The sequence below is a fragment of the Phyllobacterium sp. YR531 genome (assembly GCF_000282595.1).
In the GTDB taxonomy this organism is placed as follows: domain Bacteria; phylum Pseudomonadota; class Alphaproteobacteria; order Rhizobiales; family Rhizobiaceae; genus Phyllobacterium.
This window is the reverse complement of record NZ_AKIZ01000015.1, coordinates 56,937-114,607: the sequence shown is the minus strand read 5'-3', so window position 1 is coordinate 114,607 and position 57,671 is coordinate 56,937. Positions and strand designations below refer to the sequence as shown.

General features: G+C 52.5%; 51 protein-coding genes and 1 tRNA gene (1 of these 52 only partly in view). 26 read left to right on the top strand and 26 right to left on the bottom strand.

Annotated elements, in window-relative coordinates; genetic code table 11:
- Positions 1–12 precede the first annotated feature (12 nt).
- Complete coding sequence (locus tag PMI41_RS06675) at positions 13–300, bottom strand: succinate dehydrogenase assembly factor 2 (RefSeq protein WP_008123080.1); 288 nt, start codon at positions 298–300, stop codon at positions 13–15.
- Between the two features lie 116 nt (positions 301–416).
- On the opposite strand from PMI41_RS06675, the gene recG reads away from it, so the two are divergent.
- The gene (gene recG, locus PMI41_RS06670; RefSeq protein WP_008123078.1) at positions 417–2,525 is read left to right on the top strand and encodes an ATP-dependent DNA helicase RecG; all 2,109 of its coding nucleotides are present in this window, start codon (positions 417–419) and stop codon (positions 2,523–2,525) included.
- Here recG and glmS read toward each other — a convergent pair whose 3' ends face one another.
- From glmS to PMI41_RS06655, 3 genes are all read right to left on the bottom strand, one after another.
- Positions 2,526–4,349, bottom strand: a complete 1,824-nt coding sequence (glmS, locus tag PMI41_RS06665; protein WP_008123076.1) for a glutamine--fructose-6-phosphate transaminase (isomerizing) — start codon at positions 4,347–4,349, stop codon at positions 2,526–2,528. It lies immediately after the preceding gene.
- Positions 4,350–4,454: 105 nt separating this feature from the next.
- On the bottom strand, positions 4,455–5,816 hold the full coding sequence (glmU, locus tag PMI41_RS06660) for a bifunctional UDP-N-acetylglucosamine diphosphorylase/glucosamine-1-phosphate N-acetyltransferase GlmU (RefSeq protein ID WP_040853976.1): 1,362 nt from the start codon (positions 5,814–5,816) through the stop codon (positions 4,455–4,457).
- Between the two features lie 90 nt (positions 5,817–5,906).
- A complete protein-coding gene (locus PMI41_RS06655; RefSeq protein WP_008123072.1) occupies positions 5,907–6,653 on the bottom strand; it encodes a cytochrome c biogenesis CcdA family protein in 747 nt (248 codons plus the stop codon).
- 249 nt (positions 6,654–6,902) lie between these two features.
- Here PMI41_RS06655 and PMI41_RS06650 point away from each other — a divergent pair.
- A tRNA-Lys gene (locus PMI41_RS06650) sits at positions 6,903–6,978 on the top strand.
- An 87-nt stretch (positions 6,979–7,065) separates the two neighbouring features.
- Here PMI41_RS06650 and PMI41_RS06645 read toward each other — a convergent pair.
- The 3 genes from PMI41_RS06645 to PMI41_RS06635 form a co-directional block, all read right to left on the bottom strand.
- A complete protein-coding gene (locus PMI41_RS06645) occupies positions 7,066–7,839 on the bottom strand; it encodes a class I SAM-dependent methyltransferase (RefSeq protein ID WP_008123069.1) in 774 nt (257 codons plus the stop codon).
- Between the two features lie 123 nt (positions 7,840–7,962).
- Entirely contained in the window at positions 7,963–8,700 is a 738-nt protein-coding gene (locus tag PMI41_RS06640; protein WP_244423909.1) for a hypothetical protein, read from the bottom strand.
- 269 nt (positions 8,701–8,969) lie between these two features.
- Positions 8,970–9,689 carry a Crp/Fnr family transcriptional regulator gene (locus PMI41_RS06635; protein ID WP_008123065.1) on the bottom strand — a complete coding sequence of 240 codons (720 nt, stop codon included), beginning with the start codon at positions 9,687–9,689 and terminating at the stop codon, positions 8,970–8,972.
- A 96-nt stretch (positions 9,690–9,785) separates the two neighbouring features.
- Between PMI41_RS06635 and PMI41_RS06630 the strand changes: the two genes are divergently transcribed.
- From PMI41_RS06630 to PMI41_RS06615, 4 genes are all read left to right on the top strand, one after another.
- On the top strand, positions 9,786–10,034 hold the full coding sequence (locus tag PMI41_RS06630) for a hypothetical protein (RefSeq protein WP_040854014.1): 249 nt from the start codon (positions 9,786–9,788) through the stop codon (positions 10,032–10,034).
- Positions 10,035–10,121: 87 nt separating this feature from the next.
- Positions 10,122–10,901, top strand: a complete 780-nt coding sequence (locus PMI41_RS06625; protein ID WP_052025846.1) for a hypothetical protein — start codon at positions 10,122–10,124, stop codon at positions 10,899–10,901.
- Between the two features lie 19 nt (positions 10,902–10,920).
- Positions 10,921–12,363 (top strand): DNA polymerase Y family protein, encoded by a 1,443-nt coding sequence (locus tag PMI41_RS06620; RefSeq protein WP_040853974.1) that lies wholly within the window; start codon positions 10,921–10,923, stop codon positions 12,361–12,363.
- The gene (locus PMI41_RS06615) at positions 12,360–15,608 is read left to right on the top strand and encodes an error-prone DNA polymerase (protein ID WP_081497111.1); all 3,249 of its coding nucleotides are present in this window, start codon (positions 12,360–12,362) and stop codon (positions 15,606–15,608) included. Before PMI41_RS06620 ends, PMI41_RS06615 begins: the two co-directional genes overlap by 4 nt.
- Here the strand turns inward: PMI41_RS06615 and PMI41_RS06610 are convergent.
- From PMI41_RS06610 to PMI41_RS06595, 4 genes are all read right to left on the bottom strand, one after another.
- On the bottom strand, positions 15,605–16,708 hold the full coding sequence (locus PMI41_RS06610) for an alcohol dehydrogenase family protein (protein ID WP_040853972.1): 1,104 nt from the start codon (positions 16,706–16,708) through the stop codon (positions 15,605–15,607). The two genes, PMI41_RS06615 and PMI41_RS06610, sit on opposite strands and share 4 nt — an antisense overlap.
- 5 nt (positions 16,709–16,713) lie before the next feature.
- Positions 16,714–18,093 carry an aspartate aminotransferase family protein gene (locus PMI41_RS06605; RefSeq protein ID WP_008123055.1) on the bottom strand — a complete coding sequence of 460 codons (1,380 nt, stop codon included), beginning with the start codon at positions 18,091–18,093 and terminating at the stop codon, positions 16,714–16,716.
- A gap of 23 nt (positions 18,094–18,116) precedes the next feature.
- Positions 18,117–19,610, bottom strand: a complete 1,494-nt coding sequence (locus tag PMI41_RS06600; RefSeq protein WP_008123053.1) for an NAD-dependent succinate-semialdehyde dehydrogenase — start codon at positions 19,608–19,610, stop codon at positions 18,117–18,119.
- Positions 19,611–19,726: 116 nt separating this feature from the next.
- Complete coding sequence (locus PMI41_RS06595) at positions 19,727–20,224, bottom strand: Lrp/AsnC family transcriptional regulator (protein WP_008123050.1); 498 nt, start codon at positions 20,222–20,224, stop codon at positions 19,727–19,729.
- An 84-nt stretch (positions 20,225–20,308) separates the two neighbouring features.
- Here PMI41_RS06595 and PMI41_RS06590 point away from each other — a divergent pair, with 84 nt between their 5' ends.
- The 12 genes from PMI41_RS06590 to PMI41_RS06535 all read left to right on the top strand — a co-directional run bounded on the left by PMI41_RS06590 (position 20,309) and on the right by PMI41_RS06535 (position 31,132).
- The gene (locus PMI41_RS06590) at positions 20,309–21,694 is read left to right on the top strand and encodes a PLP-dependent aminotransferase family protein (protein WP_008123048.1); all 1,386 of its coding nucleotides are present in this window, start codon (positions 20,309–20,311) and stop codon (positions 21,692–21,694) included.
- Between the two features lie 125 nt (positions 21,695–21,819).
- On the top strand, positions 21,820–22,617 hold the full coding sequence (gene ehuA, locus PMI41_RS06585) for an ectoine/hydroxyectoine ABC transporter ATP-binding protein EhuA (RefSeq protein WP_008123046.1): 798 nt from the start codon (positions 21,820–21,822) through the stop codon (positions 22,615–22,617).
- 51 nt (positions 22,618–22,668) lie between these two features.
- Entirely contained in the window at positions 22,669–23,517 is an 849-nt protein-coding gene (ehuB, locus tag PMI41_RS06580) for an ectoine/hydroxyectoine ABC transporter substrate-binding protein EhuB (RefSeq protein ID WP_008123044.1), read from the top strand.
- Positions 23,518–23,592: 75 nt separating this feature from the next.
- Positions 23,593–24,252, top strand: coding sequence for an ectoine/hydroxyectoine ABC transporter permease subunit EhuC (gene ehuC / locus PMI41_RS06575; RefSeq protein WP_008123043.1), 660 nt, complete (start codon positions 23,593–23,595; stop codon positions 24,250–24,252).
- A gap of 10 nt (positions 24,253–24,262) precedes the next feature.
- Entirely contained in the window at positions 24,263–24,919 is a 657-nt protein-coding gene (gene ehuD / locus PMI41_RS06570) for an ectoine/hydroxyectoine ABC transporter permease subunit EhuD (protein WP_008123042.1), read from the top strand.
- Positions 24,920–24,929: 10 nt separating this feature from the next.
- Positions 24,930–25,709, top strand: coding sequence for an ectoine utilization protein EutA (gene eutA / locus PMI41_RS06565; protein WP_008123041.1), 780 nt, complete (start codon positions 24,930–24,932; stop codon positions 25,707–25,709).
- A 1-nt stretch (position 25,710) separates the two neighbouring features.
- Positions 25,711–26,715, top strand: a complete 1,005-nt coding sequence (gene eutB, locus PMI41_RS06560) for a hydroxyectoine utilization dehydratase EutB (protein WP_008123040.1) — start codon at positions 25,711–25,713, stop codon at positions 26,713–26,715.
- On the top strand, positions 26,703–27,695 hold the full coding sequence (gene eutC / locus PMI41_RS06555; RefSeq protein ID WP_040853970.1) for an ectoine utilization protein EutC: 993 nt from the start codon (positions 26,703–26,705) through the stop codon (positions 27,693–27,695). The genes eutB and eutC overlap by 13 nt, the downstream gene beginning before the upstream one ends.
- 33 nt (positions 27,696–27,728) lie before the next feature.
- Positions 27,729–28,910 (top strand): ectoine hydrolase DoeA, encoded by a 1,182-nt coding sequence (gene doeA, locus PMI41_RS06550; RefSeq protein ID WP_008123037.1) that lies wholly within the window; start codon positions 27,729–27,731, stop codon positions 28,908–28,910.
- Positions 28,911–28,917: 7 nt separating this feature from the next.
- Complete coding sequence (doeB, locus tag PMI41_RS06545; protein WP_008123035.1) at positions 28,918–29,922, top strand: N(2)-acetyl-L-2,4-diaminobutanoate deacetylase DoeB; 1,005 nt, start codon at positions 28,918–28,920, stop codon at positions 29,920–29,922.
- A gap of 70 nt (positions 29,923–29,992) precedes the next feature.
- Positions 29,993–30,745: an SDR family NAD(P)-dependent oxidoreductase gene (locus tag PMI41_RS06540; RefSeq protein WP_008123033.1), complete on the top strand. Its 753-nt coding sequence runs from the start codon at positions 29,993–29,995 to the stop codon at positions 30,743–30,745.
- Positions 30,746–30,877: 132 nt separating this feature from the next.
- On the top strand, positions 30,878–31,132 hold the full coding sequence (locus PMI41_RS06535) for a GlsB/YeaQ/YmgE family stress response membrane protein (RefSeq protein ID WP_008123031.1): 255 nt from the start codon (positions 30,878–30,880) through the stop codon (positions 31,130–31,132).
- A gap of 72 nt (positions 31,133–31,204) precedes the next feature.
- On the opposite strand, the gene PMI41_RS06530 is transcribed toward PMI41_RS06535, so the two are convergent.
- The gene (locus PMI41_RS06530) at positions 31,205–34,291 is read right to left on the bottom strand and encodes an efflux RND transporter permease subunit (RefSeq protein ID WP_008123028.1); all 3,087 of its coding nucleotides are present in this window, start codon (positions 34,289–34,291) and stop codon (positions 31,205–31,207) included.
- Positions 34,288–35,514: an efflux RND transporter periplasmic adaptor subunit gene (locus tag PMI41_RS06525; protein WP_008123026.1), complete on the bottom strand. Its 1,227-nt coding sequence runs from the start codon at positions 35,512–35,514 to the stop codon at positions 34,288–34,290. Before PMI41_RS06525 ends, PMI41_RS06530 begins: the two co-directional genes overlap by 4 nt.
- A gap of 163 nt (positions 35,515–35,677) precedes the next feature.
- On the opposite strand from PMI41_RS06525, the gene PMI41_RS06520 reads away from it, so the two are divergent.
- Positions 35,678–36,250, top strand: a complete 573-nt coding sequence (locus PMI41_RS06520; RefSeq protein WP_008123025.1) for a TetR/AcrR family transcriptional regulator — start codon at positions 35,678–35,680, stop codon at positions 36,248–36,250.
- On the opposite strand, the gene tgt is transcribed toward PMI41_RS06520, so the two are convergent.
- Genes tgt through coaD form a run of 5 tightly spaced genes read right to left on the bottom strand, consistent with a single transcriptional unit; the run spans position 36,247 to position 40,089 of the window.
- Positions 36,247–37,380 (bottom strand): tRNA guanosine(34) transglycosylase Tgt, encoded by a 1,134-nt coding sequence (tgt, locus tag PMI41_RS06515; RefSeq protein ID WP_008123023.1) that lies wholly within the window; start codon positions 37,378–37,380, stop codon positions 36,247–36,249. The two genes, PMI41_RS06520 and tgt, sit on opposite strands and share 4 nt — an antisense overlap.
- A complete protein-coding gene (queA, locus tag PMI41_RS06510; protein WP_008123022.1) occupies positions 37,377–38,456 on the bottom strand; it encodes a tRNA preQ1(34) S-adenosylmethionine ribosyltransferase-isomerase QueA in 1,080 nt (359 codons plus the stop codon). Before queA ends, tgt begins: the two co-directional genes overlap by 4 nt.
- Positions 38,457–38,468: 12 nt before the next feature.
- Positions 38,469–38,978, bottom strand: coding sequence for a peptidylprolyl isomerase (locus PMI41_RS06505; protein WP_008123019.1), 510 nt, complete (start codon positions 38,976–38,978; stop codon positions 38,469–38,471).
- A 24-nt stretch (positions 38,979–39,002) separates the two neighbouring features.
- Positions 39,003–39,581, bottom strand: coding sequence for a peptidylprolyl isomerase (locus PMI41_RS06500; protein WP_008123017.1), 579 nt, complete (start codon positions 39,579–39,581; stop codon positions 39,003–39,005).
- Between the two features lie 13 nt (positions 39,582–39,594).
- Positions 39,595–40,089, bottom strand: a complete 495-nt coding sequence (gene coaD / locus PMI41_RS06495; protein ID WP_008123014.1) for a pantetheine-phosphate adenylyltransferase — start codon at positions 40,087–40,089, stop codon at positions 39,595–39,597.
- Positions 40,090–40,275: 186 nt separating this feature from the next.
- Between coaD and PMI41_RS24955 the strand changes: the two genes are divergently transcribed.
- Positions 40,276–40,413 (top strand): hypothetical protein, encoded by a 138-nt coding sequence (locus PMI41_RS24955; protein ID WP_008123012.1) that lies wholly within the window; start codon positions 40,276–40,278, stop codon positions 40,411–40,413.
- Between the two features lie 13 nt (positions 40,414–40,426).
- On the opposite strand, the gene gyrA is transcribed toward PMI41_RS24955, so the two are convergent.
- Positions 40,427–43,231 (bottom strand): DNA gyrase subunit A, encoded by a 2,805-nt coding sequence (gene gyrA / locus PMI41_RS06490; protein ID WP_008123010.1) that lies wholly within the window; start codon positions 43,229–43,231, stop codon positions 40,427–40,429.
- 251 nt (positions 43,232–43,482) lie between these two features.
- Here gyrA and PMI41_RS06485 point away from each other — a divergent pair, with 251 nt between their 5' ends.
- The gene (locus tag PMI41_RS06485; protein ID WP_008123008.1) at positions 43,483–44,112 is read left to right on the top strand and encodes a MarC family protein; all 630 of its coding nucleotides are present in this window, start codon (positions 43,483–43,485) and stop codon (positions 44,110–44,112) included.
- Here PMI41_RS06485 and PMI41_RS24950 read toward each other — a convergent pair whose 3' ends face one another.
- From PMI41_RS24950 to PMI41_RS06475, 3 genes are all read right to left on the bottom strand, one after another.
- Positions 44,113–44,262: a hypothetical protein gene (locus PMI41_RS24950; RefSeq protein ID WP_157179327.1), complete on the bottom strand. Its 150-nt coding sequence runs from the start codon at positions 44,260–44,262 to the stop codon at positions 44,113–44,115.
- 43 nt (positions 44,263–44,305) lie between these two features.
- Positions 44,306–45,601 carry an NAD(P)/FAD-dependent oxidoreductase gene (locus tag PMI41_RS06480; RefSeq protein WP_008123007.1) on the bottom strand — a complete coding sequence of 432 codons (1,296 nt, stop codon included), beginning with the start codon at positions 45,599–45,601 and terminating at the stop codon, positions 44,306–44,308.
- Between the two features lie 132 nt (positions 45,602–45,733).
- Positions 45,734–46,354 carry an NAD(P)H-dependent oxidoreductase gene (locus PMI41_RS06475; RefSeq protein ID WP_008123006.1) on the bottom strand — a complete coding sequence of 207 codons (621 nt, stop codon included), beginning with the start codon at positions 46,352–46,354 and terminating at the stop codon, positions 45,734–45,736.
- A gap of 81 nt (positions 46,355–46,435) precedes the next feature.
- Here PMI41_RS06475 and PMI41_RS06470 point away from each other — a divergent pair, with 81 nt between their 5' ends.
- Positions 46,436–47,062, top strand: coding sequence for a TetR/AcrR family transcriptional regulator (locus tag PMI41_RS06470; RefSeq protein WP_008123005.1), 627 nt, complete (start codon positions 46,436–46,438; stop codon positions 47,060–47,062).
- Here PMI41_RS06470 and PMI41_RS06465 read toward each other — a convergent pair whose 3' ends face one another.
- The gene (locus PMI41_RS06465) at positions 47,063–48,892 is read right to left on the bottom strand and encodes an FAD-binding oxidoreductase (RefSeq protein WP_202949288.1); all 1,830 of its coding nucleotides are present in this window, start codon (positions 48,890–48,892) and stop codon (positions 47,063–47,065) included.
- A gap of 159 nt (positions 48,893–49,051) precedes the next feature.
- Positions 49,052–49,570, bottom strand: a complete 519-nt coding sequence (locus PMI41_RS06460; RefSeq protein ID WP_008123003.1) for a single-stranded DNA-binding protein — start codon at positions 49,568–49,570, stop codon at positions 49,052–49,054.
- A 435-nt stretch (positions 49,571–50,005) separates the two neighbouring features.
- Here PMI41_RS06460 and uvrA point away from each other — a divergent pair, with 435 nt between their 5' ends.
- The 4 genes from uvrA (at position 50,006) to glnA (ending at position 55,824) form a co-directional block, all read left to right on the top strand.
- Positions 50,006–52,927, top strand: a complete 2,922-nt coding sequence (gene uvrA, locus PMI41_RS06455) for an excinuclease ABC subunit UvrA (RefSeq protein WP_008123002.1) — start codon at positions 50,006–50,008, stop codon at positions 52,925–52,927.
- Between the two features lie 43 nt (positions 52,928–52,970).
- Positions 52,971–53,771 carry a DUF72 domain-containing protein gene (locus tag PMI41_RS06450; protein ID WP_008123001.1) on the top strand — a complete coding sequence of 267 codons (801 nt, stop codon included), beginning with the start codon at positions 52,971–52,973 and terminating at the stop codon, positions 53,769–53,771.
- Positions 53,772–54,013: 242 nt separating this feature from the next.
- The gene (locus tag PMI41_RS06445) at positions 54,014–54,352 is read left to right on the top strand and encodes a P-II family nitrogen regulator (protein WP_008123000.1); all 339 of its coding nucleotides are present in this window, start codon (positions 54,014–54,016) and stop codon (positions 54,350–54,352) included.
- Positions 54,353–54,414: 62 nt separating this feature from the next.
- Positions 54,415–55,824, top strand: a complete 1,410-nt coding sequence (gene glnA, locus PMI41_RS06440; RefSeq protein ID WP_008122999.1) for a type I glutamate--ammonia ligase — start codon at positions 54,415–54,417, stop codon at positions 55,822–55,824.
- 84 nt (positions 55,825–55,908) lie between these two features.
- Here glnA and PMI41_RS06435 read toward each other — a convergent pair whose 3' ends face one another.
- Together PMI41_RS06435 and PMI41_RS06430 are read right to left on the bottom strand one after the other, a co-directional pair.
- Positions 55,909–56,700 (bottom strand): ATP12 family protein, encoded by a 792-nt coding sequence (locus tag PMI41_RS06435; RefSeq protein ID WP_040854010.1) that lies wholly within the window; start codon positions 56,698–56,700, stop codon positions 55,909–55,911.
- A 14-nt stretch (positions 56,701–56,714) separates the two neighbouring features.
- Positions 56,715–57,671 carry the 3' portion of an RluA family pseudouridine synthase gene (locus tag PMI41_RS06430; protein ID WP_008122997.1) on the bottom strand. The gene runs 30 nt beyond the window's last position, so 957 of the gene's 987 nt are visible here — the last part of the coding sequence; its start codon lies off the right edge, out of view; the stop codon is at positions 56,715–56,717.

Sequence of the window (57,671 nt, the reverse complement as noted above, 5' to 3'; positions counted from 1 at the left end):
AGAAGCACGACTTTAAAATTTCAGATTGTGGCGGGAGGCGACAACCTTGTGAAAGATTGGCGTATTAAACTCTGCGGGAACTTCAGCTTCACCTGTGACCCATTTTAGCAGATCACGGTCGAGCGCTTCCATCAGAGACTCATATTGGTCAAGCTCTTCGTCAGACAAAGTATCGATATGAGCGTCGGCAAATTGACCAAGAATCAAATCCATTTCGCGCATACCGCGATGCCAGCAGCGGAAAAGTATTCGCCGCTGTCTTGGCGGCAAGTCGGCGGTTGTGCGACTGCTTCCGGTCATGCGCGTGCTCCGTTTGTAAAGTTCATGGTACCCAGCCAATCGATGCGGCTGGGTATAGCCTGCCTTGTGGCATCTGTCAGCCTTGCAACGCAAATCGAACACGTTAAACGTTACATATGCGTCCTTCCCTACTTGATCCGCTCTTTGCTTCTGTTCGCTCGCTTTCGGGTATCGGCCCGAAGGTATCCGGGCTTCTGGGTACTTTACTCGGGACGCAACCACCCGGTGCCGAGCCACGCGTCGGCAACCTGGTCTATCTGCCCCCACACAGTGTTATTGATCGCCGCAACCGTCCCGGCATCGCCTACGCTCCTGAAGGCGCTATCGTCACCCTTGAAGTTCGCATTGATCGCCATCAACCTGCACCTAGTGGCCGCAGCAATGTTCCCCATCGTGTTTATGCTCATGATGATACTGGCGAAATCAGCCTGACTTTTTTTCATGCAAAGCAGACTTGGCTGGAAAAAGCCATGCCTGTCGGCGAGACCGTCATCGTATCCGGTACAATGGAGTGGTTCAACGGGCGACCTTCCATGGTTCACCCGGATCATATTGCAAGCATTGAAGACGCAGCTTCGCTTTCTTTGGTCGAGCCGGTATACCCGCTTACGGCAGGGCTATCACCCAAGGTTCTTGCACGAGGCATTCAGGAGGCTCTCGGCAAAACACCTGATATGCCGGAATGGATAGAAGCGCCTGTCCTCGAAAAGTACAGTCTTCCCGCGCATCGACAGGCGTTGCAGGTACTCCATAACCCGCGAGACCCAAGCGATATCGCGCTTGATCATCCGGCAAGACAGCGCCTGGCCTATGATGAGTTTCTTGCAGGCCAGCTTGCATTAGCGTTGGTGCGCATGAAAACTCGCCGCCTTTCCGGGCGCAAGCTAGAGGGTGATGGCCATATCAAAGCAAAGATCATCGCTGCGTTACCGTATTCTCTGACGAATAGTCAGCAACAGGCAATCAAGGAAATCATCGTTGACCTGCGTGAGCCAGACAGGATGCTGCGCCTTTTGCAGGGTGATGTCGGATCCGGCAAAACCATCGTTGGATTGCTTGCAATGGCTCATGCTGCAGAGGCTGGCGGACAATCGGCGCTGATGGTGCCAACGGAAGTACTTGCCCGGCAGCATTTTGCAACGATTATGCCTTTGGCGCAAAAGGCGGGCCTGCGCGTTGCGCTATTGACTGGCCGCGAAAAAGGCCGCGAACGCGAAGAAATTCTTGAAGGATTGAGAAGTGGCGCGATCCATATAATCGTTGGGACGCACGCTTTATTCCAGGAAAAGGTCAACTATCACGATCTGGTTTTGGTTATTGTCGATGAGCAACATCGGTTTGGTGTGCATCAGCGCCTGCTTCTGACGTCCAAGGGTTCTGCGCCAGATATGCTTGTTATGACGGCAACGCCCATCCCGCGAACTCTCGTACTCACAGCATTTGGCGACATGGATGTCTCGAAACTGACAGAAAAGCCCGCTGGAAGACGCCCGATTACAACCGCAATATTGCCCATGGAGCGACTAAGCGAACTTGTGGATCGCATGCGAACCGCCATCAATGAGGGGCAGAAAATCTACTGGATTTGTCCTTTGGTAGAAGAGTCAGAACTGGTTGATCTTGTCTCGGCCGAAGAACGCTTCCAATCACTGCAACCACTGCTTGAAAACCGCATAGGCCTGGTTCATGGACGAATGAGCGGTGTCGAGAAAGATGTTGCCATGGCAGCTTTCAAAAGCGGCGAGACAAGACTGCTTGTGGCAACTACGGTTATCGAGGTCGGTGTTGATGTTCCCGATGCGACGATCATTGTCATTGAACATGCGGAAAGATTTGGTCTGGCGCAATTGCATCAATTGCGTGGACGCGTTGGTCGGGGTGACAAGCCCTCTACGTGCCTGCTGATTTATAAAGGTCCGCTTGGCGAAGTTGCACAAGCGCGCTTGAAAATTATGAGGGAAACTGAAGATGGTTTCCGCATCGCCGAGGAAGATCTCAAGCTGCGAGGCGAAGGAGAGCTTCTTGGCACGCGTCAATCCGGAACACCGGGCTTTCGGCTTGCAAATCTCGAAGCACATCAGGAATTTCTTGAGGTTGCCCGTAAGGATGCGCGTTATATTTTGACACGCGATCCGGAATTGCAAAGCGCGCGGGGCGAAGCTCTGCGCGTCCTGCTTTATCTGTTCGAGCGCGACGAAGCAGTCCGGCTGCTTCGCGCCGGCTGACTACTCTACCGTTACCGATTTTGCGAGATTGCGCGGCTGATCAACATCGGTCCCCATGAAGACTGCTGTATAGTAGGCCAGCATCTGGATTGGCAGCGTGTAGATGATTGGCGTGATTACTTCCGGCATGTCCGGCAATATGATCGTGTGCCATGTCTTCAAGCTGTTGGCTGCGGCACCCTTTTCATCGGTGATAAGGATGATCTTGCCACCACGAGCGGCCGCTTCCTGCATGTTCGAGATAGTTTTTTCAAACCAGCGGTCATGCGGCGCAATCACGATAACAGGCATCGATTCATCAATAAGAGCGATTGGGCCATGCTTCAGTTCACCCGCCGCATAACCTTCAGCGTGGATATAGGAAATTTCCTTGAGCTTCAGCGCACCCTCAAGAGCCAGTGGGTAGTTAGTGCCACGGCCAAGATAAAGCGCATGCTTGACCTGGCTGAGATCACGGCTGATTGCTTCTATCTGTCCTTCCAGCTTCAACGCTTGCGTGGCGTATCGCGGGATTTCTGAAAGCTCACGTACGAGTTGGCGCTCTTCCTGTTCGGTAATCGTGCCGCGCATTTTACCGGCAGCAACAGCCAGTGATGCCAATACGGACAATTGGCAAGTGAATGCCTTGGTTGAAGCAACACCTACTTCAGGACCAGCAAGAGTAGGGAAGATTGTGTTGGACTCACGAGCCATCGTCGATTCTTTGACATTAACGATGGTGCCGACTGGCAATCCTTGCTCTTTGCAATAGCGTAGCGAGGCCAAAGTATCAGCTGTTTCACCCGACTGTGAAACAAAGAGAGCAAGGCTATCCTTTGATAACGGCATTTCGCGATAACGGAACTCAGACGCAACATCGATATCGACCGGCAATCGGGCAATACGCTCGAACCAGTATTTTCCAACGAGGCCAGCATAGAATGCTGTGCCGCAAGCCGACGCAGCAATACGATCAATTTTGGCAAAATCAATCGGCGCAGCATCGGCGCGAATTGTACCCTTCGAGAAATCAAGATAGTTCGCCAAAGTATGGGAGATAACCTCCGGCTGTTCATGGATTTCCTTCTCCATGAAGTGCCTGTGATTGCCTTTGCTTACCAGAAACGCCGAACCAGCAGACTTCTGAACCTGCCTGCGCACTTCAGAGCCTGTCTCATCATAAATGGTAACACCACTGCGCGTGAGAACAGCCCAGTCACCGTCCTCAAGGTAGGATAGATTGTCAGTAAAGGGAGCGAGCGCGATTGCATCGGAGCCGAGATACATCTCTCCTTTGCCATACCCCACGGCAAGCGGCGGCCCATTGCGTGCTGCAATAAGCAAATCTTCTTCGCCCTTGAACATGATGGCGATGGCGAATGCCCCGCGCAACATTGGCAGGGACTCGCGAACAGCTTCGACCGGAGCAAGGCCACGATCCAGAGCACGGGTTACCAGATGCGCGACCGTCTCAGTGTCGGTTTCTGTTTCGAAAACATAGCCATCAGCCTCCAGCATGGTGCGAAGCTCGGCAAAGTTTTCGATAATGCCGTTGTGAATTACCGCAAGGCGCGGAGTTGTGTGCGGATGAGCATTGCGGACAATGGGCGCGCCATGCGTTGCCCAGCGCGTATGACCAATACCAATGGTTCCGCCAAGCGGGTTTTCTTTCAGCAAATTATCGAGATTGACAAGCTTGCCCTCTGCCCGCCTGCGATCTAGCTGACCATTATCCAGCGTTGCAACACCAGCCGAGTCATAGCCACGATATTCAAGTCGCTTGAGCGCATCGACCAGAAGGGGTGCAACCTGTTCCCGTCCGATGATTCCTACAATTCCGCACATATAAAACTCCGATGCCCCAATTTTTCCGCCCTCTGCCTATGGCGAAATCGCCGTGACAGAAAGTCAAGTTTCGTTACTCAATCTTGCATGAATGAATAGGACTGCCTACTCCGCCTTTTTCGACAATTTCAACGCGGCATATCGCGCCCGCAATTGTACGGCACGCCCTTCCTTGATTTCCTGACGTGCTCTCCCAAAAGCGAGTGCATCGGCCGGGACATTTTCAGTAATTACACTACCTGAGGCGACATATGCGTTATCACCTATCGATATCGGCGCGACGAGAGAAGAGTTCGAACCTATAAAAGTGTTGGTTCCGATTTCTGTATGGTACTTGTTATAGCCATCATAATTGCATGTGATCGTGCCTGCGCCAATATTTGCATCTGCACCGATCGTAGCATCTCCGATGTAGCTCAAATGATTTAGTTTGGCACCCTGACCGATCCTGGCATTCTTCACTTCAACAAAATTACCGACTTTTGCCTTGGCGGCGAGATCAGCACCTGGTCGTAGACGAGCAAATGGGCCGATGTTGGCATTCGCGCCAACTTTTGCGCCTTCAATATGCGAAAACGCATGAATGACTGCGCCTGTCGCAATCGAAACGCCAGGGCCAAAAACAATATTTGGTTCTAGAGTAACGTCGGGCTCAATCAACGTATCGTGGGAGAAAAATACGGTCTCCGGTGCCTGCATGGATACGCCAGCCAGCATCATTTGGCGACGCTTGCGGTTCTGCCAGATTGTTTCCGCTTCCGCGAGCTCCAATCGTGTATTGATGCCAATGACATTATCGGCAGATATCTCTATCGCAATAACTGACTTTCCTTGTGAATTTGCAATTTCCACCACGTCAGTCAGATAGTATTCACCTTTTGCATTTTCATTCTTGATCATGCGGAGCAATGCCAAGGCATGCTCACCGCGCAGAGCCATCAACCCGCCATTACAGAAGCCGATTTTCTTCTCGGCTTCGTTTACATCTTTTTCTTCTCTGATAGCGATCAGCCGGCCGTCTTGTTCAATCAGGCGGCCATAACCGTGCGGATTGTCCGGGCGGAAACCCATAACCACAATGTCTGAGCCGCCCGCCAATTTTTCGCGAGCCAAGTCCAGGGCGGATGTTTCGATGAGCGGCGTATCACCAAATACCACGATAATATCGTCGTAACCGGCAGCAATGGCAGATTCCGCCGCCAGAACGGCGTGCCCAGTACCAAGGCGCTCAACTTGTTCATGAACAGTTATATTGCCCACGAGTGAGCGTACCGAAGCTTCGACTTTTTCAGCACCGCGGCCAACCACCAAGGCTATATCGCTTCCACCAGCGCCCTGTACCGCCTTTGCGACATGCCCCACAATCGGCAAGCCTGCTATTGGATGAAGTACCTTTGGCAATGAGGATTTCATCCGTGTGCCTTCGCCGGCAGCGAGAATAACCGTAAGACAGGTGCGTAATGTCATGGTTCGGACTTTCAGATCATTCCAGGTCAAATGCGGTGTGGTGATGCAACATCGCATATTGTTGGTTGCAATTTTGTAACTTGCGCCTCTTTAGCCGAGTTGGCCGAGGATGGGAAATGTTTCGAGCAGCCAGAACGAAAATGTCTGCAGCCCGCCGGTCAGGAACAGAACGCCGGTAATGACCAGAAGGACACCCATAATCTTTTCGACCTTACCAAGATGCATGCGGAACCGCGAAAGGAAACGCATGAACATTCCGGAAAACAACGCGGCGATGATGAACGGAATCCCAAGTCCGAGGGAATAGACTGCAAGAAGCAACGCCCCATCACTCACAGTGTCGCGTGCACCTGCCAGTGCCAGAATCGGACCCAACACCGGGCCGATACATGGGGTCCAGCCAAAAGCGAATGCCAGTCCCATGACATAGGCTGCAAAAGGATTGGCCGGTGTGCCTTGACTTTGAAAGCGTGCCTCGCGGGACAGAAAAGCCAGTCGGAATACGCCCAGAAAGTTTAAGCCCATGAGGATGATGACGACACCCGCGACGATGGCGATTTCCTGCTGCCACATGCGCAGAAACCCGCCAATCGTCGATGCGCCGGCTCCAAGCAGCACAAAAACCGTAGTGAATCCCAAAACGAAACAGAAGGATGAAAGCAGCAGCGCGCGCCTGACGGGAGAAATCCTGGCTGCAGGCGCATCGGCTCTGAAGTCTTCGACTGTTACTCCTGCCATATAGCAAAGATAAGGCGGTACGAGCGGCAGAACGCAAGGCGACAGAAATGAAAGTGCACCGGCACCAGCAGCAGTCAGATAGGAAACATCAAGCGCCATACGCGCTCCTTCACGGTCATTTTGCGTTTCGCCGGATTAGGCCGAATCTCTGGCGATTTCCAATCACCTTTTCGCCATTTCAAGCCTGCAAGCTGTGGGTCGGAACAGCCCCTTCGCACACAATTTTAACAAAAGCTGTAAAAACTAGGCTTTTTGTCGCAAAAACTATGCACAATTGCTGTTGACCGATTGCCATCTCGCACCTATGTTCCGCCGCAATTCCTGAGGCCAGTTTATAGGCTCACAAGGGAGCGCGTAGCTCAGCTGGTAGAGCAACTGACTTTTAATCAGTAGGTCCAGGGTTCGAACCCCTGCGCGCTCACCATTCAGATTTATTCCAAGATCAGATTATCATTATCGTTCTCGGTCAACCTCGCTTTGATCTACGGCAGCGTGAGCGCTTATTCGTTTTTCAGGCACTCGTGATACTATATCCCTTGTGCGCTGTGATGATCCAGGCACGAGAGTCGAAGAGCACGCCATCGTTGGTCATGTGTTCCTCCAGAAGATCCCGCAGTCGCTGCACAGTGTCGTCTGATGCCTTACTGGCCCAATCAGGATAAAGGTCTACGAGTGCATTGAACGCGCTATCCACGTCTGCTCCGTAGAAAACCGGTTCCCGCACATCAGTGAAATCAACCGATACAAAGCCTGCTGAATTCAATAGCTTTTTTGCCACTATAGGATCGCCAAGGGAGAATGCCGGCACAACACCCTCCGAAATTGTGGACTGTGGAGCCAGAATACGTCGAATGGATGCAGACCACTTATTGTGATCCTGACTTTGCCACACCATCCATACAATTCGCCCAGCGGGACGCATGGCGCGGGCAATATTGCCGAACGCCGCTGCCGGATCAGCAAAGAACATCACGCCAAACCGGCTAAGGCAAAGGTCGAAATTTGTTGTTGAAAACGAATGGCTTTGAGCATCCCCCTGTTCAAAGACAATATTTCGCAATCCCACTTCATCGGAACGCTGTCGCGCCACCTCAAGCATCTCGGTGGATGTGTCGATGCCGATTGCGCGCCCCTTCACTGCAATTCTCGCGGCGTCCCGCGTCGATTGCCCTGCTCCGCAACCAATATCGAGCACTTGGTCATCCATCCGGACGTTGGAGGCAGCGCGCAGATGTTCATTGTAGCGTTTTAGTTCTGCGTCATAGAAGTCAGCGCGATCCAGCATGTGCACCCTCGTTTGAGTCTTCGCCCGCATCTCGCAAATTATGCTGCAACCCAACCAATTGTAAAATGCAATAAGCCCATCTGCCTTGGCAAAGACTGTAGCGCTCAGGATATTCGCGCTACTTCAGTTTTTGGAGCCTGGACCTAGGAGCTTGTCTCGCTCGGCTACAAAAGTATCCAGCGCCTGATGCCCTTTTACAGTCCAAAACGCGGACTCTGGTTCGTAATGATAGCCCATAAGTTTTGCAGGAATATCAGAAGTGGAAAACTCATCGAACATTCTGGTAGATAGTTCGCATGCATAGAACGGCAGAATCTGGTCGATATGATAATTGGGCTTGTTGCTCAGACTGACCGCTATCGAACTGGCAATCGCGTTCGCCAGATGCATCGACCCTGGTGAATTGTTCAACAGAACAGCCGACGCAAGTATCTTGCGCCACGGACGTTTTTCCTTTCTCCGGAATATGAATGCTCCGCTTTGACGATCAAAATCCTGTGGGATCATTGGCCACGGAGACCGATTCATAACAGCGTCGACATCAATCATGAGAAGGCGCTCAACCCCAGCTTCCAAAACCAGAGGTGCCAATAGAAAACGTGCGGCGGTGTAGTAGATTTCACGCCGCTTGAGCCCCTGCGCCAGGACACATGGATCGACAGAGTAAGTCAGCTTCACATGCTTCAGATTTTTGGCGAGAGCTGCGGTTTCTTCGACAACTTTGCTCGAAGGCTCGAGAAGCAAAACATGCAGCGCTTCAGGTTTGCCAAGTCTTTCGATGGATTCAATCAAACCCAGCGCAAAGCTGTAAAAATAACGGTCATCGCATGCAACCAGAATAACCTTACCTGAACTCGGCAAGGTTCCCTTCAAGCTCTCCCTATACAGGTTTGTTTCTCCAACCCCGAAATCGTCCGACTTGAGTGCGCGACGGACGTTCCATCGCAATATCAACCGGAACAACAAGGAATGTCTTTTTTCTGATTTTGGAATCGGAACATTGGTTTTGGTGGACATCTGTTTATTTCTTGCATCCGGAGAGTAGGCTTCTTCAAGCCTATAGCACAGCTATCTGCGCGAAGAAGTCTTCTTGGCGCTTTGTGTAAACACAACCAGACTCAAGAGGCTACCTACCTCGGTTCAATCGATAGGTTTAGATATGTTGGATTAAACTGTGCGATTGACGTGAGCTGGTCCCAATCCAGAATGGTCACTGTCCTGTTGACCCACACCAGAAGCTTGTCCTTTCGCAGCGTCTGCAGCGTCTTATTGAGATGCACGACGGATATCCCGAGAACATCCGCCACCTCAGCTTGGGATAGCGGGAAGTGAAAACTCCACTCGTTCGTGCGCTGAACGACTTGCAAACGCACATATAATTCGCAAATAAGATGTGCGAGATGGGCTTTCTTGGAGCGCCTTCCCATGGCAACGATCCATTCGCGATGAATGGCACCGTCAATCAAAGTATGAAGCCATAACAGGCGTGTAAGATGCGGGGCCGTCTCGGTTATCGTTTTAAGGTCTGGATGGCTGGTAAAAGCTACACGACAAGGCGACAGGGCAACAATTCCATGATCCATGATTTTCAGAGGAAAAGCATGCAGATCAACGAAATCTCCAGCTATATGCAATGATGTGATTTGCCGACTGCCGTCTTCGAGCACTTTATAACGCCCTGCAAAACCATCTAGCAATAATGTGCTAAATCCGGGTCTTGAGCCTTCAGAAACCAAATCCTCGCCCACGGAAAACTCACCTTGGCGAACGATGATGTCGCTCAACAACTTCTTTTCCGAAGCAGAAACTATGTCGTGACTTTCAAGGCGTAACAGAAGAGATTCGATCAATTTTGTTCCAGTTGGTTACAAGCCGGAGATTTACTCGGCCCTTATGGAACTTAATCGATAATCAAACCTTCTGTTCCCATGAAAAACAAAAATACCATGCATAGATATTATTTCGACCTGCATAATGGCGACCATACGCGGGACGACGTTGGTCTGGAGTTACCCTCTCGTGAACATGTTACTAGAGAGGTTGCCCGAATACTGACTGACGTGGCCAGGGATGAACTTGCAGGCGCTAAGGGAGTTGTCTCGATCACCGTGCGCGATGAAAACGGCCACCCAATATCCGTCTCAAGCCTGACATACAGCAGCGAATGGCTCGATGAGCCGGAAATCTGGAAATAACGATAGAGCACCCTTCAAGGCAGCTTGACTTGCTTCTCCATAAGCTCAATAATAGAACATATCATGAACATTTAAGGGTGCATCGTAGTGGCAATCGTCGATCTCACGGCGTTAAGGCGCAATATTACGTCTTTTGGCGCGCAGGATACGAAAGTCTTGGATCGCTCTGTATTTGGGCTTGGTTGCGCAGAGGTAGACAGTATTTTTCATGATGGCCTGCAACGCAGTGCACTTCATGAAGTTTTCTCTGAAGAAAGTGGCGATTCAGGTGCTGCAACAGGTTTTGTTATTGCCCTTGCCCTGCGTGCTTCTCCTGATCATAGCCCCATTCTTTGGGTTGAAGAGGATTTTACCGGCAAAGAACAGGGTTTTCCCTATGCACCCGGTCTGAATAATCTTGGACTCCCTCCCGATCGCCTCATCATTGTGCGCTGTGCCTCGCCGCAGGATGTTCTGAAAGCAGCTTCAGACAGCCTTGGAGTACAAGGAACTGGCGCAGTGATTATTGCGCCTTGGAGCAATCCCAAATGCCTTGATCTGACAGCATCGCGAAAATTATTGCTTACAGCGCAGAGAACGAATGTCCCTGCTTTTCTTTTGCGGCTTGGAGCTATGCCCCTTGAAAATGCAGCTGTCACCCGGTGGTTGATCCGGTCTGCCCCTTCGCAATCGGCAGGTGCCAATGCTCCCGGGCACCCTGTGTTTCAAGTCTCCCTTATCCGAAACAGACAGGGAAAGACGGGACAATGGACATTACAATGGGAGAGCGAAAATCATGTTTTTACAAGGACAGAATCGGTTTCTGGCTCTTTGGTTTCCTCACCTTCCTACAGATCGCCTCAAACGCGAAAATCCGCAGCGCGATAATCCTGCTCAGCATCTCATCGTGGTTGACAAGATTGCAAATGTCTTGCGTCTGGTCGCTGTCGATCAGAGAGCTGGAAAAGCAGGCCTGTATAAGAGCATGACACTGGCTGATGCGCGAGCGCAGTTTGAAAAGCTGGATATTGCGTTCGCCTCACCTCGGCAGGATTCCATACTTTTAGAGCGGCTTGCCGATTGGTGTGATCGCTATACACCTCTGGTTGCCCTTGATGGTTCGGAAGGTCTTGTCCTGGATATTACAGGCTGTGTTCATCTTTTTGCTGATGAAGCGACTCTGCTTAATGACATTCATTTCCGCCTGAAAAAGCATGGCATGTTTGTCAGGTCAGCGATTGCAAACAATGCAGCTTCTGCCCGGGCATTTGCACGCTACTCTTCTGGCGGCATTGTCGGCGATGATGAAGAAAAAAGGCTGCACAAACTGTATCTAGCCTGCCTGGAAATAGATCAGGTTCACCTAGCTGGCCTGAAGCGAGCAGGCCTGTTACATGTAGGCGAGGTTGAGGTACTGCCCCGGGCCGCTCTTTCTGCCCGTTTTGGAAAAGACCTAGTTAATCGCTTGGACAATCTTTTCGGAAGGCAAAATCAACCCATTTCTCCAAGACGCATTGTGCCTGTCTGCATGGTTGAAAGGCGTATGGCCGAACCACTAATCAGCATGGATTCCGTCGAGCTTTTGCTGCAATCCCTAGGCGACGAACTCTTCAGGCAATTACAAACCCGTGTAGAGGGGGCGCGTGAGGTCGAAGCAAGCTTCTTTCGTGTCGATGGAAATGTACGGCGCATAAATATTGAGGCAGGAAAGCCGCTCACTGAAATCAAAACATTGATGCGGTTGCTCAAGGAAAGATTATCGACTTTAGCCGATCCTCTGGATGCCGGTTTTGGTTTTGATATTATTCGCATGTCTGCCGTCAGAACTGAGCGAACCCGTACACAGCAGAAAAGCCTCGACAACACACAACAGGAAACAGAAACGTTCGATGCTCTCATTGATCGGCTATCGATAAGACTGGGAAACTCCCGTGTTTTGCGCCCTATCCCGGTCGATACGCATATTCCTGAACGTGCTGTTATGCTTGAATCTGCGTCCCGGGAAAAATCGGATTCTTTAGTTGATTGGTCACCTGAACATCAGCCGGGGAATCCGCCAGAGAGGCCTATAAGACTGTTCAATCCGCCGGAGCTTATAGAAACAACGGCAGGGATTCCTGATGGTGCCCCGGCGCGATTTATGTGGCGCCGTGTCCAGCATACAATTGTTCTTGCCGAAGGTCCCGAGCGCATTGCACCGGAGTGGTGGCGCGAGCATGCGGGCGCTCTTACTCGCGATTATTACAGGGTTGAAGATAGACAAGGGAAACGGTTTTGGGTGTTTAGGGAAGGTCTTTATGAGCGCAATGATCCCAATCCCAAATGGTTTTTGCATGGGCTATTTGCCTGATGGATTATATCGAGATTGCCGTGACCAGTAATTTTTCCTTCCTGAAAGGCGCATCCCAACCTCAGGAAATGGTTCTAGCTGCAGCCCTTCTTGGCCTAAAAGGCATCGGCATTGCAGATTCCAACACACTTGCCGGTGTAGTCCGTGCCCATAGCGCGCGCAAAGAAATCAAAAAAGAACAGAACCTTTCGGTAAATCTCTATATTGGCAGCCGTTTAGTATTTAGCGATGAAACGCCGGATCTCATTGTCTATCCACGAGATCGGCCAGCCTATGGCAAGCTTTGCCAGATTTTGAGCGTTAGCAAAGAGCGCGCCAAGATCAAAGGTGAATGCCACCTGCTTTTCAAAGACTTTGAACCTGAAGCGGACAATTTTCAAATTGCAGTCATGCCGGCTGCAAATCCTGATGGAAATTTCACGGCCTTTCTGAAAAACCTGTCACTGATTGCTCCTCGCTCTGTTTGGCTATGCCTTGTTATGCCGCGCAAGGGCAATGATAGACGTCATGGCGAAAAACTTGCCCGCATTGCAGCTGATGCAAAGGTTCCCCTTCTGGCAGTTAATGACGTGCTTTACCACGCACCAGACAGAAGACCGCTTCAGGACGTGCTGACCTGTATCCGTGAACATGTCACGATCGAAACGGCAGGTCGCAAGCTGGAGAAGAATGCCGAGCGGCATCTTAAGACTCCGGAAGAAATGCAGCATCTCTTCCGGCATTTTCCAGAAGCACTGGAAGAAACGCAACGCTTCGTGAAACCCATCATTTTTTCTCTTGATGATCTTAGCTATCAATATCCTGATGAACCTGTTCCGCCCGGTAAAACGCCCCAACAACATCTGATTGACGAAACATGGATAGGGGCGAGCAAACGTTATCCGAACGGCATTCCGAAAAAAGTGAGTGCAGCTCTGGAAAAGGAACTCAGATTGATCGAGGAGCTGCAGTATGCCCCCTATTTCCTCACCGTATATGACATTGTCACCTATGCCCGCTCACAGAATATTCTGTGTCAGGGGCGCGGTTCCTCAGCTAATTCTGCAGTTTGTTATTGCCTGGGTATAACGGCAGTTGATCCTGCAACAAGCGATTTGCTTTTCGATAGGTTTCTTTCACGAGAGCGTAAAGAACCGCCCGATATCGATGTGGATTTCGAGCATGAGCGGCGCGAAGAGGTCATGCAGTGGATTTTTAAGCGCTATGGCCGCGAACATGCCGCTGTTATTGCGACTGTCATCCGTTATCAGCCGCGCAGTGCTATCCGTGATGTCGGTAAGGCTTTGGGCCTGACCGAAGATGTTACTTCTGCTTTGGCGAATATGGTTTGGGGTAGTTGGGGTTCGATTGTTGAAAAACCGGAGATAAAACAAGCAGGGCTTGATCCTGACAATGTCTTGATCCGTCGCACGATTAAGCTTGCAAAAGAATTGCTTAATTTCCCGCGCCATCTTTCACAGCATGTCGGCGGTTTTGTTCTTACACAAGAGCGTCTTGATTTGACTGTTCCAATCGGTCCTGCGGCGATGCAAGGCCGCACATTCATTGAATGGAACAAGGACGACATCGACGAGCTCAACATCATGAAAGTCGATGTTCTTTCGCTTGGCATGCTCACCTGTATCCGCAAAGCGTTCGATCTCATTCACTTGCATGGTGGAGATCGCTTAGAGCTGGCAGATATCAAGCTGGATGATGAAGAAGTCTACGATATGCTTTGCAAGGCAGATTCCCTTGGGGTTTTTCAGGTGGAAAGCCGAGCCCAAATGAACATGCTGCCGCGTCTTCGGCCAAGGAAATATTATGATCTGGTCATCGAGGTAGCTATTGTTCGGCCAGGGCCCATTCAAGGCGATATGGTCCATCCTTATCTGAAGCGGCGCAATAATCCGGACTCAGTTACCTATCCCTCGCCATCACCTGAATTTGGTCATAAGGACGAATTGAAAGAAGTTCTTGTCCGAACCCTTGGCATTCCTCTCTTTCAGGAGCAGGCAATGAGTGTTGCCATTGTAGCAGCAGGCTTTAGCGGCGATGAAGCCAATCAGTTGCGGCGCGCCATGGCAACATTCCGAAATGTGGGAACGATACATAAGCTGGAAAACAAAATGGTGGAGGGTATGGTCCGTCGCGGTTATGAGCGCGACTTTGCTCAGAACTGTTTCAACCAGATCAAAGGCTTTGGCGAGTATGGTTTCCCCGAAAGCCATGCCGCAAGCTTTGCTATTCTCGTCTACATTTCCTCCTGGATAAAATGCCACCACCCCGCTGTTTTTGCTGCGGCTTTGCTGAATTCACAGCCCATGGGCTTTTATCCTCCTGATCAGATCATTCGCGATGCGCGTAAACACGGGGTCGAGGTTCGCGCCGCAGATATTAATTTCAGTCACTGGGATAACACGCTGGAAAGAAATGATAATGGCGATCTATGCACCAGACTTGGTTTTCGTCAGGTCGACGGTTTTTCCAAACGTTGGGCAGACCTGATTTGCGAAAAGAGAGGCGAAAGCTATACCAATATCGAAGAGGTAAGACGCCTGACATTGCTGGAAAGGCGCGCATTTGTACTTCTAGCCGATGCTGATGCATTCCGTTCGCTTGGCATTGATCGGCGAGAAGCACTTTGGGCCGTACGCCGTTTTCCTGACAATACAACACTGCCTCTGTTTCAGGCTGCGGAAACAAATGAGTTGGCCAAGGAAACAGAAGTAGCCCTTCCCCGGATGAAGCTCTCCGAGCACGTCATTGCCGATTACGAGTCGACCAGGCTTTCGCTCAAAGGCCATCCAATGCAGTTTCTACGTGAAATGTTTGCCTCAGAACAGGTTTCCACCTGCAGTTTTGCGAATAATCTGGCCAATAACAAACGCGTCAAGCTTGCAGGCGTTGTGACTGTGCGTCAAAGGCCGGGTACAGCCAAAGGCGTAGTTTTCATGACTATTGAAGATGAAACGGGCATCGCCAACATCGTCATCTGGCAAAAACTTCTCAATATCTATCGCAAGGAAGTCATGGGATCGCGGCTGATCCTTATTGAGGGAATAGTCCAGAGCGCAGACAATGTGGTCCACATCGTAGCCAGAAAGCTGACCGATCGAACTGGCGATCTTTACCGCCTGTCTGAACAGCGCGCAATTTTGCCCGTGTCACGAAGCGATGAAGTTACCCATCCTGTGCAGGGAGACGCACGAGCGCGTCATCCCAGAAATGGGCGTATCATGCCGAAATCCAGGGATTTCCATTAAGCGTTGGCACCGTCCAGTTTTGCATCCGGCACGACAACCAGTTTTCCAACAAAGGATTTCGCCATGAAATCAGTCTGCGCCCTATGGAATTCAGACAAAGGATAGACACCACCAACAAGCGGCTTGATCTTGCCTTCCTCAATATAGCGAACAATACGGCGGAAGTCTCCGCGCGTGCCTTGTGATGAACCGTGCAGGGCAAGTTGCTTGAGGTACATGGTACGCAAATCAAGCTGCACGACTGGTCCGGCTATTGCTCCGGCAGTCGTGTAGCGACCCTCAGCCCGTAAAATGCGGAGCAGGTCATTAAATATCGAACCACCGACGAGATCCGCAACGACATCAATTGGTTTTCCGCCGGTTGCCTCATTGACCGCGGCAACCAGATCTTCAGTTCCGCGCGTGATAACGGCCTCAGCACCGATATCGAGAAGCGCTTGTTCTTTGCCCGGTCCTACAAGCGCGTATGGAATCGCACCGCGTGCTCTTGCAAGCTGCACTATCCCAGATCCGACACCACCCGATGCCCCGGTTACCAACACGCGTTCGCCGGCCTTCAATTCTGCACGTTCAAGCATCTGTTCGCCGGTTAAATAAGCGCAACAGAATGTGGCAAGCTCGATATCGCTCAAATCAGTGTCAACGACATGTGCGTTTTCAACCGGGACTGTAACGTACTCGGCATATCCGCCATCGCGGCCGTGACCTATGTAGTCAATGTCTGCAAGACTATCATCGTCACGATTGTAAATAGAAAAATCCACCATTACGCGCTGACCGATACGTGTCCGATCTACACCGCCGCCAACGGAAACAATGTTTCCTACGATGTCGGTTCCCTGAATACGCGGAAAGCGTAACGTCGGCTCTTGCCGACGCCATGTGGATACAGCGCCAGCATCTTTCTCGGTGCCATAGGCACCTTCCCGTACCCAGACGTCAGTATTGTTCATACCGCAAGCAGTTATCTGAATAAGTACCTCACCCGCCTGCGGCGCAGGCACCGGCGTTTTCTGGTTATATACGAGTTTGTCGAGCCCGCCATGACCAACAAGCTGTATGGCGGCCATAGTCAGTGGGACGTTCGTCTCTGTCATCATTCACCTCAGATTGTTTTTGCAACAGATTCAACTGCTTCAGTTGCTGCTTTTACAACCGTGTCGGCCTCGTCACGTGTCAAACAAAGCGGGGGAGCAAAGCCAAGAATATCGCCCTGCGGCATGGCCCGTCCAAGTACGCCACGTTCCGCCAGAGCCGCCGCAATACGTGGACCAACCTTCAATGCAGGATCGAAAAATGTGCGGTCGTCCTTGTCAGCAACAAACTCCACTGCAGCTAGCATTCCATCACCGCGCACTTCACCCACAATTGCATTGCCAGCCAGTGCCTGTGTCAGCTGCTCACGGAAATAAGCTCCGGTTTCCCCAGCATTTGTAACAAGATCGAGCTTGTTGATGAGTTCGAGATTGGCAATGCCCGCAGCTGTGCAGATCGGGTGTGCCGAATAGGTCCAACCATGTCCGATTGCACCAAGCGCATCAGAGCCTTTCACCAGAACCTGCCAGACTTTATCGGAGACAATGACACCCGAAAGCGGCGCATAGGCCGAGGTCAGGCCCTTTGCTATCGTAATCAGATCCGGCTTGATCCCGTAGTGATCCGAACCAAACATCGTACCCAATCGCCCGAAGCCTGTAACAACCTCGTCAGCGACAAGCAGAATGTCATACTTGTTCAGGACAGCCTGAATCTTCTGCCAGTATCCCGCTGGCGGAGGAACAATACCGCCAGTCCCAAGAATTGGCTCACCAATAAACGCGGCCACTGTTTCAGGGCCTTCTGCGAGTATCATTTCTTCCAGTTTGTCAGCGCAGTGCTGGGAGAACTGCTCCTCACTCATGGAACGGTCTTCGCGGCGGAAATAGTATGGCGCCTCTGTATGGATAATCGGCGCACGCGGCAGATCAAAAGCATTATGGAAAAGTTCCAGCCCGGTCATGCTGCCAGTCATGATGCCGGAACCATGATAACCACGCCAACGCGAAATGATCTTCTTTTTTTCCGGGCGGCCAAGAACGTTGTTGTAGTACCAGATCAGCTTGATATTGGTTTCATTGGCATCAGAACCTGAAAGCCCGAAATAGACCCGGCTCATACCTTCTGGCGCGCGATCAATAATCATTTTGGAAAGCGTTATAGATGCGTCCGTACCGTGCCCCACATAGGCATGGTAATAGGCGAGTTCGTGAGCCTGTTTTGCAATGGCGTCGGCGATTTCCTGTCTGCCATAGCCCACATTGACACAGTAAAGCCCGGCAAATGCGTCAATGCTTGTGCGTCCTGTACTGTCAGTTATATGAACGCCCTCACCGCTCTTGATTATCCGCGTTGGAGTTTCGCCTCGTGCATGAGCACCCATATGCGTTGATGGATGAAAGAAGTGATCCCGATCCCAGGCGTTCAGTTCGTTTGAGCGTTCAAGCATGATATTTTCCTGTTCTTCGAAGTTCAGTGGGTGTCGATGCAGAGATATTTGAGTTCGGTGAATGCCTCGATGCCGTGGCGCGATCCTTCGCGTCCCAGCCCGGACTGTTTGATGCCGCCGAACGGAATGGGAGCACCGGTAATCTTCACCCGGTTTATCGCGACCATTCCATATTCAAGATTTCGCCCGAGCCGCAGCATGCGCGCGCCATCTCTGGTTACGGCATAGGCAACAAGGCCATATTCGGTGGCATTGGCGCGGCTAACGACTTCTTCTTCGGTGTCGAATGGAGTTATTGCGGCAACCGGACCAAAGGTTTCATCGCGCATGATCAGCGCGTCTTCCGGAACATCGATCAAAAGCGACGGCTCGTAAAACAACTTACCGGCTTGGTGGCGCTTGCCGCCAATGATGCATTTTGCACCACGGCCTATTGCATCTTCCACCTGCTCTTCAACTTTTCGAATAGCGCGCTCATGCATCAGCGGACCGATATCCGCACCTTCAGTCAGACCGGGTGCAACTTTCAGTTCCGAAATGCGCCTCGCAAAAGCTTCGGCAAAAGCGTCGAGAATTGAACGTTCAACATAAATCCTGTTTGCCGCGAGACAGTCTTGTCCTGACGTTGCGAACTTGGCGTCAATTGCGATGTCGACAGCGCGGTCGATGTCTGCGTCCGCGAAAATAATCAGTGGAGCATGCCCGCCAAGTTCCATGACGAGGTTTTTCATGGTCGCGGCGCATTGCGCTGCAATCAGCCGCCCAATCTCCGTCGAACCCGTAAAACTCAGCGCGCGAACTCGGGAATCCTCGCAAATTCGTCCAACCACCGTTGAAGCATCTCCTGTGACGATATTGAAAACCCCGGAGGGAATGCCCGCACGGTCGGCAAGTTCTGCAAGAGCAAGCGCTGAAAGAGGTGTTTCAGATGATGGATGCGCAACGACAGTACAACCTGCCGCAAGAGCGGCAGCGGCCTTTCGTGTCAACATTGCTGAAGGAAAATTCCACGGAGTGACGATCCCGACGACGCCAATCGCTTCGCGGCGGACAATCATTTCTGCGCCAGCAAGATGGCTGGTTACATTTTCCGCGTTAAGTCGCTTCGCTTCTTCTGCATACCACTCAATAAACGAGGCGGCATAGTCGATCTCGCCCCGCGACTCTGCCAATGGTTTGCCCTGCTCAAGTGTCATGATGAGCGCGAGATCGTCTTTCGCGGCGAGTATCAGCTCGTACCATTTGCGCAGTTTTGCTGTACGTTCCTGTGGAAGAAGATTTCGCCAAGCGGGCAACGCTTTTGCCGCCGCATCAATGGCTATTGATGTTTGATCGGCATTGAGCTTGGAGACCCAGGCAATAGCCGTACCCGACGCAGGATCGGAAACTTCAAACGTCTGGCCCGCATCACCAGCTGTCCAATGGCCATCAACATAGGCCAATTCACGTAGCATGCGACGGTCTTTTAGGCGATCAAGGGCCGCATGGCGGTCTGGTCGTGCAAAGTGAGCGGACATTCAACTCTCCCGGATTGTTCTGCCGAGTCTTGCATGAACCAACGGAGAAAGAGTCTGTATCGGTTACCAGCTCAGGAGAGATTGTCCTTATTGGGCGTCTTGGGGAGAGAGAATGACTAACTATCACTTTGAGCAGGCAGCAGTTCAGTAATGGGCAGAACCGCATCGTCCTTGACGGTTCGCGTGACGATATAGGTGAAATACCGGTCTATTCCGATCTCCCGTTGCAAAAGATCGTCGACCAATCGTTGATAGGCATCAATGTCGCGAGTCATGACTTTCAGGACATAATCGACGCCGCCACCCACTGACCAGCATGCCACCACTTCCGGCAACGTCTTGATTGCACGCTCAAACCGGTCAAAATCTGCCTGCCTGTGCGCGCCAAGGGTCACTTCCATGAGGACTGTCGTCACGGAAGTAACAAGCCGCAATGCAATCTTTGCGTGATAGCCGGTGATGATCCCCGCCTTTTCCAGCCGCCGCAGACGCGTCCAGCAAGGTGTTGGCGAGATTCCAACCCGCTCAGCCAGTGCAAGCTTGGTGATGCGCCCCTCCTTCTGGATTTCGTCCAGAATACGGATATCGATAGGATCTAGCTTGATTGCGGTCATGATACGCCTGTTGAATTCACGGTATAATCATGACGTTGTGATTTTTTGATTGTCAATTGCACTGACTTCGATCACTTATAAATCATGACATTGTGGCAACCAGATCCGACGAGCCTTCGCCGACCGGCCTATCTATCGCTGGCGGAACAGATTGCACGTGCCATCGCAGATGGCAAACTGGAAGGAGGCGTACGCCTGCCTACCCACAGACGCATGGCTGATGATCTGCGTCTCTCTGTACAAACTGTCAGCCGTGCGTATGAAGAGCTGATCCGGAGAAATCTGATCTCCGGGGAGACCGGGCGCGGCACATTTGTGTGCACCACAAGCCGCGAACCTGATCCGCCCTATCTTCCCGAAAGGCTCGGAGAGGTCATTGACCTTTCCATCCTGAAGCCAGTCTGCGAGACGATGCATCTTGATCGCATGAAGAAGGCGTTGAGCTGGCTGGCAGAAACTCTACCCCCAAGCTCAGCCCTGTCTTTCCGGCCCAATGTCGTTTTCCCGCGCCATCGCGCCATCGCGGCTGAATGGCTTCGCACATGCGGTCTTGATGTTGCACCGGGTAATATAAGCATAACCAATGGCGCTACTGCTGCCATGACTGTTGCGCTGATGAGTGCGGCGCCCCCGGGGTCAAAAGTTGCAACTGAGGGCATAGGGCATCACACACTCACGCCGCTCGCTTCATACCTCGGTCTCACGCTAGAAGGTTTGGCGATTGATGATCAGGGCATCGTTCCAGAATCACTTGATGAGTGCTGTCGTACTTCCGGCATCCAAGCCGTATTCGTCCAACCGTCGGTCATCAATCCGACCGGAACATTGATGGGGCTGGAACGTCGCAATGCTTTGGTTGAGGTTGCGCGTAAGCACGATATTGCAATTATCGAAAGCGATGTACTTGGGCCGCTTGTTGAGAACCGGCCGCCGCCGATTGCGTCCCTTGCACCAGAACGCACGCTGTATTTCACCAGCTTCACCAAAATCGTAATTCCGGGTTTGCGTATAGGTTATCTTGCTGCTCCCGACCGCTACGTAGCGGCAGTTGCCAACAGGCACCTTGTTTCCAACTGGATGGCTACGCCCATAGTTGCGGAAATTGCCAGCCGTTGGGTTTCTGACGGCACTGCGATGGAACTGGTCAACTGGCAACGCGAAGCGCTCAGGATTCGCCACTCGGTCGCGTCTGAGGTGCTGGAGGGCATTCCATTCCTGTCACATCCACAAAGCCTACATATCTGGTTGCCGTTGACCGGCGAGCGAACTGAAGAGGCTTTCGTTGCCCATGCAAGGTTGCAAGGCGTCGCCATTGCGCCTGGCGCTTCGTTTCGCATTTCTAACCATCCTTGGCATCCGGCTGTACGTATCTCACTTGGCTCGACAACAGAACAGGAGCTTCGCTCAGGCCTGAATGTCGTTGCCAATCTACTTCGCGGCGATTTGGAACATTTGTTGCTCGCCATTTAACCGAAGCGCCTCATTTTTCATCACGATCAGTTAAATTGTCATGATTTAATTTTAACAATTGACATGATTTCATAAGTCTCCCATCGTTAGGGCATGAGGCTGTCTCAACCAGAAGGGAGACACGCATGCCGCCTTCCAACGCCGCACCGATCATCGAGATTGACGGTATCAGTAAAAGTTTCGGTGCGTTCAAGGTACTGAACGATCTTTCTTTCAGTGTCGCTCCCGGAGAGAAGCTTGCCCTTATCGGACCTTCAGGGTCAGGTAAGACGACGATCCTGCGTATTCTCATGACGCTTGAAGGGATAGACTCCGGAACCATCCGTGTTGCCGGCGACAATCTTTACCAGATGGAACGTAACGGCAAACTGCAACAGGCCGATGAAGCGCATCTTCACAAGATGCGGGAAAAAATCGGCATGGTCTTTCAGCTGTTCAATCTGTTTCCACACAAGTGTGTGCTCGATAATGTCACCTTGGCACCAATGCTGACCAAAGGCGTTGCGCGTAAGGATGCCGAGCAGCATGCGATGGAACTGCTGGATATGGTCGGGCTCGCGGACAAGGCAAAGTCCATGCCATCACAGCTCTCCGGTGGACAGAAGCAACGCGTTGCTATCGCCCGGGCCCTCGCCCTCAAGCCAAAAATCATGCTGTTCGATGAAGTAACATCAGCGCTTGATCCGGAACTCGTCGAGGAGGTGCTCAATGTGCTTTGGCGCCTCTGCCGCGAGACAGATATGACCATGCTTCTCGTCACCCATGAGATGGGCTTTGCGCACGATTTTGCTGATCGCGTTCTTTTCTTTGATCGCGGGCGGATCGTTGAAGATGGCAAGCCAGACGAGATTTTCAGAAATCCGAAACAGGAAAGAACACAAGCCTTCCTGAAAAAGATCATCGCCGCAGGTCACCGCATTTAATTCGGACCCTCGACGAGCAGGCATAAAAGAAAAACCAGAGGAGTTGGGAACATGACGAAATTACAGACAATCAGTGCATTATTGGGAGCCGCGGCCTTGTCTGCCTTGGTTTCTTCCATGCCTGCAAAAGCTGATGAGGCACTCGACAAGCTGAAAGCGCAAGGCTTTGCCCGCATAGCGATCGCAAATGAACCACCATTCACTGCTGTCAAGGCTGACGGTAGCGTTTCGGGTGCCGGTCCGGATGTCGCGCGTGCGGTATTTAAGAAGCTCGGTGTCAATGATGTTGTTGCTTCCATTTCTGAATATGGCGCGATGATTCCGGGTCTGCAGGCAGGCCGCCATGATGTTGTTACCGCCGGTCTTTTCATGAAGCCGGAACGTTGCAACGCCGTATCCTATTCAGAGCCGATCCTTTGCGATGCAGAGGCTTTCCTTGTCAAAAAAGGCAATCCTAAAGGCTTCAAGAGCTATCAGGATATCGCCAAGGATGAAAAAGCTACAATCGGCGCACCCGGTGGCGGCACAGAAGAACGTCTCGCCCTTGAAGCAGGCGTGCCGCGGGAGCGCGTTATCGTCGTGCCGGATGGTCAGAGCGGCCTGAAGATGCTGCAGGATGGACGTATTGATACCTACTCCCTGCCCGTGCTCTCGATCAATGATCTGGTGAAGAAGGCTAACGATCCGAACATTGAGGTTATTGCACCTGTTCAGGGTGCCCCCGTCTATTGCGATGGCGCGGCCTTCCGCAAGGGAGACACTGCCCTTCGTGATGAATTCGACAAGGTGCTCGCTGAAATGAAAAAATCTGGCGAATTCGCCAAGATTGTAGAGCCATACGGCTTTTCGGCAGAAGCAGCATTATCGACCACCCGCGATAAGCTTTGCGCTGCCAAATAACGCACTGCAAACGGTGCCGCTCTACCCTTTGGCAGAGCGGCTCTTCCTCAAAACTCTGACGAAGGTGGCAAACCGATGGGCCAATGGGCCGGCTATCTGCAACTTATCCTCGACGGCGCTGTCGTAACCATTCAGCTGACGCTGATGGGCTCAGCACTGGCGCTTGTGATGGCATTCATTGCGGGCCTCGGGAGATTGTCGCGCATCGCCCCGCTGCGTTGGCTGGCGACTGCCTATATCGAGTTTTTCCGGGGAACCTCGATTTTCGTGCAGCTGTTCTGGGCCTATTTCGTTCTGCCCCTGTTTGGCTTCTCGCTCACACCTTTGCAGGCTGGCGTCCTTGCCTTGGGTCTGAATGTGGGTGCTTATGGCGCTGAGGTTGTCCGTGGTGCGATAAGATCAATCGGCAAGGAACAGTATGAAGCCTGCATCGCGCTCAACCTTACGCGCTGGCAAGGCCTTCGCAAGATCATACTACCCCAGGCATTTGTCCTGATGCTTCCGACCTTTGGCAATAATGCCATTGAACTTTTGAAAGCCTCAGCAGTCGTATCGCTGATATCGCTGACCGATATGACATTTCAGGCGCAAGTCGTGCGGGCACAAACGGGAAATACCCTTGTTCCGTTCCTTACGATCCTCTTGCTGTACTTTGTTATCGCCAGCGTCATCTCCTTCGCAATTCGCGGTCTCGAGCGCTATTTGACGCGCGGCCTCGATGGCATCAGATCATAGGAGGCTCATGATGGAATGGGACTGGGCTTTCGTCGTTCAAATTCTTCCAACGCTTATTGAAGGCGTGAAGATCACCATCATAGCGACGCTTCTCGGCTCAGTACTGGCCGCTATCGTGGGGCTTGTCATTGCAATTGTTCGCCGCTCGAAAAACCGGCTGATATCAATGCCCATGGGTTTTGTTGCAGAGTTTATTCGCGGAACGCCATTGCTGGTGCAGCTCTATTTCATTTTCTACGTACTGCCAGACCTTGGCATTACGCTATCACCGCTCGTTGCCGGTGTTATCGGTTTGGGTCTGCATTATGGCACCTATACCGCCGAGGTATATCGCGCTGGGATCGACAATGTGGCACGAGGTCAGTGGGAAGCCGCCAAAGCATGCAATCTCAGCCCTCTGCAGACTTGGACGCAGATCATCATGCCGCAAGCATTGCCACCGATGATTCCGGCCTTGGCCAATTACTTTATCGCCATGTTCAAGGAAACACCGCTGCTTTCGGCAATCACGGTGCTTGAGCTGATGAATCAGGCCCGCAGCATCGCCAATTACAATTACAGATACATTGAACCGATCACGATGGTTGGTGCGTTCTTTCTCGTTATCAGCATCGTTTCGGTAATCGGCTTGCGTTGGCTGGAGCGCCGCTATGGCAAGATTGATTGAGGAGCACAATATGGACGCGTTCCCATCTATCCAACAGACGAACTTGCCGCTGGAGTTTGATGACAGGCCTTTGTCAAAACGCGTTGGGTTGGTCATTCTTGCTACGGATCACACCACTGAGCCGGACTTCCAGCGCATGGTCGCCAGCAGAAACGTTGGCCTCTATACCTCGCGCATCCCCTACGCCAATCCGACAACGCCGGAGAATTTGCGACGCATGCTTCGTCCGATGAGCGAAGGCGCATGGATGATCCTGCCTGACGAAGAGTTAGATGCAATCTGCTATTCGTGCACTTCTGCCTCTGTCGTCATTGGCGATGAAGAAGTGGAGCGTGCTCTTCAGCAGGCAAAGCCAAACGTACCGGTGGTGACGCCAACACGCGCTGCCGTCAAAGGACTTGGCGCATTTGGTGCAAAGAGGATCAGCATCCTCACGCCCTATACTATTGAAACAAGCACGCCAATGGCGGTCTATTTCAATGGCAAGGGTTTTGATATCGCGAACTTTACCTGCTTCGGCTTGGACGATGACAGGGAAATGGCGCGGATCAGTACTCAATCGTTGATCACAGCCGCTCGCGAAGCAACGGCCAGAGATGCAGATGCGCTATTTATCTCATGTACGGCTCTACGCGCTGCTAGCGTAGCGGGAGAGATTGAACAGGCCATAGGCAAACCAGTCGTTACAAGTAATCTTGCAACAGCATGGGCAACACTGCGCATCTGCGGCGAACATTCGCTGCGCCCTGAACTCGGCAGCCTCATGGTCCAGCCAATGGCAAGCTGGTAAAATGGCTATGAATCTCGTGACCATTGCTGATATCGAAAAAGCGCGTGAAGCAATTGCCGGAAAAGTCGCGCGGACGCCGATGGTTCAATCCGTAATGCTCTCAGACAGGATCGGAGTGCCGGTCTGGCTTAAACTGGAACATCGACAGAATACGGGCAGCTTTAAATTACGTGGTGCTACCAATGCGTTAAGCCAACTTTCTCAAGCAGAAAAACAACGGGGTGTTGTGGCAGCATCCACCGGCAATCATGGTCGCGCACTGGCTTATGCAGCGCAATCTGAAGGAATACGCGCAGTCATCTGCATGTCGCGGTTGGTACCCAAGAACAAAGTTGATGAAATTAGTCGTCTTGGTGCTGAGATACGCATTATCGGTAAATCCCAGGATGATGCGCAGGATGAAGCGGAGCGACTGGTCCGTGACGATGGCTTGATCATGGTGCCACCTTTCGACAATGCGCACATCATTGCGGGACAAGGCACGCTTGGGCTTGAGATTGTAGAAGACCTCCCCGATGTTCGCGCTGTGCTGGTTCCATTATCGGGTGGCGGGCTGGCATCAGGCATCGCCCGGGCAGTCAAGGCCAAGCAAGCCAATGCAAAAGTAATCGGCGTTTCCATGCAAATTGGTGCGGCAATGCATGCCAGCCTGGCTGCGGGTAGACCAGTGCTTGTCGAAGAAACCGAAAGTCTTGCGGACTCTCTTGGTGGTGGTATCGGCCTCGATAATCAGTTCACGTTCTGGATGGTTCGCGAATTACTGGATGAGGTCATTCTACTGACTGAACAGGAAATCGCTGACGGCATTGCTCATGCTTATCGATACGAGCGCGAAGTCATAGAAGGTGCGGCCGCCGTTGGCATCGGGGCATTGCTGGCGGGTAAAGTGCAGGCCGAAGGCCCAATCGCCATTATCCTATCGGGTCGCAACATCGATATGGATCAACACAAACGCATTATTTCCGCCGACAAGGCCGCAGAAAGCACAGAACCATGCCCCGCATGATGATCCTTACCGAAGCTGAGCTGCGCAAGATCGTATCGTTGGATCTGGATGCTATTGAATGCGTTGAAAATGCTTTTTATGCGCTGGCAACCAAACCAGTGGCCATGCCGCCGATTCTGAGGCTGGATATTCCCGAACACCGCGGTGAAGTTGATGTCAAAACCGCCTATGTGCCCGGGATCGACAGTTTCGCCATAAAAATCAGCCCCGGTTTTTTCGACAATCCGACATTGGGTTTACCAAGCGTCAATGGCATGATGGTTCTGCTCAGCAGCAAGACAGGTCTGGTAGAATCGCTGCTCCTCGACAATGGATATCTTACCGATATTCGCACCGCTGCGGCGGGCGCTGTTGCAGCCAAGCATTTATCGCGTGAGGATTCGAAAACGGCGACCATCTTCGGGGCGGGTGTGCAGGCACAATTGCAATTGCAAGCACTTACGCTGGTACGCCCGATAGAGAAAGCATTCATCTGGGCAAGAGATAGTGCGAAAGCCGAACAAGCTGCCCAGATTGCCAGCAAGAAACTGGGTATCCCGGTCACCGCAATTACCGATCCGCAAGAAGCTGCTCGCCTCGGCGATGTGATTGTGACAACCACGCCTGCCGCCGCGCCTGTTCTGCAATTCGGCTGGCTTTCGCCCGGTCAGCATATCACCGCCATGGGTTCAGATGCCGAGCACAAGAATGAGCTGGCACCGGAAATTATAAGCAAGGCTGATCTCTACATTGCTGACAGCCTCAAACAGACACGCCGTTTGGGTGAACTGCATCACGCAATCGAAGCCGGACTAATCGCAACAGAAGCATCCTACGATGAACTTGGCGCAGTGATTGCCAATTCTGCCAAAGGCCGTAGCGCGCAATCAGAGATCACAATTGCTGATCTTACCGGCACGGGCGTGCAGGACACAGCGATTGCCACACTGGCACGTGCACGCGCCGTCCGTGCAAATGCCGGAACGAATTTCGAAAGTTGATAAGGGCTTGGCCCAAGCATGAGGAAACAGAAAATGACCGAACCCAACCTGAAATTCACAAGGCAGGAATTTGCTGACCGGCTGAAGAAGACGCGCGTTGCCATGCAAAAGCGCGGTATAGACTTTCTTATCTGCAGCGATCCTTCCAATATGGCGTGGCTTACCGGGTATGATGGCTGGTCCTTTTACGTTCATCAGGCTGTGCTAGTGCCGCCGGAAGGAGAGCCTGTCTGGTATGGCCGTGGTCAGGATGCCAACGGCGCAAAACGTACTGCCTATCTGCACCATGACAATATAGTGGGCTATGCCGACAATTATGTTCAGTCCACCGAACGCCATCCGATGGACTTCCTTTCGCAAGTCATCGCCCAGCGTGGTTGGGACAAGCTTATCATCGGCGTGGAGATGGATAATTACTGGTTCTCCGCTGCAGCCTACGGTTCGCTGCAAAAACATTTGCCGAATGCTCGCTTCGTCGACGCTACCGCATTGGTAAACTGGCAGCGCGCTGTCAAAAGCCCAACCGAAATTGACTACATGCGAAAAGCGGGGCGCATTGTCGAGCTTATGCACCAACGTATCGTCGACAAGATTGAGCCCGGCATGCGCAAATCCGATCTCGTTGCAGAAATCTATGATGCCGGGATTCGCGGTACCCCCGAGTTTGGCGGTGACTATCCGGCTATTGTACCTCTGTTACCGTCAGGCGCCGATGCATCCGCCCCTCACCTTACCTGGGATGACAAACCCATGAAGCTGGGCGAAGGTACATTCTTTGAAATTGCCGGTTGCTACAATCGATATCACGTACCGCTTTCGCGCACGGTATTTCTGGGCAAGCCGACGCAGGAGTTCCTGGACGCTGAGAAGGCAACTCTGGAAGGCATGGAAGCCGGTCTTGCTGCCGCGAAGCCTGGTAATACTTGTGAAGACATCGCCAATGGCTTCTTCGACGTTCTGAAGAAATACGGCATCGTCAAGGATAACCGCACAGGCTATCCGATCGGTATTTCCTATCCACCGGATTGGGGCGAACGCACGATGAGCCTGCGTCCGGGCGACAAGACCGTGCTCGAACCGGGCATGACGTTCCATTTTATGACCGGCTTGTGGCTCGAAACCATGGGGCTCGAAATCACTGAGAGCATTCTGATTACCGAGACTGGCGTGGATTGCCTCGCCAATTTCCCGCGCAAGCTGATCGTCAAGAACTGAGGTTGCCATGCAGTCAGAGTCATTACGGCCCTCGCCCGTTACACCAACCATCGATCTCGACCAACAGGGCGTGCAGCACGGCTTTCTAAGATTGCCCTATAGCCGCGATGACTCTGCATGGGGATCAGTCATGATCCCCATCGCGGTCCTGCGGAACGGTGATGGACCAACCGCGCTTCTGACTGGCGGCAATCATGGGGACGAGTATGAAGGTCCGATTGCCTTATGCGATCTCGCCAGGACTCTCGACATCAATACGATTACTGGGACGGTGATTATCGTTCCTGCAATGAACTATCCGGCTTTTCAGGCAGGCACCCGCACATCACCGATTGATAAGGGAAATATGAACCGCAGTTACCCCGGCAAGCCTGATGGAACTGTTACGCAGAAAATCGCAGACTACTTCACACGCGAATTGCTGCCCCGTGCGGACGTGGTGATAGACTTCCATTCGGGCGGCAAAACCCTTGATTTCGTGCCCTTTGCAGCAGCCCATATTCTGCCGGATAAAGCCCAGGAGACTAAAGGTTTTGATGCGGTAAAAGCCTTTTCTGCCCCTTGGTCCATGCGTATGCTCGAGATTGACGCAGTTGGAATGTATGACACAACTGTTGAGGAGATGGGCAAGATATTTGTTACCACAGAGCTTGGCGGCGGCGGCACAGCGCGCGCTGAAACGGTAGCTATAGCTAAACGTGGTGCAGCAAACTTCCTGCGCTTTAGCGGCATTCTGAGCGGCCAGATCGAACACCGCGAAACGCGCTGGCTCGATATGCCTTCGGGCGATTGTTTCTCATTTGCTGAAGACACCGGATTGATCGAAACCATGATCGATCTTGGCGATCCTGTACGAGATGGGCAGCTCATTGCCCGCATTTATCCCATCGGTCGCACCGGCGTTGCTCCTGCAGAAATACGGGCAAAACTGACCGGAATTCTGGCCGCCCGGCATTTTCCGGGTCTGGTTAAACCGGGCGATTGCGTGGCCGTTATAGGGACTGTCGACTGACAAAAATCTGGAACTTTCCACAGCCCGGCGACTTAATCAAAGACCCGATCATTAGAATGAGGGTCTTCAAATGTCAGATTTGCAAAACCGAATTGCCTTTGTCACAGGAGCGGGATCCGGTTTGGGCGAAGCCATAACCAGAAAACTGTTTGAATACGGTGCCTCTGTAGCGTTAGTAGATATCGACAAAGCCAAGGCAGAGGCTGTCGCCAGCGATATTGACCCCGAAAAAGATAGAACCCTTGTGATCCGCTGCGATGTGTCCAGCGCAAAGGCGGTAGAAACCGCTGTGGGCAAAACCGTCGATTACTTTGGAGGACTCCATCTGGCAGTAAATAATGCCGGGTTTACCGGAAAACGCGAGACGGATACCGGCGAGTATGATCCTGTGGAATGGCAGCGAGTGATGGCTACAAATCTCGACGGCGTCTTTCATGGGCTTCGTTATGAATTGCCCGCCATTGTAAAAAGCGGCGGCGGTGCCGTGGTGAATATGTCCTCGGGCGCAGGCGTTCAGGCTGTTGCAGGTGAGCCTGCCTATGTCGCCTCAAAACACGGTATTGTTGGGCTTACCCGAGCAGCCGCCCTTGAATATGCCGCCCGAAAAATCCGCGTTACTGCTGTCGGACCGGGCTTTATCAACACGCCCGAGATAAGCGCAATGCCGAAGAAACAACAAAATGCGCTTGCCAAATTGCACCCGATGCATCGCATTGGTGAACCCGAAGAAGTGGCTGAACTGGTGGCTTTTCTTCTGTCGGACAAGGCGTCTTTCATAACTGGCAGCTTTCATGCCGTTGATGGTGGAATGACCGGACATTAGCCGGAACAACTTTTATTATCCAAAAGGCCCTGCCGGGCGTAGACTCTCCTTGATGATTCTCTTGCCTATCATGGATTGAGGAATCCAGGCCTGCGAACCATCGTGGTGAAACCGGTTAATGGAGAACTTGATATGGGCGGAGAAGGTCTTCTCGTATTTCTACTGGTTGGACTGATTGCTGGCTGGCTGGCCAGCATGCTGGTTCGCGGCGGTGGCTTTGGCCTCGTCGGCGATCTTGTCGTCGGCGTGATCGGCGCTTTTATTGCGGGCTTCCTGTTTCCAAGGCTCGGCATCTCACTGGGTGCAGGTATAATCGGACAGATTATTGCCGCGGCCATCGGTGCAATTATCCTGCTTGTTATCATCCGCGCCGTTAAACGCGCCTGATTGCTTAACATTCGACAATAAAAAAAGCCTCCGGACCAAATGGTACGGAGGCTTTTTGTTACGTGTTTTCTTCTAGCTGTGGCTGGTTTGAGGCGTAGCGTTTCCACCGGGTTCAGCTGTAGCGCTCTCGGACTTCAAATCCTTTCTGGAAATGAAGGTGTAGAACATCGGCACTACAAAGAGAGTGAAGATCGTTCCCACGAGAATACCGGAGAAGATTACCAGACCGATAGAGTAACGGGCCGCAGCACCTGCACCTGTTGCCGTGATCAATGGGATAACACCCAAAGCCATAGCTGCAGTCGTCATCAGGATCGGGCGAAGACGTGTCTTTGCCGCCAGAATAATTGCATCATGCCGCGAAATGCCATGAAGCTCACGCTGCTGATTGGCAAACTCCACCATCAGAATGCCGTGCTTGGTAATCAGCCCGACGAGGGTGATCAATCCAACCTGAGTATAGATGTTGAGTGTGCCCAAGCCCAGGTTCAGCGGAACAATCGCCCCAAAGATCGACAGCGGAACCGACATCATGATGATGAACGGATCACGGAAGCTTTCGAACTGAGCTGCGAGCACCAGATAGATAACAACCACGGCCAAGGCAAATGCGATCAGAATTGTGCTGCCCTGCTCGATTTCAAGACGGGACTGGCCCGAATAATCGAGGAAGAACCCATCAGGCATCAATGGCTGTGCTGTATCAATAATCGTCTGCAAGCCCTGCCCCGTCGTCACACCCGGCAATGGCAAAGCCGAGATTGTCGCTGAGTTGAGCTGGTTGAACTGCTCAATGGCTGCAGGTGATGCATTTTCGCTGATTTTCACTACCGCAGATAGCGGTACCATATCACCCGATGCACTCTTTACGAAGTACTGGCCGAGCTTGTCCGGATTGGAACGGAAATCCTGTGGCACCTGCGGATAAATGTCATAGCTGTTTGAGTCTCGGTCGAACTTCGACACTTTTGGCTCACCGACGAGTAGTCCGAGTGTCTGACCGATCTCACTGACAGGCACGCCCAAAGCGGATGCCCGGTCACGATCAATGGTAATCGTGACCTGAGGTGCGTTAAACGACAGTGAGTTCTGCACGATGATGAACTGCCCGGAGGCCTGGGCCTTGTTCTTGATATCCTCGGCAACCTCAAACACCTTGTCAGCCGGTCCAGTCGACTGGATGATGACCGAAATAGGCAAGCCGCCGCCAGTACCTGGCAGGGTCGGAGGTGAGAAGATAAATGCTTCGGCACCAGCTACAGGCGCAATACGGCCCTGCAACTCTTCTTGCAGCTGCTTCTGGGATTTGTCGCGCTCGGACCAATCCTTAAACACCCAGATCGCAAATGCGGAATTTGTCGTGCCAAGCCCGAGAATATTGAAGCGGGCTTTCAGCTCAGGCAAATCCTTGGTCAGATTGTCGATCTGATCAGCGTAAAGCTTGGTGTAATCAGACGTTGCATACTGAGGAGCATTCACCAGAGAGAACAACGCGCCGGAATCTTCTTCCGGAGCCAGTTCAGAAGATGTCTTCGTGAAAAGGAACCCGGTTAAAGCGACAAGCGCGATAACAATGAACAATGTTACAGGACGGAAACCCAGTGACCCGGCAACGCGACGTTCATATGCACCTTCGAGCCAGCCGAAAGCACCATCGACGATACGCTGGAAGCGGCTGTGATTGCCACCGCGCAGCAGCAGAGCACACATCATTGGCGATACAGTCAAAGCTGCGACACCAGAAATGATAACCGAACCTGCCAGTGTGAACGCGAATTCGCGGAACAGAGAGCCTGTCAGACCACCTGTAAAGCCCAGCGGTGCGAACACAGCGGCAAGCGTCACGGTCATGGCAATGATAGGGCCAGTGATTTCCTTCATACCGCGCAACGCGGCATCGATTGGTTTCAGCCCTTCTTCGATATGTCGATGGATATTCTCCAACACGACAATTGCGTCATCCACCACCAGACCGATGGCGAGAACCATCGCGAGCAGTGACAGAAGATTGATCGAATAACCGAGAAGAAACAGGAAGAAGCACACGCCGACAAGCGAGATCGGAATGGTGACAACCGGAATAATGACCGACCGGAACGATCCGAGGAACAGCAGAATAACCGCAACAACGATCAGCACCGCTTCAGCAACGGTTTTCAACACTTCTTCAATGGACGAGCTGATTTGCTCGGTCGCGTCATACAACATGGTAATCGTCATGCCTTCCGGCAGCGATTGCTGAATGGATGGCAGCTCCTTGCGAACGGCAGCCGTCATATCGATAGGGTTGGCAGCCGGTGTCGGAAAGACACCAAGGAACGTACCGCTGGAACCATTGAAGGTCACAACCGTATCTTTGCTGACAGCGCCAAGCTCAACGCGCGCTACATCCCGCAGGCGAACAATGCTGTCGCCATCTGATTTGATGGGCATTGCGCCGAATGCTTCAGGCGTCTGCAACGTTGTCTTCAGAGTAATTGGCGAGGCAACATAAAGATTCTTTACCTTGCCTGGAGCCGACAGGAAGTTGGACTGGTTGATCGCAGTCAGCACTTCAGTTGCCGTCGTGCCGCGAGCCGCGAGCTTGATCGGGTCAATCCAGACGCGCATAGAGAATACCTGTCCACCCAGAATCTGGGCGTCGGCAACACCTTGAATAGTCGACATACGCGGTTGAATAACGCGCTCGAGATACTCGGTGATCTGCTCACTGGTCATATTCGGATTCTGTACGGCAAGGTACATGGTCGCGAAGTCCTGACCCGTTCCCTTTGTAATAATGGGATCGTCAGATTCTTCCGGCAGATCGCCGCGAACCTGATTGACCTTGGAGATGACTTCGGTCAACGCAGCGTCTGGATCAGCACCGAGCTTCATCTGAACTGTAACTTTGCTCGACGATGGCGACGAGGAAGATGTTACATAATCGATATTTTCAGTCGTCGTCACCGCTTTAGCGATGGGCGACGAAATGAAGCCCTGCATCAGATCCGCGCTTGCACCCGGATAGGCTGTTGAAATGGTGATAACCGTTTCCTCGACCTTCGGGTATTCGCGAACAGACAAGTTCACTAGACCCTGCGCGCCAAGCAGAATGATCATCAGTGCTACAACCGTCGAGAGAACTGGACGGCGAATGAATATCTCGGAAAAATTCATTTCTTTGGCAGTCCTGCATCGGTTGTATTTGCTGGGTTAACAGAGTTGTCGATCTTCACCGCAGCGCCAGGGCTCAAGCGATTCTGACCTGCAGTAATGACTATGTCGCCTTGTTTCAGACCCTTGGTGACTTCGACCACAAGTCCTGAGCGGCGGCCAGGGGTCACGAATACCTGGGTTGCAACAAGTTTCTCTTCTTTCTTCTCGCCCTCAGCCGGCTTGGCTGCATCGGCAGGCTTTGCCGCATCAGCCGGCTTTGCGGCATCGGCTGGTGCAGCGCCTTCGGCTGGCTTCTTTTCTTCCGGTGCAGGGCGAACAACGAACACGTAATCGCCATACAGGCTGGAAACGAGCGCGGTCTGAGGCAAGGTAACAACGTTTTCTTCCTTCGGAAGTGTCACGCGAACCTGAGCAAATTGACCGGGACGGAGCTTGCCCGAGGAGTTTTCAACCTTGGCACGTACAGAAACAAGGCGTGTCGATGGGTCGATACGCGGCTCGATAGCAGTAATCACGCCATCGAAGCTCTCTTCATTATCAGTGAGGTTGAGTTTGATCGGCTGGTTGATCTCAATGGAAGCAAGTGACTGTTCCGGCACCGTAAAATCAACACGCATTGTGTTGAGATCCTGCAAGGAAACAACGACTGTTCCGGGCGACAGATACTGGCCAAGCTCGATGCCCGGAATACCGACTGTACCCTTGAACGGAGCTTTAATCAGCTTCTGATCGAGAACAGCCTGCAGCTTTGCAATTTCGGCTTTCTTGGCCAAGGATGCTGACTGGGCCTCATCCACATTGGAAACGGCTCCAACACCGCGTGTATTCAACGTACGCGCGCGCTCAAGTGTCTGGTCCGCCAGAACATCCTGCGCCTTGGCAGCAACGATATCGGCCTTTTCAATGGCGTCGTCCAACTGAAGCAGGTCGGCGCCCTTCTCAACCATCTGGTTGGCTTCGAATGGTATGTCCTTGACGATACCTGCTACTTCGACAGCTAGCTCAACACCCTGAATGGCGCTAACTGTACCAATTGCTTCGATATTGGGCGTCCATACACCAGGCTCAACCGTGTAGGTTGATACCGGAGCGGCGGGCTGCTGCATCGTAGCAAAAAAATCTTTGATCGCTTTTTCCCGGAACAGATTGAATCCTACCAATCCAACACCGAGCAATACGACCAGGATCAGGACGATCACGGGAACAATGTAGCGCTTAATCATGGGGGAAACCGCTCCGGAACAAAACAATGGCCAGCAAAATTTCTGCCAGCCTGTCATATGAGATTAACGTAGTGTGGACTTGATTGCCACCCGCAATGTACTGTACCGTCTGGACGGTATTGTCAATATCCGTTGACAGGTGCCTTATAACGAAAGTTTTAGAATGAAGGCGGACACGCTCTCCACCAAAGATAAAATCCTGCAGGCAGCTGCCGAAATTGCCATGGAAGTCGGGCCGGTTAACCTGTCGCTTGACGCAGTGGCCCGTAGAGCCGGTCTGTCAAAAGGTGGACTTCTTTATAGTTTCCCGACCAAAGCAAAATTGCTTGAAGCCCTCGTCGAAAACCATATGGCTGAATTCGACGAATCACTAAAGAAGGAAGAGGCTGCCAGAAATCACGGCAAGAACAGTGTCATTCTTGCCTGCATAGCGGTCTTCAGGGCAGAGTTTCTATGTAACGAGAAAGAGCCCTCCGGCATATTGGCCGCTATCGCCAACGACCCGACATTTCTTGATCCGATACGGCGTTATAATAAACAGCTACTGCAACGCATCCGCGAAAACTCTGAAGATCCCACGCTCGCTTTGATGGCATTTCTGACAATCGAGGGTATGCGCAGCCTGAAACTCTTTGAGATGGAAGGCTTGAGCCGTGACGAGCAAATCGCAACAATTGACCGGCTTAAAGTTCTGTTCGAGACGGTCAAAGCAGCAGAAGTTGTAACCGTAAGCTAATTGACAGGAATATCGCCTGTCGCCCAGGCAGCCTGTGTTTCGCTGACAAAATCATCGAAACGCGTAGCTTCAATTGCGCTGCGTACGCCCTGCATCAGTTGCTGGTAATAGGCGAGATTGTTCCATGTCAGCAGCATGCCGCCAAGCGCTTCACCGGATTTGACCAGATGGTGCAGATAAGCACGACTATAGTCCCGGGCTGCCGGACAGGTTGACTCTTCGTCAAGCGGTCTTGGATCATCCGCATGCCGCGCATTACGCAGATTGACCTTGCCACGGCGGGTGAAGGCAAGACCGTGCCGCCCTGCCCGCGTCGGCATTACGCAGTCAAACATATCGATGCCGCGCGCCACTGATTTCAAAATGTCATCGGGCGTGCCGACACCCATCAAATAACGCGGCTTTTCCGTAGGAAGCTCCGGGCAGGTCACATCAAGCATGTCGAGCATGACTTCCTGCGGTTCGCCAACCGCCAGTCCACCCACCGCATAACCTTTAAGGTCCATGGACTTGAGAGCCTGTGCAGATCGTATGCGCAGGTCCGGAACATCACCACCCTGCACGATCCCGAACATGGCCTTTCCCGGCTGTGTCCCGAATGCAACCTTGCAACGCTCTGCCCAACGCAGCGAAAGCTCCATGGCACGCTGAATGTCCTTGGGAGTCGATGGCAGCGCAACACACTCATCGAGCTGCATCTGGATGTCAGAATCCAGTAGACCTTGAATCTCAATTGAGCGTTCCGGCGTCATTTCATAGGCACGCCCATCAATATGTGAGCGGAAGGTCACGCCCTTCTCGTCCAGCTTGCGCAGTTGGGCAAGCGACATCACCTGAAACCCGCCTGAATCCGTCAGAATCGGACCGGGCCATCGCGCAAAATCATGCAGGCCACCAAGTTTGGCGACCCTTTCGGCCCCCGGTCTCAACATCAGATGATAGGTATTGCCAAGGATGATGTCGGCGCCCAAATCGCGCACCTGATCCATATACATGGCTTTTACCGTACCTGCCGTGCCGACCGGCATGAAGGCAGGCGTGCGGACAGTGCCCCGCGGCATGGTGATTTCACCGCGACGGGCTTTGCCGTCCGTGGCTATCAATTTGAATTCAAAGTTTTCGCTTGTCATGATGCTGATCGCCATAACAGGCTTGAGTCGCCATAGGAATAGAAGCGATAGCGGTTTTTGATCGCATAGTCGTAAGCTGCGTGCATGCGCTCAAACCCGCTGAATGCGGAAACGAGCATGAACAATGTGGAGCGCGGCAGATGGAAATTGGTCATCAGCATGTCTACTGCGCGAAACTGATAGCCTGGTGTGATGAATATGTCAGTCGGTCCCGACCATGGCCTTATGACACCATCCTCGGCGGTGGCACTTTCCAGCAGACGCAAGGATGTTGTGCCAACAGAAACAATGCGTCCGCCCCTTGCCTTAACTGCATTTAATGCCCCTGCCGTGGTGGCATCGACAGTACCGATTTCCGCATGCATCTTGTGATCAGCCGTATCATCGGCCTTTACCGGAAGAAATGTTCCTGCACCCACATGCAACGTTACGAAATGTTCTTCAATGCCGCGCTTTTTCAGATCCGCCAGCAGCTCTGGCGTAAAGTGCAATCCTGCGGTCGGAGCCGCAACAGCGCCTTCTTCGCGCGCATAGACTGTTTGGTAATCCGCCTGGTCGCGCTCGTCTTCGGCACGTTTGGAAGCTATGTAAGGTGGCAATGGAATATGCCCGACAGCAGCAATCGCCTGATCAAGATCGGGTCCGCTGAAGTCAAAGACAAGCAGTGCCTCGCCTGCATCGCCTTTTTCAGCAACAGTTGCGTGCAACGATCCCAACAGACAAGCATTGTTGCCATCACCGAAATCGATCCGCTCGCCTTCTTTGATCCGCTTGGCAGGTCGCAGGAAAGCTTTCCAGCGGTCCGGACCGGCACGCATATGTAAAGTCGCGCTAATTTGCGCCTTCACGCCTTCACGCTCACGAAAACCTTCAAGTTGTGCCGGTATCACTTTGGTATCATTGAATACCAATGCATCGCCTTCCTGAAGAAAATCTCCAAGATTGCGCACTGTACTGTCCTGAAAGTCGGAACCATCATTCTTTACAAGCAAAAGCCGCGCTGAATCGCGCGGCTCTGCCGGTCTCAATGCAATGTTGTCTTCCGGCAAGTCGAAATCGAAAAGATCAACACGCATATAAACAATGCCTTATTCAGCGTCTGCAGCAACGCGCATGGAAACGATGGAATCTGGATCCTGCACTGGTTCGCCACGCTTGATCTTGTCGACATTATCCATGCCTTCGATGACCTGACCCCAAACCGTGTACTGGCGATTGAGGAAGCCTGCATCGTCAAAGCAGATGAAGAACTGTGAGTTGGCAGAGTTTGGGTTCTGCGAGCGGGCCATCGAACAAGCGCCGCGGCCGTGATTGGCGTTGGAGAATTCAGCCTTCAGGTCCGGCTTGTCCGAACCGCCCATGCCTGCGCGCGAAGGATTGAAAGAGCTTCCACCCTGCTTGCCGAACTTTACGTCGCCGGTCTGTGCCATGAACCCGTCAATCACGCGGTGAAAGACAACGCCGTCATAAGCGCCTTCACGTGCCAATTCCTTGATACGCTCGACGTGGCCGGGAGCGAGATCCGGATAAAGTTCGATAACAACATTGCCCTTGGTTGTTTCGAGCAGGATTGTGTTTTCTGGGTCTTTGTAAGCCATATCAGGCAATCTCCTTGTTAGTAATTACTGGCCAACTGTGACCTTGAGCATCTTGTCGGGGCTATCAACAGCACCATTGTCTGCCTCTGAACCCTTCTTGATCTTGTCTACGGCTTCCATACCACTCGTAACCTTGCCGACAACCGTGTACTGGCCATTGAGCGAAGGATATTCGGTGAACATGATGAAAAACTGCGAATTTGCAGAATTCGGGTTTTGTGAACGTGCCATGCCAACGACACCGCGAACGAATGGTTCCTTGGAAAACTCTGCAGGAATATCGGGACGGGTTGAACCGCCGGTGCCGGCCGCGCTTTGATTGTATCCTTTTTCGGTATTGCCATATTGCACATCGCCGGTCTGCGCCATGAAGCCCGGAATTACGCGATGAAACACGACATTATTATAAGCGCCCTCTTTGGCGAGCGCCTTGATCTGTTCAACATGCTTGGGTGCAAGGTCCGGAAGCAGTTCAACCTTGACGTCACCGTCCTTGAGTTTGATCGTCAGGGTGTTGGCATCGTCAGCCCAGCTGGGGCTGAGTGTGGCAAACGACAGAGACGAAACGGCAGCAACAAGCAATGCTGTGCGGAATACGGACATGAAAGTCTCCAGATCAAGATTTGAATTTAGTCTTGAGCGCATCAGCGACAAGCGCGGGAACAAAGTGCCGGACGTCTCCGCCCATGGCCGCAATCTGCCGAACCAATGTGGCAGTAATTGTGCGGACGGATGGATCGGCAGGCAGAAACACGGTTTGCAACTCCGGTGCCATCTTACCGTTCATGCCAGCCATCTGCATTTCATAGTCAAGGTCGGTTCCGTCACGCAGACCACGAACCATAAGCGAGGCTTTGTGTTTACGTGCCGCATCGATGAGCAATCCATCAAACGAAATGACCTTAATTCTTTTGCCGTCCTTGCCAAACACATCAAGAGCAACGCGCTGGATGAGGTCTACCCGTTCCTCAAAAGTGAATAATGGTGCCTTGCCGGGGTGAATACCAATGGCAACAAATACTTCGTCTGCAAGTCTCAGCGATCCTTGCAACACATCCATATGGCCATTGGTGATCGGATCGAATGATCCGGCATAGATTGCTGTCGTCATGAGCGCTTACTAGCGGTTTTGCCTGTGGGTTTCAATGGCCAGAACCAATCCCATGAACAGTAGATGAACAAGTTCCTCAGCAAGCATTCAGAAGTGTTCACCTATGCGTGAACTGCACTGATGAAACCATTTCACGGTTACTACGTTATTAACCATGAATAGCAATGACACCGAAGGGACTGATTTATGTTTATTCTTCTGAGTATTGCCATGATGGTTGCAATGATGGTCTCAGCTATCATCATGATCGTCGAAGAAAACAAAAAGCGGGAAGCCCCCGTAAGAACATCCCGCTTCGGTGTTTATCACGTGCGCGATAACTAAGCCTACCGGCGAGTTATACCTCGCTGGTGCCCTCGCCTGACTCCGGCGCTACCACTTCTTCTTCACCCGGAACCGTGTCTTCAATGTCTTCGGATTCCGTCTCGGATATACGCTCTACAGAAACGACCTTTTCGCCGTCCGCAGTATTGAAGATGGTGACGCCCTTTGTAGAACGACCTGCGATGCGAATGCCATTTACCGGAACACGGATAAGCTGGCCCCGATCAGAGACAAGCAATATCTGATCTGCTGCCGCAATTGGGAACAGCGCCACAAGCTTGCCAATCTCATCAGTCTTTGACGTATCCGTAGCGCGAATGCCCTTGCCCCCACGACCGGAAACGCGGAATTCATACGATGATGAGCGCTTGCCATATCCGAATTCGCTGACAGTTAACACGGTCTGTTCACGGTCGCGAAGCTCTGCATAACGCTCTGGCGACAGACTGGTAAGTTCGGCAGCTTCCTCGCCAACCAATGCGATTTCTTCGACATCGTCCGCCCCTTGCGCCCGGCGTTCTGCTGCAGCCTGCTTCAGGTAAGTGGAACGTTCGGCCGGGCTTGCTTCGACGTGGCCCAAAATCGCCATTGAGATGATCTTGTCGCCAGGCGCGAGGCTTATGCCGCGAACACCAATCGAATTACGACCGACGAACACACGAACATCCGTTACCGGGAAACGAATGCACTGACCACCGGCTGCCGTCAGCAGGACATCATCAAACTCATCACATGTATCGACGCTGAGAATTTCATCGCCTTCTTCTTCCAGCTTCATCGCAATTTTACCGTTGCGATTGACCTGAACGAAGTCCGACAATTTATTACGGCGCACGGTGCCGCGCGTTGTGGCGAACATCACATCGAGATTTGCCCAGCTTGCTTCATCCTCAGGCAGCGGCATGATGGTCGTAATACGCTCGCCCTGTTCGAGCGGCAGCATATTGATCAACGCCTTGCCGCGCGATTGCGGCGTACCGATAGGTAAGCGCCAGACCTTTTCCTTATAAACAATGCCGCGCGATGAGAAGAACAGCATCGGCGTATGCGTATTGGCGACGAAAAGGCGCGTGACGAAATCTTCATCCTTCATCGAAACGCCTGAACGACCTTTGCCGCCGCGGCGCTGCGCACGATAGGTCGCGAGCGGCACGCGCTTGATATAACCGGCATGGCTGACGGTAACGACCATGTCTTCCCGGGCAATGAGGTCTTCATCGTCCATATCTGCGCCACCGTCAGTCAGGACTGAGCGGCGCGGCGTACCAAATTCATCACGAATGGCAATCAGCTCATCCTTGACGATACTCATGATGCGGGTGCGGGAGGCAAGAATTTCGAGATAGTCAGCAATTTCCACGCCGATCTTGTTCAACTCATCGGCAATTTCATCGCGGCCAAGAGCCGTGAGACGCTGCAGACGTAGGTCGAGAATTGCGCGGGCCTGTTCTTCCGACAAATTATATGTGCTGTCATCATTCAACTTGTGGCGTGGATCAGCAATCAGCGTGATCAACGGTGCAACGTCGTTGGCTGGCCAACGGCGCTCCATCAACTGATCGCGTGCAGTTGCTGGATCTGGCGCTTTGCGGATCAGAGCGATAATCTCGTCGATATTCGCAACCGCAATAGCGAGACCGACCAAGACATGCGCACGATCCCGAGCCTTGCGCAGCAGGAATTTTGTGCGGCGGCTGACGACTTCTTCGCGGAAGCTGACGAAAGCCCGCAAAATATCGAGCAGATTCAGCAGACCCGGCTTACCGCCATTCAATGCCACCATATTGGCGCCGAACGATGATTGCAGCGGGGTAAAGCGATAAAGCTGGTTTACGATCACGTCAGCAACCGCATCACGCTTCAACTCGACTACGACGCGATAACCATCACGATCAGACTCGTCACGGATGTCGGAGATGCCTTCGATCCGCTTTTCGCGAACCAGATCGGCCATCTTTTCAATCATCGTCGCCTTGTTAACCTGGAAAGGCACTTCCGTAATAATGATAGCCTCGCGATCGCCGCGCATGCTTTCGATAGCAACCTTGCCCCGCATCAATATGGAGCCGCGGCCAGTGCTATAGGCCGACATAATGCCCGATCGGCCGAGAATAAGACCGCCGGTCGGGAAATCCGGACCGGGAATATATTCCATCATCTCCGGAAGTTCGATGGCCGGATTATCAATCAGCGCAACGCAGCCATTGATAACTTCAACCAGATTGTGCGGCGGAACATTCGTCGCCATACCGACGGCAATGCCGCCGGAGCCATTGACGAGCAGGTTAGGGAAGCGCGCCGGTAAAACCGTTGGTTCCTGCTCACGGCCATCGTAATTGTCCTGAAAGTCGACAGTTTCCTTGTCGATGTCGGCAAGGAGCGATTCAGTTACTTTTTCCAGACGGCATTCGGTGTAGCGCATGGCTGCGGGGCTATCACCATCAATTGAGCCGAAATTGCCCTGTCCGTCCACAAGCGGATCGCGCAATGACCAATCCTGCGCCATGCGGACAAGCGCGTCATAGATCGAAGCGTCGCCGTGCGGATGGTATTTACCCATCACTTCACCGACGACACCCGCTGATTTACGATAGGAACGGTTCCAGGCCAGACCCATTTCATTCATCGCATGCAGGATACGACGATGAACCGGCTTCAAGCCGTCGCGCACGTCAGGCAGAGCGCGGCTGACGATCACGCTCATCGCATAATCGAGATAGGAACGCTGCATCTCCTCGATGATGGAAATGGCTTCAATGCCGGAGCCAGGTCCGGTCTTGTCGTCTTCTGGGCCAGGAGGTGGAGTTAAATCAGACACGAGGCACTCATCTTTCGAATAGAATCAATCTTGAACTTATAGCGGCTTTCCAAACCAAATGCCAATCAACGTACCAGTAATGCACAGATGAAAACCCTTTAATATCAATGACATAAAATAGAGTTTCTCATGCGGTGAAAAACTTGCATAAGGAATTTCATCTTTATCGACGCTGGATAGCAAATCCGGTAAGTTAAGGCGGGGACAGCCATGGGCTTGCATGGTGTTTAGCAGAAAAGAAAAGCAAAATCGTGGCGTTATATGACTCAATTCTGAATGCGCTCGTTACGCTGATGGTCACAATCGATCCACCGGGGTTAGCGCCGCTTTTTCTTGCCCTTACACAGGGCATGAATCGTAAGGAACGTGGCCAGGTCGCCCTGCGTGCCAGCCTTACCGCATTTATCGTTTTGACGGTATTTGCGATTGCAGGCGCTCAGATATTGGCCCTCTTTGGCATAACGCTTGGAGCCTTCCGCATCGCCGGTGGTCTGCTTCTCTTTTGGATCGCCTTTGAGATGATTTTCGAAAAGCGTCAGGACCGCAAAGAAAAGAGCGCTGCTGTAGCGATAACCAAGGATCATATCCGCAATATTGCTGCATTTCCGCTGGCCATTCCGCTTATTGCGGGCCCCGGTGCCATATCAGCGACAATTCTTCTGGCCGGAACCATGTCAACACCGGCCTCGCGGCTTGCCCTGATTGGCGTGATCCTCCTTTGTATAGCATCGGCCTATCTCGTCTTTTTTGTCGCTGAAAGAGTGGACCGTTTTCTGGGTGAAACTGGTCGCTCCATACTCACGCGCCTGTTGGGCGTCATCCTTGCCGCGCTTGCAGTTCAGTTCGTTGCCGATGGTATAAAGACATTCGTCACCGCCTGATCAAATAGCACTTTCCTGTCCGCCTATCCTGATAAGCAACGCAAGCGGGCGGCCCGCAATGGCGCCGCCGAAACTATCTGTGATGGGCAATTGCAGGCTGTGATTGGACGCCTCCAGCACGGATGCAAAGAATGCGCGCTTCAAGGTCACATCGCCATTCGATTTTTGATCCGCATCGCTGGATATCCCACCATTAAACCGGTGGCTTGTCTCCTTCCGCCGCTTCACGCTGAGTTATCAAACGAGCGCTGCGCGCTCCTGTGACCGATATCCAGAGCCAGCTCAGAGCAACGGCAAGCCGGTTGCGCACTCCGATCAGGAAATAGATATGCGCCAGTCCCCATAGCCACCATGCGGGGTAGCCTTTCAGCTTGATAAACCCGAAATCCGTCACTGCCGCGCGCTTGCCAATCGTGGCCAAATCTCCTGCGTGGCGATAGCGAAATGGTTTGGGTTCGTTATCACCGGCAAGTCGTGCCTTTATGGTCTTCGCCACATGCGCTCCTTGCTGTTTCGCAGCAGGTGCGATGCCGGGAACATTGCCCTTATCGCCGTTGGCGACCGTTGCCGTATCACCAATCACAAAGATTTCGGGGTGATCCGGAGCTGTCAGATCGGGATTGACGGCAAGGCGCCCCGCCCGGTCTGCCGGTGCATTCAACCATTTGGCAGCGGGAGACGCTTGCACACCTGCCGCCCAGATAATTGTCTTGGCGCGCAGTGAATGGCCCGCAAACTCCACGCCATCAGCATGGCATGCGGTGACTGGATTACCGACATGCACGGTAACCCCGAGTTTCTCCAATGCTCTCTGGGCATAGGCAGAAAGCTCCTCGTTGAACGCGCCGAGCACGCGGCTGCCGCCCTCGATCAGCACAACCTTGGCCATTGCCGGGTCAATCACACGGAAATCACCCTTTAATGTATCGCGCGCGAGATCGGCCAAGGTACCCGCAATTTCCACGCCGGTTGGTCCACCGCCGATGATAACGAATGTCAGCAGTTCCTCCCGCTTTGCCGGATCAGGTTCCCGTTCGGCTTTTTCAAATGCGGTAAGAATACGCCGGCGGATCATCGTGGCATCTTCGAGTGTCTTCAGGCCCGGAGCAAAAGGCTCCCAGTCGTCATGGCCGAAATAGGCGTGTCGTGCGCCAGTTGCGAGCACGAGCGTGTCATAGGGGATCGTTTCACCATCCACTGTAGACACAGTCCGCTTTGCGGTATCGACATGATCGACCGTGCCAAGCAATGTTTTAACGTTCTTGAATTTGCGCAAAAGATGCCGGATCGGCCAGGCAATTTCAGATGTCGCCAAAGTTGATGTCGCGACCTGATACAGCAGCGGCTGAAACAGGTGGTGGTTGCGTTGATCGATCAGCGTTATGTCGATATCAGCCTTGCGCAGATTTTGAACTGTAACCAGTCCGCCAAAACCTGCGCCGACGATAACGAGGCGATGGCGAGGTGCAACTGTTTCAACTTGGGTCATAACCGGGGCTCCAATGCACTTGCGCCACAGGTCTAACAGACCGCTGATGTTGCTACAATTGCACTAAAGTCCGGTCAGCAATGCGTTATCGGACGATCAAACCACATCCGCATCGCATAAGCTGCTTAGGCATCAGGCGGCTTTTGTTTCTTTGAATTCGCGATGGGCTGCGGCAATGCTGTTGCCGATGACATAACCTTCACTCAGGTGAATCTGCGGGTCTTGAGAGTCGGAATTCAGAAGCACTCTTGAAGTGGCAACACTGGCACCGCAGAAATCGAATATGCCATGATCAATCTGTGTCCTCATGGCATTGTCATAGCCATGCTTTTCATAGGTCCTGTCATCCGCGCCACCGATACCGACAAGATGAACCTGAAGATGACCGAGCTTCTTCAAAAGCTTGCCGTCAAAATTGTCGTCATAGGCCCAGCCATTCGAAAACACCCGGTCAATCCATCCTTTAAGAAGTCCCGGCATCGACCACCAGTAAACCGGAAATACCAGCACCAAAGTATCGGCGCGGTCTATTCGGGCCTGCTCGGCTGCTACATCCTGCGGCGAAGCTACTCTCGTCCGATGCGCCAATAGATCTGCTTCGCTAAAACGTGGGTCAAAACCTTCTGCAGCGATATCCGCAATTTCATACGTGTGAGCGGGCCCGGCCTTGGAAAAGCCTTCACCGATGTTTGCTGCCACACTATTGGTTAGCGATTTGGGTTCCGGATGTGAGGTGACAATGAGCGCATGCATGTTGAATACTCCATTGAATAGAGGTTGCGGAAACAGCTGTTTGCTTATATACTTTTCGTAAGTTACTTTTGGTATATAGCGATGTCAAGCGTAAAATCTCAGAATCCATCTCCTCTATCCTCCCCACGCCAACGTCTGACGCGGGATGCGCGCCATCGACAATTGCTTGACGTGTCCTGGCAATTGATCAGCCAAGAGGGTACTGAAGCCTTGACGCTCGGACGGCTTGCGGAGCAATCAGGTGTCACCAAGCCTGTCGTCTATGATCACTTCGGCACCCGACCGGGTCTTCTCGCGGCGCTTTTCATGGAGTTTGATGCCCGCCAGACCGCAATCATGGATGCCGCGCTTGATCGTGCAGCTTCCAGTTTGATCGATGTTGCCAAGGTAATTTCGTCTTCATACGTTGATTGCGTTCTTACACAGGGACGCGAAATACCCGGTATAATAGCTGCCCTGAAAGGCGCACCCGAGCTTGAAAAGATCAAGCATGACTTTGAAGCGGTCTTCATAGAAAAGTGCCGGAAACTGTTGAACCCGTTCTCTGGGCCAGAGGGTACCCCTTCAGCGGGACTGTGGGGAATGCTAGGCGCTGCCGAAGGCTTGTCGAACGCTGCGGTGAATGGCGATATCACGCCTGCGCAGGCGAAAAATGAACTCTATGAGATCATTATTTCCATGGTTGAGCGTAGTTTGCGTAAATCCTGATCAATCAACCTCACCCACATTATGATGAACTGAAAAAATGTTTTCAGGATCGTATTTTCTTTTCGCCTTTTGAAGACGTTCGATATTTTCGCCCCAAAAGGCCTTTTGCCAGTCAGTCTGGAAATAATTGCTCTCTGCAAGATAAGAACCATTGGTGGCGATGCGGGAACGAAGCGCATTCATCGCAGCATCGACACGCGCTGCATCCCTATTCGCCTGCTCGAGATCAGGCTCATGCCCATGAACGCCGGGATAGGCCGGTGGACCTTCGGCAGCGCAAATCAGCAATGCGAAAGCGTCGGCAACAGCGGGGTTCATTGCAGTGTTTCTTGCCGCTTCGCGAACGTTTTCCGGTGCACCAGCCAGTGCCTTGTTTGTATGGAGCGAGACACTCCAATGGCGGCTTGCTTCGAACAGCGCGCGCGACAGATCAGCCTTGCTACCTGCACCCAGCAAATCTTCTGACAACCAGGTCGATTGGTACGCGTGGATAACCTGCCCTGCCTCTTCGCGATTGCTCGCCCAGAAAATACGCTCCTTGCTGGCACCCGGTTGACTGTCAGTCTCCACGACGCCGGGAAGCGTCTTGAGAAACTCCGCATCAAAGAACGAAGTTGCAGGTACGGCCAGTACGACTGGGTCGGATGCCAGTTGATACTTATCTGAATTTTCTTTGACCCAGCCGAAGAATGGAGCCCATACGCGCTCCGCCTCTGCCTGCTCAAGGTCCTGAAAAACCATGGAAATGGCAAGAGCATTGTTCGGCCGGAAAGCAAGCTGTTCACCCCAATTGGGATTAAACAAAGATTGGCTATAGAACGAAACAGCGCGCTCAATCAGGCCACTATAGGCATCGTCGGAGTTTGCGCGAATTTCAGCGAACACAGCACCGAAAGTCTTGGGTAAAACATGCGTCTTGAGTGTTAGGCTGGTAATCACGCCAAAAGTGCCGCCACCGCCACCCTTGAGAGCGAAAAAGAGTTCTGGCTCCTGATTCTCGTTGACAATACGCACCAACCCATCGGCTGTTACAATTTCCGCCTGCAGCAGGCTTGATGCAGCCAGACCATATCGTTTGGAAAAACTCCCGAATCCGCCGCTTTGTACAAGCCCCGCAACACCAACTGTCAAACAACCACCGCCCTGGACGTATCTGCCAGCTCGAACGCATACTTCGCGGTATACATCGCCCCATATTGCCCCGGCACCAATGGTGACAGCTTCTACGGGTTTTGCTTTGCTGCCCTCAGGGATGAAAGCATCGTGGGTTGTGATCGCCTGCATGGCACGTGTCCAGATCAGCAGCGAATGCGCTGAATTTGAACAGCCCTGATAGCTGTGTCCTCCGCCCTTTACGGCGAGGCGCACCCCATTGCTGCGGGCAAAATTGACTGCTGCCGCTACGTCTTGTGCAGATTGGGCCTTCACGACATAAGCGCTTGGCTGGGCTGACCAAGCACCCACCCAGCCGAATGTTTGTGTCAGAGCAGGATTATCACCAAGGAAATAAGGGTTGCTGACCGAGCCGAAAAAAGCTCTGCATGCTTCACCATCCGGCTGCTCCAGGCATTTGGCAAGCGGCCACTCAACAGGCGCAAGGCGATCCCCAAGAACCTCGGCCAACTTCGCCCATGGCACATTGGGCGCAGGAGTTCCGGCAGTTGCAGACAGGACATTACCCTGAGCCTGGGCAAGCGTTACAGGAAAGGGCAAAAAAGCTGCGCTTGCGAGAAGGAAGTCTCGTCTTTGCATTGTCAGCCTCAATTTCAGGAACGGCAAAACGCGGGAAGGATTGCTGGTGTAGCGGGCAGTCTGCATTGACAGACGCATTAGTTGAATGGCCCCATATAGAGGCCGATGCGAGTGAGAGCGCCAAACTCAACAAAGCGTGCGGCACTCCCCAATTGCTTTAAGCCAGCATTCCTGAGCGCAAGCGAACAAGTGCTGATCGACAATAAGCCATTGCCAGAGTTAGTCCTGTTTCCAGTCTCAGAAAGGAATTTCGTCGTCGAGATCTCGCGAAAAGTTGCCGCCGCTGGAATTCGATGAGCCACCGGCATTGGACCGGCCGAAATCAGAACCGCCGCGATCATCCATCTGGCCGCGACCCGAATTGCCTTCAAACGACCTTCCGCCGCCAGCCCCGGCACCCTCACCGCGGGAATCCAGCATCTGCAATTCGCCACGGAATTTCTGCAGTACCACTTCCGTCGAATAACGGTCATTCCCGGTCTGGTCCTGCCATTTACGGGTTTGAAGCGCGCCTTCGAGGTAAACCTTCATACCCTTCTTCAGGTACTGTTCGGCAACTTTGGCAAGATTGTCATTGAAAATGACAACCTGATGCCATTCGGTCTTTTCCTTGCGCTCACCGCTATTCTTGTCGCGCCAGCTTTCCGATGTCGCAATACGCAGATTGACGACGGGATCGCCTGAGCCAAGCCGCCGGACTTCCGGGTCAGCGCCAAGATTTCCAACCAAAATGACCTTGTTGACACTGCCTGCCATGTTAAAAACTCCACAAATTCCAATTTTTAAATTTTGGCTATCATATAGAAGCCTTGAGCGTGGCGGGCAATTGATTGCCAATATCCACAATATACACCTTGTCGCTGCACTGGCTTTCAAGTCGGGGCGCAACGCTACTGCCAGATTTGTCAGGAGACTTTCTTCACGTACACCACCAATTGCAATTCATCTGTCTACCCGTCACCGACTTGTCCGCAGTGAAAAGCATGGATGTGGAGCAAGAGTCGCCTATAGCGATTTTTGTTCTTTATTTGTTCTATCACTTGCTCTAACAATGTCAACATGGCTATGGTGATTCAGGATGGTGGATTAAGCTCCGGCCTCGTAAATTATCCATAACACACTAAATAAAGGGAACTCTTCTCCCAGAGAAAAATTCCCCATAACGGCATGCCCTGTCAAAGGCGAACGAACATGAGCGATCAGAAGTACATTTCCATTCGCGGCGCGCGCGAACATAATTTGAAGAATATTGACCTCGACCTGCCGCGCGACAAGCTGATTGTCATGACCGGCCTGTCGGGCTCGGGCAAATCGTCCCTCGCCTTTGATACGATCTATGCGGAAGGCCAGCGACGCTATGTCGAAAGCCTGTCAGCCTATGCGCGGCAGTTTCTGGAAATGATGCAGAAGCCTGATGTCGATCAGATTGATGGTCTGTCTCCGGCTATTTCCATTGAGCAAAAGACAACCAGCCGCAACCCGCGCTCTACGGTGGGTACTGTCACCGAAATTTATGATTATCTGCGCCTGCTTTATGCGCGTGTTGGCATTCCCTATTCGCCGGCAACCGGATTGCCTATTGAGAGCCAGACCGTCAGCCAGATGGTTGATCGTGTGATGGCGCTGGAGGAAGGCGCTCGCCTGTTCATTCTCGCGCCTATCGTGCGCGGACGTAAAGGCGAGTACCGCAAGGAACTTGCCGATCTGCAAAAGCGCGGTTTCCAGCGCGTCAAGGTAGACGGCACATTCTATGAAATTGCCGATGTTCCCACGCTCGACAAGAAATACAAGCATGACATTGATGTCGTGGTGGACCGTATTGTCGTACGCTCCGACATTTCCGCTCGCCTGGCAGACAGTTTGGAAACCTGCCTGAAACTCGCCGATGGCATTGCCGTGGCGGAGTTTGCCGACAAGCCGCTGCCTGCTGATGAAACTTCCAGTGAATCGGCAAACAAATCGAAGAATGAAACACATGAGCGGATCATGTTTTCAGAAAAATTTGCTTGTCCGGTTTCGGGGTTTACCATTTCAGAGATCGAACCAAGGCTGTTCTCTTTCAACAATCCCTTCGGTGCTTGCCCGACCTGTGATGGTTTAGGAACGCAAAAGGCCATTGATCCGACAATGATCATCCCTGATGAAGCATTGACGCTGAAAAATGGTGCCATTGCTCCTTGGGCCAAATCGAGTTCGCCCTATTACAGCCAGACATTGCAGGCGCTGGGCGAAGCTTATGGTTTCAAACTTGGCGATCGCTGGCGCGATCTGAAAGAAGATGCACGCGAGGCCATTCTCTACGGCACAGGCAGCCGTGAAATAGCATTCTCCTACGATGATGGCTTGCGTTCTTACCGCACGACCAAATCTTTCGAAGGCGTCATTCCAAATCTCGAACGTCGCTGGAAAGAAACGGATTCCGCGTGGTCGCGCGAGGAAATTGAGCGCTTCATGTCCGGCACGCCCTGCCCGGCTTGCAAAGGCTATCGCCTGAAGCCCGAAGCCTTGGCTGTCAAAATTGGTGGCCTGCATATCGGCCAGATTACTGAAAAGTCCATTCGCCATGCCGATGCCTGGTTCAGCGATATCGACAAGACTTTCAATGACAAACAGGCAGAGATTGCCGCCCGTATTCTCAAGGAAATTCGCGAGCGCCTGCGCTTCCTGAATGATGTGGGTCTCGATTATCTCGCCCTTTCACGCAATTCCGGCACGCTTTCCGGTGGTGAAAGCCAGCGCATCCGGCTTGCATCCCAGATCGGCTCGGGGCTCACCGGCGTTCTCTATGTTCTGGATGAGCCATCCATTGGTTTGCATCAACGCGATAACGAGCAATTGCTGAAAACCCTGCGTCATCTGCGTGATCTCGGTAACACCGTTATCGTCGTTGAGCATGATGAAGACGCGATTTTGACAGCAGATTATGTCGTGGATATCGGTCCTGCTGCGGGTATTCACGGCGGGCAGATAATCGCTGAAGGCAGTCCTGCGGATATCATGGCCAGCCCAAAATCGCTGACCGGCAAGTATTTGTCCGGCGAAATTGAAGTGGCAGTGCCGGCAGAACGGCGCAAGGTCAACAAAAAGCGGATCAAGGTTGCAGGTGCACGCGGCAACAATCTGAAGAACGTCTCTGCAGAGATTCCGCTTGGTACCTTTACAGCCGTCACAGGTGTTTCGGGTGGCGGTAAATCTACTTTCCTTATCGAAACCCTGTTCAAAGCTGCATCGCGGCGGATCATGGGATCACGCGAACATCCCGCGGAACATGATCATATTGAGGGTTTGGAGTTCCTCGATAAGGTTATCGATATTGACCAATCGCCGATTGGGCGTACGCCTCGGTCCAACCCCGCAACTTATACGGGTGCTTTTACGCCAATACGCGACTGGTTTGCCGGACTGCCGGAAGCCAAGGCACGTGGTTATCAGCCCGGCCGCTTCTCGTTCAACGTCAAGGGCGGTCGATGTGAAGCCTGTCAGGGTGATGGCGTTATCAAGATCGAGATGCACTTTCTGCCGGATGTCTATGTCACTTGCGATGTCTGCCACGGCAAGCGCTATAATCGTGAAACACTTGAAGTTCTCTTCAAGGGCAAATCGATTGCCGATGTGCTGGATATGACTGTCGAGGAAGGTGCGGAGTTCTTTGCTGCGGTTCCTGCCGTTCGCGATAAATTGCAGACACTGGCCAAAGTCGGACTTGGCTATATCCATGTTGGTCAGCAGGCAAATACGCTCTCCGGTGGTGAAGCTCAGCGTATCAAACTTGCCAAGGAACTATCACGCAAGGCCACTGGACGGACGCTCTACATTTTGGATGAGCCAACAACCGGCTTGCATTTCCACGACGTAGCAAAACTTCTTGAAGTTTTGCATGAGCTTGTCGATCAGGGCAATACGGTGGTGGTGATTGAGCATAATCTCGAAGTCATCAAAACTGCAGATTGGGTTATCGATCTTGGTCCCGAGGGCGGCGATGGTGGCGGCGAGATTGTTGCGGTCGGTCGTCCGGAAGATATTGTCGATGTCGAGCGCTCTTATACGGGTCAATTCCTGAAAGAGCTGTTGCGTCGCCGTCCGGGACACCGGACACAGGCTGCGGCCGAGTAACTGAGCATCGTCACTGAGCTTTGATACAGTCAGGGAGGGAACGATGAGTGAAGGAACCATTCGGGCGGGTATCGGTGGTTGGATTTTTGAACCCTGGCGCGGAACCTTTTATCCAAAAGGTCTCGCACAGGCTAAAGAGCTCAATTATGCGGGCCAGCACCTCCAGACCATAGAGATCAACAGCACCTATTATGGCACTCAGAAGCCGGAAACCTTTGCCAAATGGGCGGGTCAGGTGCCGGATGGTTTCATTTTCTCCGTCAAAGGCAACCGCTTTGTCACCAATCGCAAAGTGCTGGCGGAGGCTGGAGAATCCATGGAAAGGTTTATCAAATCCGGACTTGCCGAACTTGGTGATCGTTTAGGGCCACTTATCTGGCAGTTTGCACCGACGAAAAAGTTCGATGCTGACGATTTTGGTGCTTTCCTGGATCTTCTGCCCCGAAAAGAAGCGGGCCTGCCGCTTCGTCACGCTGTCGAGGTGCGCAATCCTTCTTTTATCGACCCTGATTTTATTGCCCTGGCCCGAAAGAAGGATGTCGCTGTCGTCTATGCTGAGCATTTCGACTACCCGGAAATTGCCGATGTAACATCTGATTTTGTCTATGCCCGACTGCAAAAAGGCGATGACAACATTGAAACAGCCTATCCTGCCAAAGCCTTGGACAAATGGGCCGAGCGGGCACAGCTTTGGTCTCAAGGCGGCGTTCCCGATGATCTGCCATTGGCAGCCCCCAATCTGAAACCGGAAAAGCGTGCCCGCGATGTTTTTGTTTACTTCATTCATGAAGGCAAAGTGCGCGCTCCGCAGGCAGCCCAAGCACTTGCCAAACGAATTAAATGATGGTCATCGCGCAATCTGCCTAAATATACGGCAGAATGCATAATTTTTAGCCATTGCAATTCTTCTCCGCCCGCTCCTGCTGGCAGCTTGGGGCATTCTAGAATAATATTCTCTGCGCCAATGCAGGCTTAAACTGCTGTTTCAAAAATATTCTTCAAGAGCGATGGAATTGGCACGCTTCCTGCTTTTATCATGGGCAAGCGGGCATAGGCCCGCCGGTTATATAGGGAGATCGATCTCTGATGAAGAAAATCGAAGCCATCATCAAGCCGTTCAAGCTGGACGAGGTGAAAGAAGCGCTGCAGGAAGTGGGGCTTCAGGGCATCACGGTCACGGAAGCCAAGGGCTTTGGCCGTCAAAAGGGTCACACGGAATTGTATCGTGGCGCAGAATATGTTGTCGACTTTTTGCCGAAGGTTAAAGTGGAAATCGTACTCGGGGACGAATCCGTTGAGGCCGCAATAGAGGCAATTCGCAAGGCCGCACAGACCGGCCGTATCGGCGACGGCAAAATCTTCGTTTCAAATATCGAAGAAGTCGTTCGCATCCGAACCGGTGAATCCGGCATCGACGCCATCTAATCCGACCCGTCGCCGGCCCTGAACCCGGCACCCAATCATCGTGCTTAATAAGGAAAATTAGTATGACGACTGCAAATGATATTCTCAAGCAGATCAAGGACAATGACGTAAAGTTCCTCGACCTGCGCTTTACAGATCCCAAGGGCAAATTGCAGCACGTGACGATGGATGTCGCTGAAGTCGACGAAGATATGTTCGCTGATGGCGTCATGTTCGACGGTTCATCTATTGCCGGCTGGAAGGCAATCAATGAATCCGACATGGTTCTGATGCCAGATACAGATACGGTTCATATGGACCCGTTTTTTGCGCAGTCGACCATGGTTATCCTGTGCGACATTCTCGATCCGGTCTCCGGCGAATCCTATAATCGCGATCCGCGCGGCACAGCCAAGAAAGCCGAAGCCTATATGAAGGCTGAAGGCGTTGGCGACACGATTTTCGTTGGTCCGGAAGCTGAGTTCTTCGTGTTCGACGATGTGAAGTACAAGGCTGACCCGTACAATACGGGCTTCAAACTCGACTCCACCGAACTGCCATCAAACGATGACACCGATTATGAGACAGGCAATCTTGGTCACCGTCCACGCGTAAAGGGCGGGTACTTCCCTGTTCCTCCAATCGATAGCGCGCAGGACATGCGTTCTGAAATGCTGACTGTTCTAACCGAAATGGGCGTGCGCGTTGAAAAGCACCACCACGAAGTGGCTGCTGCTCAGCACGAACTCGGCATCAAGTTCGATCATTTGACACGTAACGCCGACAAGATGCTCATTTACAAGTACGTTGTGCATCAGGTTGCCAATGCCTATGGCAAGACAGCTACATTCATGCCGAAGCCGATTTTTGGCGACAACGGCTCGGGCATGCACGTTCACATGTCAATCTGGAAAGATGGCAAGCCAACGTTCGCAGGCAATGAATATGCCGGTCTGTCGGAAAGCTGCCTGTTCTTCATTGGCGGTATCATCAAACATGCCAAGGCAATCAACGCCTTCACCAATCCCTCGACCAACTCGTACAAGCGTCTGGTCCCGGGCTATGAAGCTCCTGTTTTGCTGGCTTACTCTGCCCGCAACCGCTCAGCTTCGTGCCGTATTCCATTCGGCTCGTCGCCTAAGTCCAAGCGCGTTGAAATCCGCTTCCCCGATCCAACAGCAAATCCATATCTCGGCTTTGCCGCCATGCTGATGGCCGGTCTTGATGGTATCAAGAACAAGATTCACCCTGGTCAGCCAATGGATAAGGATCTTTATGATCTGCCTGCAAAGGAACTCAAGAAGATCCCGACCGTTTGCGCTTCGCTGCGTGAAGCTCTCCAGAGCCTCGACAAGGATCGTGCGTTCCTCAAGGCTGGTGGTGTGTTTGACGATGACCAGATCGATTCATTCATCGAATTGAAGATGGCTGAAGTGATGCGCTTCGAAATGACCCCGCATCCAGTCGAATACGACATGTATTACTCAGTCTGATTTGATCTGAACTGGAATGCAAAACCCCGGCTCGAGCCGGGGTTTTTGTTTGTGTATTATATAGATATGGGAAATATTGGGCTTCTAAGCTGAAACAGCTTCCAGTATTTTCACTGCAGCCGCCATTTCACGCTCGCGAACTGCACGACGTGCCGCGGCCTCTGCGTCTACGCCCCATTGTTCTGCCGTCCAATCCTCTTCCAGATGGGCAAGTTGCCAAGCTTCATCGCCAGTAACTTCGCCTTTCGCAACCGCAAGTGCGAGAATGGCCGAACCCGTCAAAGTGGTGATTGTGTGCAGCGCTGCAATTGCAAAAGGGTCAGTGAAAGCGCCAAGGTGGACACCAAATGCGCCGAGTGCTTCGCGCGGTTGCTCCACATGCATCACACCTTCTGCAAGAACAAAGCGTGCATTAAGCGCCGTGGCTGCCCAGTCGATAATCGGGTCCCACGCATCGGTCTGCCGCTGTACCAGACGTTCCGGTGAGCCAGCGCGATAGCAGAGCATATCCGACGAAGCAAACCGCAACACATCTTCAAGCACCGCCTGCGGATCGTTGACGATGCCGTCAATTGCCGTATTGGCAAGACGGGTCGCAGGCATGCTCGATGGATCGATTTCCTTTTCCTGCGCAGTAAACTCATCTGCAATGATCTGCGCCGCCGCATGGGTTGGAAGCAGCAGGTTTTGACGCGCAGGCGTCTTTACACCGCGCCCATCCAGTTCCACGGCAAACTGTCCTTCACGCTCCGCAACCGCCGCTATCTTGTAAAAGCGCTTTGGCAGCGGGAGCTTCGAGGTGATTTGCGCACGGCGAACAGGGTCCGGATCGGTAAGCTCCTGTTTTGTGTCCATGCTGAAAAGTTCGTCGCGCATATCAAAGCCCATACTTAGTTGTCTTCGTTTCCGTCATTCTCGTCCAGACCCAACAGGTTCCATGTCTGCACCATATGTGGTGGCAGTGGAGCTGTAACATCAATAATGCCGCCGGATGGGTTTGGTATGCGGATGCGTCTTGCATGAAGATGCAAACGATTCTGGATACCGCCGGGGAAAGACCAGTTGGTATCGGCTTCGAAATATTTGGGATCGCCGATAATCGGGCACCCGATATGCGCGGCATGAACACGCAACTGGTGCGTACGCCCTGTATAGGGCTCCATTTCCAGCCAGGTCAGCACCTGCCCGGCGGATTCTATAACGCGGTAATAGGAGATTGCGTGGTCCGAATCCGGCTCTCCGTGAGGCACCACCCGCATACGATCGCCATCTTCGGTTGCTTCCTTGGCAAGCCAGGTCGCGATCTTGTCTTCGCGCTTGCGCGGTATGCCCTTGACCAGAGCCCAATAGGTTTTCTTGGTTTCGCGTTCACGGAAGGCAGCCGTCAGTGCCTGCGCCGCACCACGAGTACGCGCAACCACCAGAACACCGGAAGTATCGCGGTCCAGTCTGTGCACAAGCCGGGGCTTTTCACCCTTTTTGTTACGCCATGCTTCCAGCATGTCATCAACGTGTCTGTTGACACCCGAACCACCCTGCACTGCCAATCCGGCAGGCTTATTGAAGACATAAACTTTCGGATCTTCATAAAGCAGCATCTGCTTGAGAACATCGCCATCGTCACGGCCACGTATGCTTTTGCCCGTCAAATGCCCTTCAGCTTTGGAGTCCACCGGCAATGGCGGGATACGAACGGTCTGTCCGGCCTGAAGCCGCGTATCGGATTTCGCACGCGATCCGTCGATACGGATCTGGCCGGAACGCAGCAATTTTTGCAAATGTCCGAATCCGAGACCCGGATAATGCACTTTGAACCACCGGTCGAGACGCATTTCAGCCTCACCCGT

Bases quoted from the DNA above. Each gene is read 5' to 3' on its own strand.
- glmS (WP_008123076.1), bottom strand. From the start codon at position 4,349: ATGTGCGGAATTGTAGGAATCATCGGACGGGAACAGGTTGCACCCCTT.
- uvrA (WP_008123002.1), top strand. From the start codon at position 50,006: ATGAGCGATCAGAAGTACATTTCCATTCGCGGCGCGCGCGAACATAAT.
- PMI41_RS06595 (WP_008123050.1), bottom strand. From the start codon at position 20,224: ATGACCGCAATCAAGCTAGATCCTATCGATATCCGTATTCTGGACGAA.
- queA (WP_008123022.1), bottom strand. From the start codon at position 38,456: ATGCGTGTTGATCTTTTCGATTTCGACTTGCCGGAAGACAACATTGCA.
- PMI41_RS06535 (WP_008123031.1), top strand. From the start codon at position 30,878: ATGGGCGGAGAAGGTCTTCTCGTATTTCTACTGGTTGGACTGATTGCT.
- PMI41_RS06500 (WP_008123017.1), bottom strand. From the start codon at position 39,581: ATGTCCGTATTCCGCACAGCATTGCTTGTTGCTGCCGTTTCGTCTCTG.
- PMI41_RS06465 (WP_202949288.1), bottom strand. From the start codon at position 48,892: ATGCGTCTGTCAATGCAGACTGCCCGCTACACCAGCAATCCTTCCCGC.
- PMI41_RS06610 (WP_040853972.1), bottom strand. From the start codon at position 16,708: ATGATGACAGAGACGAACGTCCCACTGACTATGGCCGCCATACAGCTT.
- PMI41_RS24955 (WP_008123012.1), top strand. From the start codon at position 40,276: ATGTTTATTCTTCTGAGTATTGCCATGATGGTTGCAATGATGGTCTCA.
- doeA (WP_008123037.1), top strand. From the start codon at position 27,729: ATGACCGAACCCAACCTGAAATTCACAAGGCAGGAATTTGCTGACCGG.
- PMI41_RS06605 (WP_008123055.1), bottom strand. From the start codon at position 18,093: ATGCTTGAACGCTCAAACGAACTGAACGCCTGGGATCGGGATCACTTC.
- recG (WP_008123078.1), top strand. From the start codon at position 417: ATGCGTCCTTCCCTACTTGATCCGCTCTTTGCTTCTGTTCGCTCGCTT.
- PMI41_RS06450 (WP_008123001.1), top strand. From the start codon at position 52,971: ATGAGTGAAGGAACCATTCGGGCGGGTATCGGTGGTTGGATTTTTGAA.
- PMI41_RS06655 (WP_008123072.1), bottom strand. From the start codon at position 6,653: ATGGCGCTTGATGTTTCCTATCTGACTGCTGCTGGTGCCGGTGCACTT.
- PMI41_RS06645 (WP_008123069.1), bottom strand. From the start codon at position 7,839: ATGCTGGATCGCGCTGACTTCTATGACGCAGAACTAAAACGCTACAAT.
- glmU (WP_040853976.1), bottom strand. From the start codon at position 5,816: ATGACATTACGCACCTGTCTTACGGTTATTCTCGCTGCCGGCGAAGGC.
- PMI41_RS06675 (WP_008123080.1), bottom strand. From the start codon at position 300: ATGACCGGAAGCAGTCGCACAACCGCCGACTTGCCGCCAAGACAGCGG.
- ehuB (WP_008123044.1), top strand. From the start codon at position 22,669: ATGACGAAATTACAGACAATCAGTGCATTATTGGGAGCCGCGGCCTTG.
- PMI41_RS06435 (WP_040854010.1), bottom strand. From the start codon at position 56,700: ATGCGCGACGAACTTTTCAGCATGGACACAAAACAGGAGCTTACCGAT.
- PMI41_RS06460 (WP_008123003.1), bottom strand. From the start codon at position 49,570: ATGGCAGGCAGTGTCAACAAGGTCATTTTGGTTGGAAATCTTGGCGCT.
- doeB (WP_008123035.1), top strand. From the start codon at position 28,918: ATGCAGTCAGAGTCATTACGGCCCTCGCCCGTTACACCAACCATCGAT.
- PMI41_RS06470 (WP_008123005.1), top strand. From the start codon at position 46,436: ATGTCAAGCGTAAAATCTCAGAATCCATCTCCTCTATCCTCCCCACGC.
- PMI41_RS06525 (WP_008123026.1), bottom strand. From the start codon at position 35,514: ATGATTAAGCGCTACATTGTTCCCGTGATCGTCCTGATCCTGGTCGTA.
- ehuD (WP_008123042.1), top strand. From the start codon at position 24,263: ATGGAATGGGACTGGGCTTTCGTCGTTCAAATTCTTCCAACGCTTATT.
- PMI41_RS06630 (WP_040854014.1), top strand. From the start codon at position 9,786: ATGCATAGATATTATTTCGACCTGCATAATGGCGACCATACGCGGGAC.
- PMI41_RS06520 (WP_008123025.1), top strand. From the start codon at position 35,678: ATGAAGGCGGACACGCTCTCCACCAAAGATAAAATCCTGCAGGCAGCT.
- PMI41_RS06590 (WP_008123048.1), top strand. From the start codon at position 20,309: ATGACATTGTGGCAACCAGATCCGACGAGCCTTCGCCGACCGGCCTAT.
- ehuC (WP_008123043.1), top strand. From the start codon at position 23,593: ATGGGCCAATGGGCCGGCTATCTGCAACTTATCCTCGACGGCGCTGTC.
- PMI41_RS06475 (WP_008123006.1), bottom strand. From the start codon at position 46,354: ATGCATGCGCTCATTGTCACCTCACATCCGGAACCCAAATCGCTAACC.
- eutC (WP_040853970.1), top strand. From the start codon at position 26,703: ATGCCCCGCATGATGATCCTTACCGAAGCTGAGCTGCGCAAGATCGTA.
- coaD (WP_008123014.1), bottom strand. From the start codon at position 40,089: ATGACGACAGCAATCTATGCCGGATCATTCGATCCGATCACCAATGGC.
- tgt (WP_008123023.1), bottom strand. From the start codon at position 37,380: ATGACAAGCGAAAACTTTGAATTCAAATTGATAGCCACGGACGGCAAA.
- PMI41_RS06600 (WP_008123053.1), bottom strand. From the start codon at position 19,610: ATGTCCGCTCACTTTGCACGACCAGACCGCCATGCGGCCCTTGATCGC.
- glnA (WP_008122999.1), top strand. From the start codon at position 54,415: ATGACGACTGCAAATGATATTCTCAAGCAGATCAAGGACAATGACGTA.
- PMI41_RS06445 (WP_008123000.1), top strand. From the start codon at position 54,014: ATGAAGAAAATCGAAGCCATCATCAAGCCGTTCAAGCTGGACGAGGTG.
- PMI41_RS06540 (WP_008123033.1), top strand. From the start codon at position 29,993: ATGTCAGATTTGCAAAACCGAATTGCCTTTGTCACAGGAGCGGGATCC.
- PMI41_RS06530 (WP_008123028.1), bottom strand. From the start codon at position 34,291: ATGAATTTTTCCGAGATATTCATTCGCCGTCCAGTTCTCTCGACGGTT.
- PMI41_RS06480 (WP_008123007.1), bottom strand. From the start codon at position 45,601: ATGACCCAAGTTGAAACAGTTGCACCTCGCCATCGCCTCGTTATCGTC.
- ehuA (WP_008123046.1), top strand. From the start codon at position 21,820: ATGCCGCCTTCCAACGCCGCACCGATCATCGAGATTGACGGTATCAGT.
- eutA (WP_008123041.1), top strand. From the start codon at position 24,930: ATGGACGCGTTCCCATCTATCCAACAGACGAACTTGCCGCTGGAGTTT.
- PMI41_RS06505 (WP_008123019.1), bottom strand. From the start codon at position 38,978: ATGGCTTACAAAGACCCAGAAAACACAATCCTGCTCGAAACAACCAAG.
- eutB (WP_008123040.1), top strand. From the start codon at position 25,711: ATGGCTATGAATCTCGTGACCATTGCTGATATCGAAAAAGCGCGTGAA.